Below are 52,735 nucleotides of genomic sequence, written 5' to 3'. Positions count from 1 at the left end.
TGGCTGCCATTCGTCACTTTGCTGATAAGTTGCCTATTCTTGGCGTGTGTCTTGGTCATCAGGCGATGGGGCAAGCGTTTGGCGCGCGGGTGGTGCGGGCGCGGCAGGTGATGCATGGCAAAACTTCAGCAATTGTGCACAACAATACGGGTGTTTTCACCGGGTTGGCTCAGCCTTTGACGGTTACCCGCTATCATTCGCTCATCATTGATCCCGCTTCGCTACCCGATTGTTTTGAGGTTACCGCCTGGAGCGAATATGAAGGGAAGCGTGACGAGGTTATGGGAATCCGTCACCGCTCGTTGCCGCTGGAAGGCGTACAGTTTCATCCTGAGAGTATCCTCAGCCAGCAAGGACATCAGCTTTTGGATAATTTCCTTAAAATTTAATCGTATAGAAAGTTATTCTCTTCATCGGCTGATTTAATATTGCCTGTGATTGATTTTTTATGCATATTTATTGACTATATTTTCATTTCTGACGTAATGGACAGCAGAGTGAGGCAGCAAATGGCAGCAGAGCAGAAAGCAGTGACACGGGATACCCACGATAAGGTTATTTTGCCGGTTTATGCACCCGCGAAGTTTGTACCAGTGAAAGGTAAGGGGAGCCGCGTCTGGGATCAGGATGGCCGAGAATATATCGATTTCTCCGGTGGGATCGCGGTCACGGCGCTCGGTCACTGCCATCCGGCGCTGGTTAATGCGTTACAGCAGCAGGGCGAAAAACTGTGGCATACCAGCAATATTTTCACGAATGAACCTGCGCTACGCCTCGCCAGCAAACTGATCGATGCCACTTTTGCCGATCGCGTGTTCTTTGTTAACTCTGGTGCAGAGGCTAACGAAGCTGCATTTAAGCTGGCACGTCATTATGCGGTTAAACGCCATAGTCCGTATAAAACCAAGATCATCGCCTTCTACAATGCATTCCATGGCCGTACGCTGTTCACCGTTTCAGTTGGCGGACAACCTAAATATGCCGATGGTTTTGGGCCTAAGCCTGCCGATATCGTGCATGTTCCGTTCAACGATCTCGCTGCCGTTAAAGCGGTGATGGACGATCACACCTGTGCGGTCGTGCTGGAACCGATTCAGGGTGAAGGCGGAATTACCCCCGCTACGCCTGAATTTTTGCAGGGCGTGCGTGACTTGTGCGATCAACATAAAGCGCTGCTGGTATTTGATGAAGTGCAGAGTGGGATGGGACGCACCGGTAAATTATTCAGCTACATGCACTACGGTATTACGCCGGACATCCTGACAACGGCTAAAGCATTGGGCGGTGGTTTCCCGATTAGCGCGATGCTGACGACAGAAGAGATCGCATCAGCTATGACGGTTGGGGTACACGGCACCACTTATGGCGGCAACCCGCTGGCTTGTGCGGTGGCGGAAGCTGCGCTGGATATCATCAACACGCCGGAAGTACTGTCGGGCGTAGCGGATCGTCACGAGCGTTTTGTCAGTGAACTTGAGAAAATTAACCAGCAGTACGGCGTATTCGAACAGGTTCGCGGTATGGGGCTGCTGCTGGGTGCAGAACTGAAACCGCAATGGCATGGCCGCGCGGGAGAGTTCCTGGCTGCCGCAACGGCGCAGGGGCTGATGGTTTTGATGGCAGGACCGAACGTGATCCGTTTTGTACCATCGTTGATTATTGATGAAGACGATATTGTGCAGGGAATGGAGAAGTTCGCCAACGCGGTTGCGCAGGTCGTTAACGTAGGAAACTGAGTGACGTTCTCAAAAGCGCAGCGATAAAAAACGTAGAGAACGTTTTTCAACGTTGCTTGCGACGGTCCATAGGGTGGCGAGCAGGAAGCTCGCCATAAAAAAGCGTGAAGCAGAGGCTTCACGCTTTTTTGTTGGTAGGGTACAGCGACAGGGATTAGCGGGTGCCGTAAACGACAATCGTTTTACCGTGCGCGGAGATCAGGTTCTGGTCTTCTAACATTTTCAGAATGCGGCCCACGGTTTCACGTGAGCAGCCAACGATTTGCCCAATTTCCTGACGGGTAATTTTAATTTGCATGCCATCTGGATGCGTCATGGCATCAGGTTGTTTGGCCAGGTTGAGTAATGTTTGGGCGATACGGCCGGTCACATCAAGGAAGGCGAGGTTGCCGACTTTCTCAGAGGTGACCTGAAGTCTGCTTGCCATTTGCGCAGACAAGCGCATGAGGATATCCGGGTTAACCTGGATGAGTTGGCGGAATTTTTTATAGGAAATTTCAGCCACTTCACAGGCGGTTTTTGCCCGAACCCAGGCACTGCGTTCCTGACCTTCTTCAAACAGGCCGAGCTCACCAATAAAATCGCCCTGATTGAGGTAGGAAAGAATCATTTCCTTGCCTTCTTCATCTTTGATTAGCACTGCGACAGAGCCTTTCACGATGTAGTAAAGCGTTTCTGCTTTTTCACCTTGGTGAATCAGCGTGCTCTTCGATGGATACTTGTGGATATGACAATGGGAAAGGAACCATTCGAGAGTTGGGTCTGTCTGCGGTTTGCCGAGAACCATTCGCTATCATCCTCTGTTGTAATTCACTGCGCAAATTACAGGGGTCAGAGTTCCCTGTACGGCGTGTTTAACTGCTAAAAAAATAAAATTCAGTCTAGTCAGAATGACGTCAGGGAATATACTGGAACCACTGTACCCTTGATTTTTCGGTTGCTACCTTGGTGCACCGTAAACGTGGCTGGGTATGTCTGGCTACGTCATCATCATCTTCTTCGTTTCTGGCTTTGTCCAGAAAAGGTCTATTCTATTTTCGTTTTAACACAGCTTTAAGGATGTGTCTTGTGTTGTCTCGCTTCAGCATGACAAAGCTCTGATTAACGCTGGTTTTTGTACAGTAACGGTATAAATTTTCAAAAAATTTTTAGTGGAGAGGCATCATGCAGGCTCGGGTAAAATGGGTTGAAGGCTTAACGTTTTTAGGCGAATCCGCATCAGGGCATCAGGTATTGATGGACGGTAATTCCGGCGATAAAGCGCCCAGTCCGATGGAAATGGTGTTGATGTCCGTAGGGGGATGCAGTGCGATTGATGTGGTGTCGATTCTGCAAAAAGGTCGCAACGACGTGGCAGATTGTGAGGTGAAATTAACCTCGGAGCGCCGCTCTGAAGCGCCGCGCTTATTTACCCATATCAATCTACATTTTATCGTGACGGGAAAAGGGCTGACTGACAAAGCCGTAGAGCGAGCCGTTGCCCTGTCAGCGGAAAAATACTGCTCTGTGGCCTTGATGCTGGGTAAAGCCGTTGAGGTGACGCACAGCCACGAAATTAGAGTGCTGGAATAATCCCTTTCTCTGGGCACGACCTCGCCGTGCCCAGCTTCGCTTATTCGATGGCTTTCCCTTCTATCAGCCGCTGTACCAGCGGTGCCATGATGAGTTCCATTGCTAGCCCCATTTTTCCGCCGGGAACGACTAACGTATTGATGTGGGAGATAAATGACCCCTGCAACATGGCGAGCAGATAGGGATAATCAATATTATCCAACCCTTGAAAGTGAATGACGACGAAGCTTTCATCCAGTGAGGGAATCGACTTGGCGGCAAACGGGTTAGAGGTGTCTACGGTAGGCACGCGCTGGAAGTTGATGTGTGTGCGAGAAAACTGCGGCGTGATATAGGTGATGTAGTCTTCCATGGAGCGGACGACGGAATCCATCACTGCTTCACGTGAGTGACCGCGTTCATTGACGTCACGAATCAGCTTTTGAATCCACTCCAGATTGACGATCGGCACGACGCCGACGAGCAAATCGACATGTTGCGCCACGTTGTTTTGTTCAGTGACCACGCCACCATGCAGCCCCTCGTAGAACAGGATATCGGTGGGTTCCGGCATCGGTTCCCACGGTGTGAATGTTCCAGGAACCTGATTATAAGGAATGGCTTCATCATAAGTGTGAAGGTATTTACGCGTCTGGCCGCGACCATGCAGGCCATATTCGATAAACGATTGTTCCAGCAGGCTGAAATCATTCGCTTCTGGGCCGAAATAGCTAATGTGGCGTCCTAAATCACGCGCTTTGCGGATCGCCATGTCCATTTCCGGGCGGGTATAGCGGTGAAAGCTGTCGCCTTCTAACTGGGCTGCTCGTAGATCAAACTGCTGGAAAATCTTACGAAAGGCTAGGCTGGTTGTCGTGGTTCCCGCTCCGCTGGAGCCCGTAACCGCAATAATCGGATGCTGATGTGACATAAAGCGCGTGACTCCGTGATCGCGATGCGCGCATAGGCTGAAAGCCTGCGTACATTCTCAAAAATGACGTAATGGTTCCCATTGTTAGCATGTTTGGCGTGTTCTTTCACGCCTTTCACCATGCTCAATAAGGAGCATGTCCACCGGCATTGAGCTGTCCGCGCGGCATAATATTTAGCGTCTCATGCAACTCAGACCACACCAAAACGACCTCGCCAGATTGGAGCTGACTACGGATATCTTCCACTTTCTGCGCCAGCGAACGCTCCTGTTCGCCATAATCGGTGCCTTCACGCAGCACAAATGATTCGATGATGTTATCCAGCGTTTCTGGATCGAGCTGTTGCCAGGGAATAATCACGCTAGGGTTCCTGAGTAAAAGTGGTTCCTGAAGAAGGATCGGCGGCATGGTCCAAAAATGGGCTAAGCCAGTTGGGAATGCGCTGTTCCAGCCACATTTCCGGTTTCAATAACGTACCACTCACGAAGCCAACATGCCCGCCGTGTTGTGTTAGCTGATACTCAATATTAGACGGTAACTGCGACAGATCGGGAATGACGTCTGACGTCATAAAAGGATCGTCTTTTGCGTGGATGATCAGCAACGGCTTACGTATTTGAGGTAACAGCGGCAGGGCGCTACAGCGTCGATAGTAGTCAGCGGCATCGTGGAAGCCGTGGATACGTGAGGTAATGACGTCATCAAACTCGCGTAGCTGGCGGATTCGCTTCAACTGCGGCAACTGAATCGGCAGTGTATCTGGGTAGGCTGCCAGCTTGCGGCCAGCGTTTTGTTTCAACAGGCGTAGTAGGTAGTGCTGATAGACGCGGGAGAAACCCTGTTCCATCCGACGGCTGCAAGGTTCGAGCATCAATGGCGCGGAAACGATGGCCGCAGCGGACAGGGAACAGGCTTCACCCTGCTGACCGAGTAGGTAGGCTAGCATGTTGCCGCCGAGAGAAACGCCGATGGCAGCGGTTGGCGCATCGCCCAGCGTTTCTTGCATCCAGCGCAGAAAATAGCTGGCATCGCTGGTTTCGCCGGAATGATAAATACGCTTCATCCGATTGGGCTTACCGCTGCACCCGCGAAAATGCATGATGACGGTCAGCCAGCCGCGCTGTTTGCAGGCATGAAGCAGGCCGTGAGCGTAAGGGCTGTGGAAACTGCCCTCCAATCCGTGAAACAGCACCACACGCGGTTTATGCCGTGCCTGCTCGGGCGCTTCGCTCCATGCCAGATCGACGAAATCGCCGTCGGGTAATTCGAGCGCCTGCCAGACTGGCGAAAACTGCGCGTGACGGCGAATCAGGCGCGGTAATAGCGTTTGCAGATGTGGATTATGCGCACCGCTTAGCGGATGAAAATGGTCATGCATAAAGGATATGAAAATCTTGTTGTCGGCTCTTGTACGATCAATATCACACTGTTAGCTTCAATGCTGCCAGTTGGTACGACATTTGGGTCAGGAGCGCCCACAAATAATGGAACTGAGTTTATTTCTTTCGATGTTGGGGTTTTTGTGGGTGGCGGCTATTACACCGGGGCCGAATAATATGCTGTTGACCACTTCGGGCGCGAATTTTGGCTTTATGCGTTCACTGTGGTTGATGGTTGGCATCATGTTGGGGATGCAGAGCATTTTGCTGCTGGTAGCATTCGGCGTCGGCGGCTTGATTCTGATTTATCCTTCGCTGCACTTTATTCTGAAAGTCCTCGGTAGTGCCTATCTGCTTTGGCTGGCGTGGAAAATCGCCACGGCGGCTTACGAGCGGTTGGAGACATCCGTTGCGCCGCCTCAGCCGATCCGACTTTATCAAGGGTGGTTGTTGCAATTCCTGAACCCGAAAGCGTGGCTCATGGCACTGGGTGCGGTTGCTAGTTTTAGCCTGGCGGGCGAAGGCTATAACCATTCGGTGATTGCGATAAGCATCGGGATTGTGTTGGTCAATCTGGTTTCGGGAGTCATCTGGCTTGGGTTCGGCACGATGATTGGGCGACTGCTGCGCAGTAAAAAAGCGTGGATTATCTTCAACGTGTCAATGGGGCTGCTGACCGCCGCCTGTGTGCTGTTGATTTGGCATTAATGCTGATTTGGTTCAGGTGAAGTAGCGAGCGGTTTTCCGCTCGCGACTCCTTTCAGGCGAGAAATACCAAAATTACTCGCTCTGCATCATCTGCTCTAGCTGTTCTTGTGCGTCCAGCCAGGACATTTCCGTTTCTTCCAGCTCGATTTTGACTTTGGTTTGTTGTTGCAGGCAGTCGGTGAGTTCGGCCTTGCGGCTGATGTCATAGATGGCGCTGTCCGCTAGCCGGGCTTCCAGCGCCGCCAGCGTTTCCCCTAGCTTTCCCATCTGCTGCTCAAGCTTGGTTATCTGTTTGCGCAGCGGCTGCGTTTGCGTTCTCAACTCGGCTTCGCGGCGTTTCTGATCTTTTCTACCTTGTGCGCTGTTGGCGGCATTCTCTTTTGGTGTTTCATCGGCCGCGTTTTCCTGACGTTGCAGGCCGACCAGCCACTGTTGGTAGTCTTCCAAATCGCCATCGAACGGTTCCACTTTCTGGTCGTGTACCAGATAGAGATCGTCGGTGGTAGAACGGATCAGGTGTCGATCGTGCGAGACGACAACCAGCGCGCCTTCAAAATCGATTAACGCTTCGGTCAATGCCTGACGCATATCCAGATCGAGGTGGTTGGTCGGTTCGTCGAGCAACAGGAGGTTCGGGCGCTGCCAGACGATCAGTGCCAGTACCAGACGGGCTTTTTCGCCGCCGGAGAAGCGCTCGGTGATCTCCGTGACTTTGTCGCCCTGAAAACCGAAGCCACCGAGGTAGTCGCGCAGCTGTTGTTCCGTTTCCCGCTCTGCCAGACGCACCAAATGTTGCAAAGGCGATTCGTCCGCACGCAGAAACTCCAACTGGTGCTGGGCGAAATAACCGAGCTTCACGCCTTTCGCCAGCCCGATTTCTCCTTTCAGCGGGGCAAGCGTGCCAGCAAGCAGCTTGATCAGCGTAGATTTACCTGCGCCGTTATGGCCGAGCAGCCCGATGCGAGAACCCGGCACTAAATTGAGTTTGATCGATTCGAGAATCAGCTTGTCGTTGTAGCCTGCGCTGACCTTTTCCATCTTCATCAGTGGATTGGGCAGCGATTCCGGGGCGCGAAAGCTAAAGCGGAACGGGTTATCGACATGCGCTGGCGCAATCATCTCCATGCGTTCCAGCATTTTTATCCGGCTTTGCGCCTGCTTGGCTTTGGTCGCTTGCGCACGGAATCGGTCAATATAGTGTTGCAGATGCGCGACACGCTCCTGCTGGTGCTCATAAAGCGATTGTTGCTGTGCGAGGCGGGTGGCGCGTTGGCGTTCAAACGAAGAATAGTTACCCGTGTACTCGTTAAGCGACTGCTGCTCGATGTGCAGAATCTTGGTCACTACCGGATCGAGGAAATCACGGTCGTGCGAGATCAGAACCAGCGTGCCGGCATAGTTTTTTAGCCATTTTTCCAGCCAGATAACCGCATCCAGATCGAGGTGGTTGGTTGGTTCATCTAGTAGTAACAGGTCTGAACGACAGATCAGCGCCTGCGCCAGATTCAGACGCATCCGCCACCCACCGGAAAAGGCGCTGACAGGCTGCTGCAACTGTGGCTGAGAAAACCCTAACCCATTGAGCAGGCTTGACGCCCTGGCCTGGATCGTCCAGGCCTGAATCGCATCCAGCTTGCCGTGTAGCGTGGCAATGGCGTTGCCGTCGTTCTCTTCGTTGGCGGTTTGCAACGCGGCTTCCAACTGGCGATACTCACGGTCACCGTCAATCACGTAGTCCAGCGCGGGTTTGTCCAACGCGGGGGTTTCCTGATTAACCCAGGCCAATGACCAATTTTGCGGAAATGTCGCGCTACCACCGTCGGCGCTGATTTCACCTTTCAGTAATGACAGCAGCGTAGATTTACCACAGCCGTTCTTGCCAACCAGACCGACTTTCTGGCCGGGATTAACCGTTGCTGTCGCGTTGTCGATGAGAACGCGCACACCACGTCGAATTTGCAGCGAAGAGAAAACAATCATAAAGCGCCGTATGTTCAGAGTATGTTAAATTGTGGACATATCAGGACACGCGGTGTCCTGTTTTTAGTCGTTGCGCTGCATGGTAACGGAAAACGATTATCATGACGACGCTTTGGAGGGGAATGATGTCGCAGCCACCGAAGATTTTGCTGCTGTATGCCCATCCGGAACCACAGGACTCGGTCGCGAACCGGGTCTTATTGCAACCGGCGCAGCAGTTGGCGAATGTAACCGTGCACGATCTTTACGCACACTATCCTGATTTTTTTATCGATATTCATCACGAACAACAGCTGCTGCGTGAGCATCAGATCATTGTTTTCCAACACCCGTTTTATACTTATAGCTGCCCAGCGTTACTGAAAGAGTGGCTCGATAGGGTGTTATCCCGTGGTTTTGCCAATGGGATTGGTGGCAATGCGCTGGCGGGGAAATACTGGCGTTCAGTGATTACGACCGGTGAACCGGAAGATGCTTACCATGCTGATGGCAACAACCGTTACCCCATGGATGATTTGTTACGTCCGTTTGAGCTGACAGCCGGCATGTGTCGTATGCATTGGATGCGCCCGATGATTGTTTACTGGGCGCGTCGTTTACAGCCCGACGTGTTATCGAGCTACGCCAGAGCCTACGGCGAATGGCTATCCTCCCCTTTATCTGAAGAGGAACGCTAATATGGAGAGTTCCGCGCTACTGACCGCCGGAGTCTTGTTTTTGTTTGTGGCGGTAGTAGCTGTACCGATCGCTGCCCGATTAGGAATTGGTGCCGTATTGGGCTATTTGATCGCCGGGATCGCCATTGGCCCTTGGGGACTCGGCTTTATTCGCGATGTGGACGCCATCCTGCATTTCTCGGAGCTGGGTGTCGTTTTCCTGATGTTCATCATCGGTCTGGAACTGAATCCCTCCAAGCTCTGGACGCTGCGTCGTTCAATCTTCGGCGTGGGGGCGGCTCAGGTTGGCCTGAGTGCGCTGATTTTAGGCGGAGCCTTGTATCTGACGGACTTCTCGTGGCAGTCCGCGTTGATTGGTGGCGTGGGGCTGGCGATGTCGTCAACGGCCATGGCGCTGCAACTGATGCGTGAGAAAGGCATGAACCGCAGCGAGTCCGGCCAACTTGGTTTTTCTGTCCTACTGTTTCAGGATTTGGCGGTGATTCCTGCGCTGGCGCTGATTCCCATTCTGGCTGGTGTGCAGGGTGATTTCGGCGATTGGGAGCGGATTGGCCTGAAGGTCGCCGCGTTTCTCGGTATGTTAATCGGTGGCCGCTATCTGGTACGTCCGCTGTTCCGTTTTATTGCGGCATCCGGCGTGCGCGAAGTATTCACTGCCGCAGCGTTGTTGCTGGTGCTCGGCTCTGCGCTGTTTATGGAAGCATTAGGGCTTTCCATGGCGTTAGGCACCTTTATCGCCGGGATTCTGCTGGCGGAAAGCGAATACCGGCATGAGTTGGAAATCGCGATTGAACCGTTCAAAGGTTTGTTATTAGGCCTGTTCTTTATCTCTGTAGGAATGGCGCTGAATCTCGGGATTCTCTACACCCACATCGTGAAAATTATGGTTGCGGTGTTGGTGCTGGTGGCGGTGAAAGCGGCTGTACTTTATTTCCTCGCGCGGGTTAACCGAATGCGCCGCTCCGAGCGCTTGCAGTTTGCTGGCGTGCTGAGTCAAGGCGGCGAGTTTGCTTTCGTGCTGTTTTCTGCCGCGGCTTCATTCAACGTATTGAAAGGTGAGCAACTGCCGCTGCTGCTTGTGACGGTGACGCTATCGATGATGACGACACCGCTGCTGATGCAGGCGATCGACCGCATTCTGGCGCGTCGCTATAACGTGCAGGATGTACCGGATGAGAAACCCTATGTCGAGGATGATGAACCGCAGGTGATTGTGGTGGGTTTCGGACGTTTCGGGCAGGTGATCAGTCGTTTATTAATGGCGAACAAAATGCGGATTACGGTTCTTGAGCGGGATATCAGCGCCGTCAGCCTGATGCGCAGTTATGGCTATAAGGTTTATTATGGCGATGCCACGGAGCTGGAACTGCTGCGTTCGGCAGGTGCGGACAAAGCACGTTCGATTGTGATTACCTGTAATACGCCGGAAGATACGATGGAAATTGTACACCTGTGCCAACAGCATTTTCCGAATCTGGAGATTCTGGCGCGGGCGCGTGGGCGTGTTGAAGCCCATGAACTGTTGCAGACGGGCGTGAGGCATTTCTCACGTGAAACCTTTTCCAGTGCGTTGGAACTGGGGCGGAAAACACTGGTAACACTCGGCATGCATCCCCATCAGGCGATGCGCGCACAGCAGCACTTCCGGCGTCTTGATATGCGTATGCTACGTGAACTGATGCCGCAACTGACAGGAGATGTTGCACAAATCTCCCGTGTGAAAGAGGCGCGTCGTGAGCTGGAGGATATTTTCCAGCGGGAAATGCTGCGCGAGCGTCGTCGACCCAGCGTGTGGGATGAGGACGACGAGTAAGAACCTATTCTCTAGGCTATTTTACTTGCCATTTTGAACCTGGGCAGTGCTCGCACAAACGCAATTGCGTTTGAACGCCTCTTGGGGCGGCCCGTAGGGTGAGCGAAGCGAATAAATCCTCACGTACTACGTGTACGCTCCGGTTTCTGCGCGCTGTCCGTGTCCAAACTGGCTGCGCCAATAACGCCTACCGGGATAGGTTCTAGGTTTTAGAACGGCGATGAATTGGAGTTATCATGCGTAAACGCTTTATTGCAGGGGCGGTGTGCCCGACGTGTCAGGCTCAGGACACGCTGGCGGTTGGACGAGAAGATGACGTCGAGGTCGTGGTGTGCGTGAAGTGCGGGTATCGCCAGAGTCAGGCAGATGAACCCGCTGCGGCAGCCGCTCCGCAGGCTAGCGATATTATCGGGATCTTCCGTCCGGAATAAGGGATGAGTGTCATGATGGCATTGTCATCAACCGTTGACGTTTTTTGATTCCAGACGGTACATAGGGATATTTTTCAGCTACAATTTGCGCCAGTTTAATTTCCAACGGTAGGAGATGTCATGAAAGTAGCAAAAGATCTGGTGGTCAGTCTGGCCTATCAGGTACGTACAGAAGACGGTGTGTTGGTTGATGAGTCTCCGGTGAGCGCACCGTTGGACTATCTGCATGGTCACGGTTCCCTGATTTCAGGTCTGGAAACAGCGTTGGAAGGCCGTGAAGCGGGCGAAACGTTTGATGTGAACATTGGTTCCAGCGACGCTTACGGCAACTATGACGAGAATCTGGTTCAACGCGTACCGAAAGATGTCTTTATGGGCGTTGACGAGCTGCAAGTTGGTATGCGTTTTCTGGCTGAAACCGATCAGGGCCCAGTTCCAGTTGAAATCACCGAAGTTGAAGATGACCACGTTGTTGTCGACGGCAACCATATGCTGGCAGGCCAAAACCTGAGCTTCCATGTTGAAGTGATTGCCATTCGTGAAGCGACGGAAGAAGAATTGGCACACGGCCACGTTCATGGCGAACACGATCATGAACATGGTGATGGTTGCTGCGGCGGTCACGGCCATGACCACGATCATGACCATGATCACCAACACGGTAAAGGCGGCTGCGGCGGCCACGGTGGATGCGGTTGCCACTAATCGGTCGTAGCGCATACGACGGCCGAATACTGTCATAAAAAAAACCTCAGGTTGATGAATATCACCTGAGGTTTTTTTATATCTGGCCGGTGGTGAACCTCGCTATGTCAGGTTCAGTAATGTGGCGGCGGCGTTTCTTCCGACTGAGGAGCGACAAGCGACGTTTGCTGGTTGCGCAGCCTGTCGGTGAGTAGACGGACGTGTTCACGCAGGCGGCTAATTTCTCGCTCGTGTTGAATAACCGTTTGGTTAAGCTCTTCTATGGTTAATTCCTGAAAGGCCTGTCGGCTTTCCAACTGTTCAAGCCGTTCTTCGAGTGCTGATGGTGACATCGGTATTCCCCTTACTTCTTGTTACCTGCGAGTTTGTCAGAAAGCGGAAACTTCTGGTAGTAAAAACGGTCGCAGTAGGGCGCAATGCAGTATCCGAAATGGGGCATATCGTTGCCGGATGGCCTTAGGGCGATACAAATGATGTCGGAAAAGCGTCCTGACATTTTTTATCAAAGGATTGTCGAGTGTGTCGTTGTGTTGTCTTCGTCCGCACAGTTATAGTAGGCGCGAATTTATTTTAATGATGGCTGGAGCACGTCGCTCCAGATGCTGGAGAAATGGATGAAATCACTGTTTAAAGTAACGCTGTTAGCAACAACGATGGCTCTGGCTCTGAACGCAGGTCAGGTCTTGGCAGCAGACAAGGCGCAGGCATCTGACAATGCTGCGGCAGCCAAATTCAAAAGCGATGAGCAGGCAGCGGCTTATGCACTAGGTGCTTCTTTAGGGCGTTACATGGATAACTCTCTGAAAGAGCAAGAAAAGTTAGGTATCAAGCTGGATAAAGAACAGCTGATTGCTGGTGTGCAAGATGCGTTTGCTGACAAGAGCAAGTTGACTGACGAAGAAATCGAGAAAACGCTGCAAGGTTTTGAAGGCAAAGTAAAAGCTGCTGCTGAAGCCAAAATGAAGCAAGATGCGAAAGATAACGCTGATAAAGGCACGAAGTATCTTGAAACTTTCGCCAAAGAAAAAGGCGTGAAGAAAACTGAATCTGGCCTTCTGTATCAGGTTGAGAAAGAAGGTAGCGGCAGCGCACCGAAAGACAGTGATACCGTAGTCGTTAACTACAAAGGTACGCTGGTTGACGGTAGCGAGTTCGATAACTCCTACAAACGTGGTGAGCCGCTTTCTTTCCGTCTGGACGGTGTGATCCCAGGTTGGACTGAAGGTCTGAAGCACGTTAAGAAAGGCGGCAAAATTAAGCTGGCTATCCCACCAGCGCTGGCCTATGGCGAAAACGGCGTGCCTGGTATTCCAGCTAACTCCACACTGGTGTTTGACGTTGAACTGTTGGACATCAAATCTGAAGCTGACCTGAAAGCAGCGGATGATGCGAAAGCTGAAAAACCAGCAGCCGAAGAGAAAGCCGCTAAGTAAGCATCGCGATAGTAGCAATATGACCGCAGGCACTGGCCTGCGGTTTTCACCATACTTCCCTGCAATTGAATCCCTTTCCCGTTAACCGTGACGGCACCTATCTGTCATCTACTACCTGCTACCCATCATCAGCACAGCGCACGTAGCACCTTTGCCAACGTCTTGACGGCAATGTCCAGTTCATGCGGAGCGTGGGCCGCAAATCCCATGAGGAAACCAGCTTTATGCTGGCCCGACGCATGCAGCGCTGTCAGCCCCAGTAGATCGATACCGGCTCGGCGTGCAGACTCCACCGCATCGTGCTCTGGGATGTCTCGAATGAAGATACAGGGCATCTGCATACCTCCAGTCGGCACTCGTGGCTCTACGAAATCAGCCAAATGCTGGCGAACCAGATGTGCCAACGCATCGCGGCGTTCTGCGTAAATGGTACGCATCGTGCGCACATGGGCACCGAAGTGGCCACCTTCAATGAAACGTGCCAGCGTGAGCTGTGGAATCGGTGCGCTGTGCCCATCCATCAAGGTACGGCCCACGGTCATCGGTGCGATCAACTGCGGCGGCAGTACCATGTAGCCGATGCGCAGGCCGGGAAACAGCGATTTGGTGAAGGTGCCGATATAGATCGTGCGATCGTGCGGATCGAGTCCCTGTACGCAGGCAGTGGGTTTACCCGCGTAGTGAAACTCGCTGTCGTAGTCGTCTTCAATAATCCAGCTTTTGTACTGCCTGGCCCATTCGATAACGGCCAGCCTTCGATCTAGCGCCAGCGTCGCACCGGTTGGAAACTGGTGTGATGGCGTCAGGAATACGGCTTTGGCGGGCGTATGATGGTCGCTGCTTGCTTCAAGCAGGCGATCGACCTGCAAGCCATCGGCATCTAACGGTATCGGTACGCACGCGAGCCCGGCAGCCTCAAAAGCCTTGCGTGCGCCGTGGTACACGGGATCTTCAAGGAAGATCCGATCGCCAGCATCCATCAGCACATTCGCGCAGAGAGTTAACGCTTGCTGGGAACTGGTCAACACCAACACACGATCAGGTGTGGCACGGGCTCCTCGTTCAAGATTGACATAGTCTGCGATGGCTCGTCTCAGCGCTTCCATACCCTGCGGTGGGCTGTGTAGCAGCGCCTGAGTGCCATATTCTTTTAGCACCTGCCGTTCCAACCGTTCCCAGGTCTGGAGAGGAAAATTACGTGTTTCCGGCACGCCGGGCGCGAACGCGCGCGGTACGATGAAATCACGTACACCGCCATTCTGGAACATGGCGCTGCCACGTTGGCTGAGGCGCAGTTCTGCTTTGCTATCTCCTGCTTTCCGGGCTTTGCCACGTCCTGACAGACGCTTTGCCCGTTCCGACACGAAACTGCCGCTGCCAACACGACGCTCAATGAACCCTTCTGCATGAAGCTGGCTGTAAGCCGATTCGACCGTATCACGCGAAACCCCGAGTGATGTCGCTAGTGCGCGTGAGGCGGGTAAGGATTTTCCCACGTCGAGGATACCATCGAGGATGAGCTGACGAATCGCACGCTGGATACGAGCATGCAGGGGTAAAGCATCGTGCGTAGGATTGCCAATCCAGGCTTTGACCGATTCAAGCTGGGCGTGTTTGAACAATTGGTCTGCCTATTATCAAAAAAATGGTGGGGAACATCCGGCTATTTTAAATCTATAAATACGTTTCACAACCCATTCATCCTCTTCATCAGGAGTTAGGCTGATGCCGATATCTTCCGATACACCAACTCGCCACGACAGCCATGGTCGCTATCCCGAAGCCGCCACGGTTGAGGATTTCCAACGTAATCTGGCGGCGGTACAGGTGCGCATCGCGGCGGCCTGTCACCGCGTCGGCCGCGATCCTGCAACGGTGCGACTGCTGCCAGTCAGCAAAACTAAACCGGAAAACCGCCTGCGTATGGCCTATATGGCGGGTTGCCGGATATTGGGTGAGAACAAGGTGCAGGAGGCGTACCGCAAATGGGAAGCTATGCAGGACTTAGCCGACTTACAGTGGTCGGTCATTGGCCACCTGCAAACCAATAAGGCTAAGCTGGTGGCGCGCTTCGCTACCGAATTTCAGGCATTGGATAGCCTGCGACTGGCTGAAGCGTTGGATCGCCGCTTACACGTTGAAGGACGTTCGCTGGATGTATTCGTGCAGGTTAATACCTCCGGCGAGGCCAGTAAGTACGGCCTGTCTCCTGAAGACGTACCCGCTTTTATTCAGGCGCTTCCCGCATTCCCTACGTTACGTGTGCGTGGGCTCATGACGCTGGCGCTGTTTTCCAACGAGGCTGAACGTGTGCGTCAGTGTTTTATTCGGCTGCGTAATCTGCGCGACTGGTTGCAGCAAAACGCGCCTGTCGGCGTCGGGCTGGATGAATTATCCATGGGGATGTCCGGCGATTTTGAAATAGCTATTGAGGAAGGTGCCACTGTCGTACGTGTCGGTCAGGCCATCTTCGGGGCGCGTCCTCTTCCGGATAGCTACTACTGGCCTAATGAAACCAGCACAGAAGCAAGTCTTTAAAAAAACCATGATTAACGTATTAGGATGATGCCCCATGTATGACACCTCTTTGACTCTCACGGATTTCGACCCCGAGTTGGCCGATGCCATCCTGCATGAAGAAAATCGTCAGGAAACCCATATTGAACTTATCGCTTCAGAGAACTATGCCAGTCCGCTGGTGATGGCTATCCAGAATTCTGTGTTCACCAACAAATATGCAGAAGGTTACCCCGGAAAGCGCTACTACAGCGGCTGCGAGTATGTAGACGTAGCCGAACGTCTGGCTATCGAACGGGCCAAAGCGCTGTTTGACTGCGATTACGCTAACGTTCAGCCCCATGCTGGTGCTCAGGCTAATGCGGCCGTGTTTCTGGCACTGACTAACCCCGGTGACACCGTGATGGGGATGAATCTGGCTCAAGGCGGGCATTTGACTCACGGTAACCCCTCCAATTTCTCTGGTCGCCACTACAAGATCGTACCTTATGGTCTGGACCCTGAAACAGGGCTTATCGACTATGACGAAATGGAGCGTATTGCCTTGGAAACTCGGCCAAAAATGCTGATAGGCGGGTTCTCCGCCTATTCACGTCACAAGGACTGGGCGCGGATGCGCGCGATTGCTGACAAGGTGGGCGCGATCTTTTGGGTGGATATGGCGCATGTCGCAGGTTTGGTGGCCGCAGGTGAATACCCGAACCCGCTTCCTCACGCACATGTCGTCACCAGTACGACCCATAAAACCCTGCGCGGCCCGCGTGGTGGCATTATTTTGGCCAAGGGGCAGAGTGAGGATTTTTACAAAAAGCTGAATTCCGCTGTGTTCCCCGGCATTCAAGGTGGCCCATTGATGCATATCATTGCGGCTAAAGCGGTAGCCTTCAAGGAAGCGTTACGCCCTGATTTCACGGTTTATCAACGTCAAGTGGTGGCCAATGCCCGGGCAATGGCGCGTATCCTCCAGCAGCGTGGTTACAAGATCGTCTCCGGTGGTACCGACAACCACTTGCTGCTGATCGATCTATCCGACAAGCCGTATACCGGTAAGGATGCCGATGCTGCGCTGAGCGAGGCTTATATCACGGCAAATAAGAATTCGGTGCCTAACGACCCGCGTTCGCCTTTTGTTACCTCGGGTCTGCGTATTGGTACGCCAGCTGTGACGACGCGCGGTTTCGGTGTGGCGGAGTGTGAGCAATTGGCGGGATGGTTATGTGATGTGCTGGATGGACTGGGTGCCGGAAATGAAGAATTAACGACGATACGCGATCGCGTTCGTGAGCAGGTGGTAGCACTGTGCCGCCGCTATCCTGTGTATCAATAATGGGATAAGGCTTCTGCACAGGGATGTGTCGTCGCGGTGCTATTTTGACGTAGATCTTCTATTGGTGTTCTTCAGGCTGAATCTGGGTAGTCATCAGGCGTGGTTAGTACTACCCGTGCGAGTGCACCAGGACCTTGCGGTCGATTACTGAGAAAAAATTTCCCATCGTGCAATTGGGCAATGCGCGTAACGATACTCAGCCCGAGGCCGATACCGCCATAGCGGCTGTCCATTCGTACAAACGCCTTACTCAATTCACCGACTTTGCTTTCATCGATACCCGGCCCTTCATCTTCGATCTGTAATTCAACATGTTGTTGGGTGTTAAGGCTCACTGTAATCTGACTTTCTTCAGGGCTATAGCGATAGGCGTTCTCTACCAAATTACGTAACAGTAACTGGAGTAACGTAGCATCACCGCGCAGAGTGATATCTTCTCGCGGTAATACCCATTTCAGCCTTTGTTGACGTTTTTGCAGCATCTCGGCCAGTTCATCCTGCATGGGAAAGATGACATCTTGCAGGAATGCGACATTTTCGTGGTGGCCTGCCGAGAAATCCTGTCCAACACGGGCAAGCAGTAAGAGTTGTTCCACCGTTTTGACCATTTTATCGATACGTTTGATGAGTGAGCTGCAATCAATCTGATGTTGCTGCTGGTGTAATTCCAGATGCAGCCGAATGCCAGCTAGCGGCGTTCGTAACTCATGGGCGACATCGGCAGTAAATTGCCTGTCGCGTTTCAACGTTTCGTCCAGACGTTGAAAAAGCTGGTTGATGGTGTGTGTGACGGCTGCAACTTCTTTAATGTCACTCTGTTGTGGCAGCGGTTCCAGATTTTCAGCAGTACGATCCTGCAATTCTTCCTGTAGCCGAGAAAGCGGGCGGGTGATCCAACTGACCGCCTGAAAGCACATGAGCAACGTCAGGATGACCATCACCAGACTTGGGATACTGAGCGAGGCGATTGCCTCATTAATCTCTTGATCGATCTGCATATTTTGAGCGGTTGCACTCAGGGATTTATCAACTAGCAGACCAATCTGTTCTTCGCTTTCGTGCCAGAGCCAGAATACGCTGATCATCTGGCAGACGAGGAGAATGCCGCCTAGAGCCAGCACCAAACGACGGCGCATGCTGGTGACGGCGTCGGTATCGCCCTTCATGGTTGTTCCCCTTTGGTCAACAGATAGCCAAAGCCTCGCAGGGTCCGGATGCGGTCTTTCCCTATCTTGTGCCGCAGATTATGGATATGGACTTCCAGCGAATTGGAGGATGGGTCGTCGTTCCAGGCATAAATGTCCTGATGAAGAAGCTCACGGTGCACCTGAGAACCCGCTTTCAACACCAGGCGGGAAAGTATCGCAAACTCTTTCGGCGTCAGCACTATCGATTTTTCGTCCAGCCACACTTGCTGATTGTTTAAATCCAATGTGATGTTGTCGACCTGTATCTTGCTGTTGCTTGAACCCTGATTGCGGCGAATCAGCGCGCGTACGCGCGCCTGTAATTCAGTCAACGCGAAAGGCTTGGCAAGGTAATCGTCTGCGCCGACATCCAGTCCGCTGACGCGATCGTTGACCTTATCCCGTGCCGTTAAGATGAGCACGGGATGATGATAATTATTCTTACGCCAGCGGGATAGCAGAGCGAGGCCGTCGTCGTCCGGTAAGCCGAGATCGAGAATCACCAGACTGTAGTGCGCGCTACTGATGAGCGCGTCCGCTTCTTTGGCCGTGCCTGCACAATCGCAGGCATAACCTTCATGACTCAACGCCAATAATAATCCTTCCTGCAACAGCTTATCGTCTTCAACAATCAATAATTTCATGTTGCCTTGTCCCTGCACGGCTGAAGGATATCGAGCTGAGGCTGATATTCTTTCGTGGCGATACTAAACATCCCCAGTATGGTATGGAAAAGATTATCTTGCGAGTAATCTTGCTGCTTCGCGTTCTGGCGCAGACAGGTGTCCTGAATGGCGTGCTGTTGCTGATAACCCGTTGATAACCAAATCAACATCGGCACATGCGTTTGCTGCTTTGGCGCAATAGAGTAGGGCATGCTGTGCAGGTAGATGCCGTTCTCGCCTAACGATTCGCCGTGGTCAGACAGGTAAACCAGCGACGTATTAAATTTATCCTGATGTTGTTTCAGTAGGTTGATCGTTTTATCCAGAACAAAATCGACATACAGGATCGTGTTGTCATATGTGTTGGTCAGCGCTTCTTGCGTACAGGTTTGAATCTGATTGGTATCACAGGTTGGAGTAAATTTCTTAAAGGTGTCAGGGTAGCGCTGGTAATAACTCGGGCCGTGGCTGCCTATGGTATGTAATACGATAATCCCGTCGTTATCGAGTTTATTGATATAGTCTTCGACGCCGTGGAATAACGCTTCATCGTGGCATTCGCCGTTGGTGCAGAGACCTGGTAGTTTCAGCGATGTCACATCAGCCGTTGGCACACGTGTACAGGCATCTTTGCAGCCGCCGTCATTTTCCTGCCAGAGCACGTTAACTTTTGCCCGCTGTAATATATCCAGCAGCCCTTCCTGATGGCTGGCTACGTCACCATTAAAGCGTTGGCGCGGCATGTTGGAAAACATGCAGGGAACGGAAACGCCTGTTGATGTGCCGCACGATGATGTGTTTGCAAAATAAACTACGTTGTCTTTTGCTAGCAGCGGATTGGTTTCCTTCCCATAGCCACCCAGCGAAAAGTTTTGCGCACGGGATGTCTCGCCAACCACCAGAATAACCAGATTCTTTTTTGCTGTTGGGGACGATGGTGACACTTTGTGAGCGTCCAGACCAATCTGCTCCAGAGGTAAATTAGCCAGCGCGCTATGCTTATGGTAGGACAGGCTGGCCGCTACAATATTGCTGGGCGTAATCGCTTTGACCAACTCTTTGTTATTACGCATGAACGAGGCGTAATCTTTATAAAAGAATGCCGCGACAGATAAAATGGCGAATAACGAAATAATAATGCTGAGAAAACGCATGCCGATATAGAGGGTTGTCGGTTTGGCGGGCTTTATTTTTATCCAGATAGCGAGCGCGGCGGGAATGACGCCAATAAAGAATACCCAGGCGACAAGCTGTGGCGTAAGCAGTGAGAAAGACTCGCTGGCCGTCGTCTCCAGAATATTCTGGATCATGGTGCGGTCAATGATAATGCCGTAGTTCAGCATAAAGTATTGCGCGGCGGCGCCAGTCAGCAGGAAAAGAACGATGACGGCCTTACGCAGATAAGGTACTGCCAGCAGTGTGAAAATAATATTCAGCACCGCGAAAATCACCACCGGCATGCTGAGAAAGAAAGGAATATTGATCCAGTCTGTCATGTCCAGCAGTTGTAGCGTCTGGCGGTAGTAGGCGATGTTCTGAACCAGAGTAATAAAGGCAGAAAATATCAGCACGAACGTAATGCTGCTCACGTGTGGCCTGCCCATCGGTATTGGATTTTTCATATACGTCTCTCGTGATTTCCATGATGGAGAGGAAAGAAGACGCAGACTCTAGCGGGGTTAAATTAATACAACCTTAAGAGGTAGCCCGTTAAATTCAGGGACGCGAGTGTGGACATTTGCTAGACTATGTCCCCTGTCAATACAAAATAAATAAATGACGTTGAGGGTGGTATCTGCCATGTCTAATTCGCTTGTATCTGGCGAATCTTATGAGCTTGATTTACTCGATGAACGGCCGTTTAGCCAAACGGACTACGAGATCCTGAAATCGTATGAAGCGGTGGTTGATGGCTTGGCCATGTTGATTGGTGAGCACTGTGAGATTGTGTTGCACTCGCTTGAGGATCTTAAATGTTCTGCCGTGCGTATTGCGAATGGGGAACATACCGGTAGGAAGATTGGCTCGCCGATTACGGATCTTGCATTGCGTATGTTGCACGACATGGCTGGTGAAGATAGCAGCGTGTCGAAAGCCTATTTTACCCGCGCAAAAAGCGGCGTGTTGATGAAGTCAGTGACGATTGCGATCCGTAATCGCGATCAGCGCGTGATTGGGCTGCTGTGTATCAACATGAATCTGGATGTACCTTTCTCACAGATTGTGCAGACCTTTATTCCACCTGAAACGCATGACGTTGCATCTTCTGTTAACTTCGCATCATCTGTTGATGACCTGGTTGCACAAACGCTGGAGTTTTCCATTGAGGAAGTTAATGCGGATCGCAATGTCTCCAATAATGCGAAAAACCGCCAAATCGTCCTGAGTCTGTACGAAAAAGGCATCTTTGATATTAAAGACGCCATCAACCAGGTTGCCGAACGTCTGAATATCTCCAAGCACACGGTTTATCTTTATATTCGTCAATTCAAAAGCGGCGACTTCAGCGGGCACGAACGTTAATGCTGAGTTACTGCTTGCTGGTGACCGGCCCGGCTTATGGCACACAGCAAGCGAGCAGCGCGTTGCAGTTTGCGCAGGCGCTGTTAGCTGAAGGGCACAGGCTGAAAAGTGTGTTCTTCTATCGAGAAGGTGTGTTAAATGCCAACCAACTGACGTCACCCGCTAATGATGAGTGTGATCTTGTACGCGCCTGGCAGCAGTTGGGTGAAACGCATCAGGTGGCGCTGAATGTCTGTGTCGCTGCTGCATTACGCAGAGGTGTGACCGACGCGCAGCAAGCCACTCAGCTCAATCTTGCAGGAGCGAATCTGCAACCCGGCTTTGTTCTTAGCGGGTTGGGTGAACTGGCGCAATCGGTGCTGACCTGCGATCGGGTTATTCAGTTTTAAGGTAGCGTTATGAAGCGAGTCGCATTTGTTTTTACGCATTCTCCGCATGGGAGTGCCTCCGGGCGTGAAGGGCTGGATGCGCTATTGGCGATGTCAGCACTGACGGAAGAGATTGGCGTATTTTTTGTTGGTGATGGCGTACTGCAACTGCTGCCACATCAACAGCCGGAAAAGATTTTGATGCGTAATTACATCGCAACGTTTGGTGTGTTGCCATTGTACGATATCGAATGTTGCTATCTGTGCGAGACTTCTGTGCGTCAGCGTGGGCTGAGTATAGAGACAGATTGGGTTTTGGATGTCGAACTATTAGCGCCGCAAGCATGGCGCAGTAAGCTGGCCGATTATCATTCCATCCTTTCATTCTAGCGACGGATTTCCCCTTTATGCTACATACGCTCTCACATTCTCCTTATCACGTTGACCTGGATGCACTTTTGCGCAGTGTGGGGCAGGGTGATGCGTTGGTCTTATTGCAAGATGGTGTTATCGCCGCGCTGGCTGGTGGAGATATTATTCATCGTCTGCTGGATTCAGCGGTTCTTCTCTATGCGCTCCGGCCTGATGCTGAGGCAAGAGGAATAACTGAACAAATTTCAAACAATGTGACACTCATTGACTATAATCAGTTTGTTCAACTGACAGTGGAGCACCCGCAGCAACTCGCGTGGTAACGCCGAATTTTTGTATATTTCTTGACTCCTTCCACTGCCAGCCCTAAAATTCTGCGTCCTCATACTTTGCCTTGCGCAAACATGAGGCGATTTATTACGTGTTTACGAAGCAAAACCCAGGAGCTTTTTGAATGGCAACGATTAACCAGCTGGTACGCAAACCACGCTCCCTGAAGGCTGCTAAAAGCAACGTTCCGGCGCTGGAAGCATGCCCGCAGAAACGTGGCGTATGTACCCGTGTATATACTACCACCCCTAAAAAACCGAACTCCGCACTGCGTAAAGTATGTCGTGTTCGTTTAACTAACGGTTTTGAAGTTACCTCCTATATCGGTGGTGAAGGTCATAACCTGCAGGAACACTCCGTGATCCTGATCCGTGGCGGTCGTGTTAAAGACCTGCCAGGTGTGCGTTACCACACCGTTCGTGGCGCGCTGGACTGCTCAGGTGTTAAAGACCGTAAGCAATCCCGTTCCAAATACGGCGTGAAGAAGCCAAAGGCTTAATGGTTCTCCGTTAAGTAAGGCCAAACGTTTTAACTTAAATGTCAAACTAAACTCGTAGAGTTTTGGACAATCCTGAATTAACAACGGAGTATTTCCATGCCACGTCGTCGCGTCATTGGTCAACGTAAAATTCTGCCGGATCCTAAGTTCGGATCAGAACTGCTGGCCAAATTTGTAAACATCCTGATGGTAGATGGTAAAAAATCTACTGCTGAAGCAATCGTCTATACCGCGCTGGAGACCCTGGCTCAGCGTTCTGGTAAAGATCATCTGGAAGCTTTTGAAGTAGCTCTGGACAACGTTCGCCCGACTGTCGAAGTTAAGTCGCGCCGCGTTGGTGGTTCTACTTATCAGGTACCAGTAGAAGTCCGTCCGGTTCGTCGTAATGCGTTGGCAATGCGTTGGATCGTAGAAGCTGCTCGTAAACGCGGTGATAAATCTATGGCTCTGCGCCTGGCGAACGAACTTTCTGATGCAGCAGAAAACAAAGGTACTGCTGTTAAGAAACGTGAAGACGTTCACCGTATGGCCGAAGCTAACAAGGCGTTCGCTCACTACCGTTGGTAATCCCTTCGCTGTAGTCATGCTAACCAAGCGGGCGCTAAAAATAGCCAACCCGCTTGGGTTAACTAAATTGAACGCCCTAGTAAATAGAGGATACAAATGGCTCGTACAACACCCATCGCACGCTACCGTAACATCGGTATCAGTGCGCACATCGACGCCGGTAAAACCACTACTACCGAACGTATTCTGTTCTACACTGGTGTAAACCATAAAATCGGTGAAGTTCATGACGGCGCAGCTACCATGGACTGGATGGAGCAGGAGCAGGAGCGTGGTATTACTATCACCTCCGCAGCGACTACTGCATTCTGGTCTGGTATGGCTAAGCAGTATGAACCGCATCGCGTAAACATCATCGACACCCCGGGACACGTTGACTTCACTATCGAAGTAGAACGTTCCATGCGTGTACTGGATGGTGCGGTAATGGTTTACTGCGCAGTTGGTGGTGTTCAGCCGCAGTCTGAAACCGTATGGCGTCAGGCAAACAAATATAAAGTTCCACGCATTGCGTTCGTTAACAAAATGGACCGCATGGGTGCGAATTTCCTGAAAGTTGTTGGTCAGATCAAATCCCGTCTGGGCGCGAACCCTGTTCCGCTGCAGCTGGCAATTGGTGCTGAAGAAGGTTTCACCGGTGTTGTTGACCTGGTGAAAATGAAAGCCATCAACTGGAATGATGCCGATCAGGGCGTGACCTTCGAATACGAAGATATCCCGGCTGATTTGCAAGATCTGGCTGAAGAATGGCACCAGAACCTGATCGAATCCGCAGCAGAAGCTTCTGAAGAGCTGATGGAGAAATACCTGGGTGGTGAAGAACTGACTGAAGAAGAGATCAAAAAAGCTCTGCGTCAGCGCGTTCTGAACAACGAAATCATTCTGGTAACCTGTGGTTCTGCATTTAAGAACAAAGGTGTTCAGGCGATGCTGGATGCGGTAGTTGACTACCTGCCATCCCCGGTTGACGTACCTGCGATCAACGGTCTTTTGGATGACGGTAAAGACACGCCGGCTGAGCGTCACGCAAGTGATGACGAGCCGTTTGCTGCACTGGCGTTCAAAATTGCTACCGACCCGTTTGTTGGTAACCTGACGTTCTTCCGCGTGTACTCTGGTGTGGTTAACTCCGGTGATACCGTACTGAACCCAGTTAAATCAGCACGTGAGCGTTTTGGTCGTATCGTTCAGATGCACGCTAACAAGCGTGAAGAGATCAAAGAAGTTCGCGCAGGCGATATCGCTGCTGCTATCGGTCTGAAAGATGTAACGACGGGTGACACTCTGTGTGATCCAGATAACGTTATCATTTTGGAACGTATGGAATTCCCAGAGCCGGTAATCTCCATCGCGGTAGAACCGAAAACCAAAGCTGACCAAGAAAAAATGGGTCTGGCATTGGGCCGTCTGGCTAAAGAAGACCCGTCTTTCCGTGTATGGACTGACGAAGAATCTAACCAGACTATCATCGCTGGTATGGGTGAGTTGCACCTCGATATCATCGTTGACCGTATGAAACGTGAATTCAACGTTGAAGCAAACGTGGGTAAACCACAGGTTGCTTATCGTGAAGCGATTCGTGCGAAAGTTACCGATATCGAAGGTAAACACGCCAAGCAGTCTGGTGGTCGTGGTCAGTATGGTCATGTTGTTATCGACATGTACCCACTGGAGCCGGGCTCAAATCCGAAAGGTTACGAGTTCGTCAACGACATCAAAGGTGGTGTAATTCCTGGTGAATACATCCCTGCCGTTGATAAAGGCATTCAGGAACAGCTGAAAGCGGGTCCTCTGGCTGGTTACCCAGTGGTTGATCTCGGTGTGCGTCTGCACTTCGGTTCTTTCCATGACGTTGACTCCTCTGAATTGGCGTTTAAACTGGCTGCTTCTATCGCCTTTAAAGATGGCTTTAAGAAAGCAAAACCAGTTCTGCTTGAGCCGATCATGAAGGTTGAAGTTGAAACGCCGGAAGAGAACACTGGTGACGTCATCGGTGACCTTAGCCGTCGTCGTGGTATGCTGCGTGGTCAGGAATCTAACGTTACTGGCGTTGTGATTCATGCTGAAGTTCCGCTGTCTGAAATGTTCGGATACGCAACTCAACTGCGTTCTCTGACCAAAGGCCGTGCTTCTTACTCCATGGAGTTCCTGAAGTACGATGATGCGCCTAACAACGTTGCTCAGGCCGTAATTGAAGCCCGTGGTAAATAAGCCTCAGGGTTAAAACAAAATCCCGTGCTCTCTCCATAGGGGGAGAGCATTTGAGTAAGGAATATCGCCGTGTCTAAAGAAAAATTTGAACGTACAAAACCCCACGTTAACGTCGGTACTATCGGCCACGTTGACCATGGTAAAACGACTCTGACTGCTGCAATCACTACCGTTCTGGCTAAAACCTACGGTGGTAACGCGCGTGCATTCGACCAGATCGATAACGCACCAGAAGAAAAAGCACGTGGTATCACCATCAACACGTCTCACGTTGAATACGATACCCCGTCTCGCCACTACGCGCACGTTGACTGCCCAGGACACGCCGACTATGTGAAAAACATGATCACCGGTGCTGCCCAGATGGACGGCGCGATCCTGGTTGTTGCTGCGACTGACGGCCCGATGCCTCAGACGCGTGAGCACATCCTGCTGGGTCGTCAGGTTGGCGTTCCTTTCATCATCGTGTTCCTGAACAAATGTGACATGGTTGATGACGAAGAGCTGCTGGAACTGGTTGAGATGGAAGTGCGTGAGCTGCTGTCTCAGTACGACTTCCCAGGCGACGATACCCCAGTGGTTCGTGGTTCTGCTCTGAAAGCGCTGGAAGGCGAAGCTGAGTGGGAAGCAAAAATCATCGAACTGGCAGAGCACCTGGATTCTTATATCCCAGAACCAGAGCGTGCCATTGACAAGCCGTTCCTGCTGCCAATCGAAGACGTATTCTCCATCTCCGGTCGTGGTACTGTTGTTACCGGTCGTGTAGAGCGCGGTATCGTTAAAGTCGGTGAAGAAGTTGAAATCGTGGGTATCAAAGATACCGCGAAATCTACCTGTACTGGCGTAGAAATGTTCCGCAAACTGCTGGACGAAGGTCGTGCAGGCGAGAACGTTGGTGTTCTGCTGCGTGGTATCAAGCGTGAAGAAATCGAGCGTGGCCAGGTACTGGCTAAGCCGGGTTCAATCAAGCCGCACACTCAGTTCGAATCCGAAGTGTATATCCTGAGCAAAGATGAAGGCGGCCGTCATACTCCGTTCTTCAAAGGCTACCGTCCTCAGTTCTACTTCCGTACGACTGACGTAACGGGCACCATCGAACTGCCAGAAGGCGTAGAGATGGTAATGCCGGGCGACAACATCAAAATGGTTGTTACCCTGATCCACCCAATCGCGATGGATGACGGTTTGCGTTTCGCAATCCGTGAAGGCGGCCGTACTGTAGGCGCGGGCGTTGTTGCTAAAGTTATCGCTTAATCGCTGATAGACTCAATGCATGAAAAAGGCACTTCGGTGCCTTTTTTTACGGCTAAATGATTAAATCGAAATTGAAATAAAAATAATTCTTATTTACAATAACTCGGTTGGTTAAAAAATCGCTAGGAGCGGTTTCAAATGCCGGTTGTAGTGTCCTGAAAGGTAGTGCGAAAGACACTCGCAATAACAATGAGTCATTCTGATATGTATGTTTGTTTGTGCAACGCGATTTCTGACAAAGTCATTCGTAATGCTGTTCATCAGCACCAACCTCAATCTATGCAACAATTGCGTAAGCTTGTTCCTATCGGGACAGATTGCGGTAAGTGTATTCGTCAGGCGCGTGTCATTTTTGAGGAAGAGCAGGCTAAAATTCCTGATATGTATGAAGTAGCATAAAATGTAGGGTTGTTTTTTTGACTCTCTGCTTACCGGTTCTACACTTTAAGAACTGGAGCGGAGGAACATGTCATGAAAGGCGATAAAAAAGTCATCACACACCTGAATAAGTTATTGGGCAACGAGCTGGTAGCCATTAACCAATATTTTCTTCATGCCCGAATGTTTAAAAACTGGGGCTTAACCCGTCTTAACGATCACGAATATCATGAGTCTATTGACGAAATGAAACATGCTGATCGCTACATCGAACGAATCCTGTTTCTCGAAGGCATCCCGAATCTACAGGATTTGGGTAAGTTAAATATTGGTGAGGATGTCGAGGAGATCTTACGTTCTGATCTTCAACTTGAATTGGATGGCGCAAAAAATTTGCGTGAGGCAATTGCCCATGCTGATTCGGTGCATGACTACGTCAGCAGGGATTTAATGATAGAAATTCTTGCTGATGAAGAAGGGCACATCGATTGGTTAGAGACGGAATTAGATTTGATTTCACGTCTTGGTATACAGAACTATCTTCACGCTCAGCTAAAAGCTGAGTAACTGATTATCGTAGCCTGCTATGTAATTTATGCCCCAATCCGGCCGGACTGCGCACATTGCTCCGGCCGCGTTAAAATCATTTCATCCTGCTTGTTGCTTCCCCAGCCAATTTGCGTATAATGCGCGAGCTTACTGAAACAAGGTAAGCCTGATTCAATCCGAATCAGAGGGTCAATATTCATTTATTGCACCTAAAACAATACTCCCGATATGGGGGTTATGTGCTGACGATTACACTCCCCCATCAATCGAAATGGGTGTGAGGAGTAATCATTTACGTTTATAAATAATTGGAGCTCTGGTCTCATGCAGAACCAAAGAATCCGTATCCGCCTGAAAGCGTTTGATCATCGTCTGATTGATCAATCAACTGCGGAAATCGTCGAGACTGCTAAGCGCACTGGTGCGCAAGTACGTGGTCCGATCCCGCTGCCGACCCGCAAAGAGCGCTTTACCGTTCTGATTTCTCCGCACGTCAATAAAGATGCGCGCGATCAGTACGAGATTCGCACTCACAAGCGTCTGGTTGACATCGTTGAGCCAACCGAGAAAACCGTTGATGCTCTGATGCGTCTGGATCTGGCTGCTGGTGTAGACGTGCAGATCAGCCTGGGTTAATCAGGTCATTGAGCGATTGAGAGGTTGAAACAATGATTGGTTTAGTCGGTAAAAAAGTGGGTATGACCCGTATCTTCACTGAAGATGGCGTATCTATCCCCGTAACTGTTATCGAAATTGAAGCAAACCGCGTAACTCAGGTTAAAGACCTGGCTAACGACGGTTACCGCGCTGTGCAAGTAACTACTGGTGCTAAAAAAGCAAACCGTGTTACCAAGCCAGAAGCAGGTCACTTTGCTAAAGCTGGTGTAGAGGCTGGCCGTACCCTGCGTGAATTCCGTCTGTCTGAAGGCGAAGAGTTCACTATTGGTCAGAGCATCAGTGTTGAAATTTTCGCTGACGTTAAAAAAGTAGACGTTACTGGTACATCTAAAGGTAAAGGTTTTGCTGGCACAGTTAAGCGCTGGAATTTCCGTACTCAGGATGCTACCCACGGTAACTCCTTGTCCCACCGCGTTCCGGGTTCTATCGGTCAGAACCAGACTCCGGGCAAAGTGTTCAAAGGCAAGAAAATGGCAGGCCAGCTGGGTAACGAACGTGTAACCGTTCAGAGCCTGGACGTAGTGCGTGTTGACGCTGAGCGCAACCTGCTGCTGGTTAAAGGTGCTGTTCCGGGAGCTACCGGTAGCGACCTGATCGTTAAACCAGCTGTGAAGGCGTGAGGAGATAGCAATGGAATTAGTATTGAAAGACGCGCAAAGCGCGCTGACTGTTTCCGAAACTACCTTCGGTCGTGATTTCAACGAAGCGCTGGTACATCAGGTTGTTGTTGCTTATGCAGCAGGTGCCCGTCAAGGTACTCGCGCCCAGAAGACCCGTGCTGAAGTAACTGGTTCCGGTAAAAAACCTTGGCGTCAGAAAGGTACTGGCCGTGCGCGTTCAGGTTCTGTTAAGAGCCCGATCTGGCGTTCCGGTGGTGTGACCTTCGCTGCTAAGCCTCAGGACCACAGTCAGAAAGTTAACAAAAAGATGTACCGTGGCGCGCTGAAAAGCATTCTGTCCGAATTGGTACGTCAAGATCGTCTGATCGTTGTCGAGACGTTTTCTGTTGAAGCACCTAAAACTAAGTTGCTGGCTCAGAAACTGAAAGAAATGGCACTGGAAGACGTGTTGATCATCACCGGTGAACTGGATGAAAATCTGTTCCTGGCCGCGCGTAACCTGTACAAGGTTGATGTGCGTGATGCAGCAGCAATCGACCCAGTTAGCCTGATCGCCTTCGACAAAGTCGTTATGACTGCTGATGCAGTTAAGCAAGTTGAGGAGATGCTGGCATGATCCGTGAAGAACGTCTGCTGAAAGTACTGCGCGCGCCGCACGTATCTGAAAAAGCATCTACCGCGATGGAAAAAACTAACACCATCGTTCTCAAAGTTGCCAAAGACGCGACTAAAGCAGAGATCGTTGCTGCTGTAGAGAAACTGTTCGAAGTAGAAGTTAAGGACGTAAACACCCTGGTAGTTAAGGGTAAAGTTAAGCGTCACGGACAGCGTATTGGTCGTCGCAGCGACTGGAAAAAAGCTTACGTCACCCTGAAAGAAGGCCAGAATCTGGACTTCATCGGCGGCGCTGAGTAAGTCGGAGGAGAAAGACAATGGCAGTTGTTAAATGTAAACCGACATCTCCGGGTCGTCGCCACGTTGTTAAAGTGGTTAACCCTGAGCTGCACAAGGGCAAACCTTATGCCCCGTTGCTGGAAAAGAACAGCAAATCCGGTGGCCGTAACAACAATGGCCGCATCACTACCCGTCACATCGGTGGTGGTCACAAACAGGCTTATCGTATTGTTGACTTTAAACGCAACAAAGATGGTATTCCTGCGGTTGTTGAGCGTCTGGAGTATGATCCGAACCGTTCCGCGAATATCGCGCTGGTTCTGTATAAAGACGGCGAGCGTCGTTACATTCTGGCGCCGAAAGGCCTGAAAGCCGGCGACCAGATTCAATCTGGCGTTGATGCTGCGATTAAAGCGGGTAACACCCTGCCGATGCGTAACATCCCAGTCGGTTCAACGGTTCACAACGTAGAAATGAAACCAGGTAAAGGCGGCCAGCTGGCTCGTTCTGCTGGTACTTACGTTCAGATCGTTGCTCGTGATGGTTCTTACGTTACCCTGCGTCTGCGTTCTGGCGAAATGCGTAAAGTCGAATCCGACTGCCGCGCTACGCTGGGCGAAGTTGGCAACGCTGAGCACATGCTGCGCGTTCTGGGTAAAGCTGGTGCTGCACGCTGGCGTGGTGTTCGTCCTACCGTTCGCGGTACGGCAATGAACCCAGTCGACCACCCACACGGTGGTGGTGAAGGTCGTAACTTTGGTAAGCACCCGGTGAGTCCGTGGGGCCTTCAGACCAAAGGTAAAAAGACCCGCAGCAACAAGCGTACTGATAAATTTATCGTACGTCGCCGTACTAAATAATCTTAGAGGATAAACCATGCCACGTTCTCTCAAGAAAGGTCCATTTATTGACCTGCACTTGCTGAAGAAGGTAGAGAAAGCGGTGGAAAGCGGAGACAAGAAGCCTTTGCGCACTTGGTCCCGTCGTTCAACGATCTTTCCAAATATGATCGGTTTGACCATCGCTGTCCATAATGGTCGTCAGCACGTTCCGGTGTTTGTTTCCGATGAAATGGTCGGTCACAAGCTGGGTGAATTCGCGCCGACTCGTACTTATCGCGGCCATGCGGCCGACAAAAAGGCCAAGAAGCGCTAAGGTAGGAGGAAGAGATGGAAACTATCGCTAAACATTGCCACGCTCGTTCTTCTGCTCAAAAGGTTCGCCTGGTGGCAGACCTGATTCGCGGTAAGAAAGTGTCGCAAGCTCTGGAAGTTCTGACCTATACCAACAAGAAAGCTGCTGGTCTGGTTAAAAAAGTGCTGGAGTCTGCTATTGCTAACGCAGAACACAACGATGGCGCTGACATTGATGATCTGAAAGTCGCGAAAATTTTCGTTGACGAAGGCCCAAGCATGAAGCGCATTATGCCGCGTGCTAAAGGCCGTGCGGATCGCATCCTGAAGCGTACCAGCCACATTACTGTGGTTGTGTCCGATCGCTGAGACTCTGGAGACTAGCAATGGGTCAGAAAGTACATCCTAATGGTATTCGCCTGGGTATTGTCAAACCTTGGAACTCTACCTGGTATGCGAATACCAAAGAATTCGCTGACAACCTGGACAGCGATTTTAAAGTTCGTAAATACCTGACGAAGGAACTGGAGAAGGCTTCCGTTTCTCGTATCGTTATCGAACGTCCTGCAAAAAGCATCCGTGTGACTATTCACACCGCTCGCCCAGGCATCGTAATCGGTAAAAAAGGTGAAGATGTTGAAAAACTGCGCAAAGTCGTAGCGGATATCGCTGGCGTACCTGCACAGATCAATATCGCAGAAGTTCGTAAACCTGAACTGGACGCAAAACTGGTTGCTGACAGCATCACTTCTCAGCTGGAGCGTCGTGTGATGTTCCGTCGTGCTATGAAGCGTGCGGTACAGAACGCCATGCGTCTGGGCGCTAAAGGTATTAAAGTTGAAGTAAGTGGCCGTCTTGGCGGCGCTGAAATCGCGCGTACCGAATGGTACCGTGAGGGTCGTGTTCCGTTGCATACACTGCGTGCGGATATCGATTACAACACTTCCGAAGCGCACACCACTTATGGTGTTATCGGTGTGAAAGTGTGGATCTTCAAAGGTGAGATCCTGGGTGGTATGGCTGCCGTTGAACAACCGGAAAAACCGGCTGCTCAACCTAAAAAGCAGCAGCGTAAAGGCCGCAAGTAAGGAGAGTCGCTGATGTTACAACCAAAGCGTACAAAATTCCGTAAGGTGCACAAGGGCCGCAACCGTGGTCTGGCGCAGGGTACGGATGTTAGCTTCGGCACTTTCGGTCTGAAAGCTGTTGGCCGCGGTCGCCTGACTGCTCGTCAAATCGAAGCTGCACGTCGTGCCATGACTCGTGCTGTTAAGCGTCAAGGTAAGATCTGGATCCGTGTATTCCCGGACAAACCGATCACCGAGAAACCGCTTGAAGTTCGTATGGGTAAAGGTAAAGGTAACGTGGAATATTGGGTTGCCTTGATTCAGCCAGGTAAAGTCCTGTACGAAATGGACGGTGTGCCGGAAGAGTTAGCCCGTGAGGCATTCCAACTGGCAGCAGCGAAACTGCCTATCAAAACCACCTTTGTAACTAAGACGGTGATGTAATGAAAGCAAATGAGCTGCGTGAAAAGAGCGTTGAAGAGCTGAACACTGAGCTGCTCGGCCTGCTGCGCGAGCAATTTAACCTGCGTATGCAGGCTGCCAGTGGTCAGTTGCAACAGACTCACCTGGTAAAACAAGTGCGTCACAATATTGCACGTGTTAAGACTTTACTGACTGAGAAGGCGGGTGCGTAATGACCGATAAAATCCGTACTTTGCAAGGTCGTGTTGTAAGCGACAAAATGGAGAAATCCATTGTTGTTGCTATCGAACGTTTCGTGAAACACCCGCTTTACGGTAAATTCATTAAGCGTACGACTAAGCTGCACGTACATGACGAGAACAATGAATGTGGTATCGGTGACGTGGTTGAAATCCACGAATGCCGTCCACTGTCCAAAACTAAGTCTTGGACACTTGTTCGCGTTGTAGAGAAAGCGATTCTGTAATAAAGTAGCGCTCTTCTCTTATGATAAACGGCTCTGCAAAGGGCCGTTTATTTTTTCTACCCATACCAAGGAAGCGGTGTTATAATGCTGCGCCCTCAATTATGGGGTATTTAATGGCCCGAAAGGGTCCTAAAGTAGTAGTTGACATTAGCGGAGCACTAAAATGATCCAAGAACAGACTATGCTGAACGTGGCCGATAATTCCGGTGCACGTCGCGTAATGTGTATCAAGGTTCTAGGTGGCTCGCACCGTCGCTACGCAGGCGTCGGCGATATCATCAAAATTACCATCAAGGAAGCAATTCCTCGCGGTAAGGTGAAAAAAGGCGATGTTCTGAAGGCGGTAGTGGTGCGCACCAAGAAGGGTGTTCGTCGCCCGGACGGTTCTGTCATTCGCTTCGATGGCAATGCTTGCGTTATTTTAAACAATAACAGCGAACAGCCTATCGGTACGCGTATTTTTGGGCCGGTAACTCGTGAACTGCGTAATGAGAAGTTCATGAAAATTATCTCTCTGGCACCAGAAGTACTTTAAGGAGCGAATCATGGCAGCGAAAATCCGTCGTGATGACGAAGTTATCGTGCTAACCGGCAAAGATAAAGGTAAGCGCGGTAAAGTAAAAAATGTCCTGTCTGCTAGTAAGGTCATTGTTGAAGGTATTAATCTGGTTAAAAAACATCAGAAGCCGGTTCCGGCCCTGAACCAACCAGGTGGCATCGTTGAAAAAGAAGCTGCAATTCAAGTTTCTAACCTTGCAATCTTCAATGCGGCAACTGGTAAGGCTGACCGTGTAGGCTTTAGATTCGAAGACGGAAAAAAAGTCCGTTTCTTTAAATCTAATAGCGAAACTATCAAGTAATTTGGAGTAGTACGATGGCGAAACTGCATGATTACTACAAAGACGAAGTAGTTAAAAAACTCATGACTGAGTTTAGCTACAATTCTGTCATGCAAGTCCCTCGGGTCGAGAAGATCACCCTGAATATGGGTGTTGGTGAAGCGATCGCTGACAAGAAACTGCTGGATAACGCAGCAGCTGATCTGGCAGCAATCTCCGGTCAAAAACCGTTGATCACCAAAGCACGCAAATCTGTTGCAGGCTTCAAAATCCGTCAGGGCTATCCGATCGGCTGTAAAGTAACTCTGCGTGGCGAACGCATGTGGGAGTTCCTTGAGCGACTGATTTCCATTGCTGTACCGCGTATCCGTGACTTCCGTGGCTTGTCTGCCAAGTCATTCGATGGTCGTGGTAACTACAGCATGGGTGTGCGTGAGCAGATCATCTTCCCGGAAATCGACTACGATAAAGTCGATCGCGTTCGTGGTTTGGACATTACCATTACCACCACTGCGAAATCCGATGATGAAGGCCGTGCGCTGTTGGCCGCCTTTAACTTCCCATTCCGCAAGTAAGGTAGGGTTACTAATGGCTAAGCAATCCATGAAAGCACGCGAAGTTGTTCGTGTGAAACTGGCTGAAAAATACCGCGCTAAACGCGAGGAATTAAAAGCTATCATCTCTGGTGTGAACTCATCCGACGAAGACCGTTGGGATGCTGTTCTTAAGCTGCAGACTCTGCCGCGTGATTCCAGCCCGTCTCGTCAGCGTAACCGCTGCCGCCAAACTGGTCGTCCGCACGCTTTCCTGCGGAAGTTCGGGTTGAGCCGTATCAAGGTCCGTGAAGCCGCTATGCGCGGTGAAATTCCGGGTCTGAAAAAGGCTAGCTGGTAATTGTCACCAATTGAATCACGGGAGTAAAGACAGATGAGCATGCAAGATCCGATCGCGGATATGCTGACCCGTATCCGTAACGGTCAAGCCGCGAACAAAGTTGCGGTCACCATGCCTTCCTCCAAGCTGAAAGTGGCAATTGCCAACGTGCTGAAGGAAGAAGGTTATATTGAAGATTTCAAAATCGAAGGCGACACCAAGCCAGTTCTGGAATTAGAACTTAAATATTTCCAGGGCAAGGCAGTGGTAGAAAGCATTCAGCGAGTAAGCCGTCCAGGTCTGCGCATCTATAAAAGAAAAGATGAGCTGCCAAAAGTTATGGCCGGTTTGGGTATCGCAGTTGTTTCTACCTCTAAAGGTGTTATGACTGATCGTGCAGCTCGCCAGGCTGGTCTTGGTGGCGAGATTATCTGCTACGTAGCTTAATCGGGAGGAAAAATGTCTCGTGTTGCAAAAGCACCCGTCGTCATTCCTGCCGGCGTAGAGGTAAAACTCAACGGTCAGGATGTTTCGATTAAGGGTAAAAACGGCGAGCTGAGTCGTAAGATCCATGATGCTGTTGAAGTGAAACAAGCTGACAACGCTCTAACTTTCGCTCCGCGCGAAGGCTTCGTTGACGGATGGGCCCAAGCGGGTACCACTCGTGCTCTGTTGAACGCAATGGTTATCGGTGTTACCGAAGGCTTCACTAAGAAGCTGCAACTGGTTGGTGTTGGTTACCGTGCTGCTGTTAAAGGCAATGTGGTTAACCTGTCTCTTGGGTTTTCTCACCCAGTAGAGCATGCACTGCCGGCAGGTATTACTGCAGAATGCCCAAGCCAAACTGAAATCGTACTGAAAGGTGCTGATAAGCAGGTTATTGGTCAGGTTGCTGCGGAATTACGCGCCTACCGTCGTCCTGAGCCTTATAAAGGCAAGGGTGTCCGTTACGCCGACGAAGTCGTGCGTACCAAAGAGGCTAAGAAGAAGTAAGGTAACACTATGGATAAGAAAGCAGCTCGTATCCGTCGTGCGACCCGCGCACGCCGCAAGCTCCAGGAACTGGGTGCGACGCGTCTGGTGGTACATCGTACTCCACGCCATATTTATGCGCAGGTCATTGCACCGAACGGTTCTGAAGTCCTGGTAGCCGCTTCTACTGTAGAAAAAGCTATCGCTGAACAACTGAAGTCTACCGGTAACAAAGACGCGGCAACCGCAATAGGTAAAGCTATTGCAGAACGTGCGTTAGAAAAAGGCATCAAGGATGTCTCTTTCGACCGTTCCGGTTTCCAATATCATGGTCGAGTCCAAGCACTGGCAGATGCTGCCCGTGAAGCTGGCCTTCAGTTCTAAGGTAGAGGTGTAAGATGGCTCACATCGAGAAACAAGCTGGCGAACTGCAGGAAAAGCTGATCGCGGTAAATCGCGTATCTAAAACCGTTAAAGGTGGTCGTATTTTCAGCTTCACCGCACTGACTGTAGTGGGTGATGGCAACGGCCGCGTTGGTTTTGGTTACGGTAAAGCTCGCGAAGTTCCAGCAGCGATCCAGAAAGCGATGGAAAAAGCCCGTCGCAATATGATGAATGTCGCGCTGAACAACGGCACCCTGCAGCACCCAGTTAAAGGTGCTCACACGGGGTCTCGTGTGTTCATGCAGCCAGCTTCCGAAGGTACCGGTATTATTGCCGGTGGTGCAATGCGCGCCGTTTTGGAAGTTGCAGGGGTTCACAACGTATTGGCTAAAGCCTATGGTTCCACTAACCCGATTAACGTGGTTCGTGCAACGATTGATGGTTTAGCCAACATGAAGTCCCCGGAAATGGTCGCTGCCAAGCGTGGTAAATCCGTTGAAGAAATTCTGGGGTAATTGACCGTGGCAAAGACTATTAAAATCACTCAAACCCGTAGTGCAATCGGTCGTCTGCCGAAACATAAGGCGACACTGCTTGGCCTGGGTCTGCGTCGTATTGGTCATACTGTTGAACGTGAGGATACTCCTGCGGTTCGTGGTATGGTCAACGCGGTTTCCTACATGGTTAAAGTAGAGGAGTAACAGATGCGTTTAAATACTCTGTCTCCGGCCGAAGGTGCTAAACACGCACCGAAGCGTTTAGGTCGTGGTATCGGTTCTGGCCTGGGCAAAACTGGCGGTCGTGGTCACAAAGGTCAGAAGTCTCGTTCTGGCGGTGGCGTACGTCGCGGTTTTGAAGGTGGTCAGATGCCTTTATATCGTCGTCTGCCGAAATTCGGTTTTACTTCTCGCAAAGCGATGATCACGTCAGAAGTTCGTCTGTCTGATCTTGCTAAAGTAGAAGGCGACGTAGTTGACCTGAATACGCTGAAAGCCGCTAATGTTATTGGCATTCAGATTGAATTCGCGAAAGTGATTCTGTCTGGTGAAGTTGCTCGTCCGGTAACGATTCGTGGTCTGCGTGTCACTAAAGGTGCTCGTGCTGCTATCGAAGCTGCTGGCGGTAAAATTGAGGAATAAGTAGCAGATGGCTAAGCAACCAGGATTAGATTTTCAGAGTGCTAAAGGCGGAGTTGGTGAACTGAAGCGCAGACTTTTGTTTGTTATCGGTGCGCTAATTGTTTTCCGTATTGGCTCTTTTATCCCGATTCCTGGTATTGATGCCACTGTGCTTGCCAAATTGCTTGAACAGCAGCGAGGCACCATCATTGAAATGTTTAACATGTTCTCTGGTGGTGCACTCAGCCGTGCTTCTATCTTTGCTCTGGGCATTATGCCGTATATTTCGGCATCGATTATTATCCAGTTGCTGACGGTGGTCCATCCCGCCTTGGCTGAAATAAAGAAAGAAGGGGAAGCTGGCCGTCGTAAGATTAGCCAGTATACTCGCTACGGTACCTTGGTATTGGCTATATTCCAATCTATCGGTATTGCTACCGGTTTGCCGAATATGCCTGGAATGCAAGACTTGGTGATAAACCCAGGCTTTGCTTTCTACTTTACCGCTGTTGTGAGCCTGGTTACTGGGACAATGTTCCTGATGTGGCTGGGAGAACAGATTACAGAACGTGGTATCGGTAACGGTATCTCGATCATAATCTTTGCTGGTATTGTTGCGGGTCTCCCGCCGGCCATAGGCCATACCATCGAGCAAGCTCGGCAAGGCGACCTGCACTTCCTCCTGTTGCTGTTGGTTGCAGTTTTAGTGTTTGCAGTAACCTTCTTCGTTGTTTTCATTGAGCGTGGCCAACGGCGTATCGTCGTTAATTACGCAAAACGTCAACAAGGTCGTCGGGTTTATGCAGCACAGAGTACGCATTTACCACTGAAAGTGAATATGGCCGGTGTTATTCCAGCGATCTTCGCTTCCAGTATTATTCTATTCCCTGCCACGATTGCATCTTGGTTTGGGGGTGGTACCGGTTGGAACTGGCTGACAACTATTTCGCTGTATTTGCAGCCCGGACAACCGCTTTATGTGTTACTCTATGCGTCTGCAATCATCTTCTTCTGTTTCTTCTACACTGCGTTGGTTTTCAACCCGCGTGAAACAGCAGATAACCTGAAGAAGTCCGGTGCATTCGTGCCAGGAATTCGTCCGGGAGAGCAAACGGCGAAATATATCGATAAAGTAATGACTCGTCTGACTCTGATTGGTGCGATGTATATTACTTTTATCTGCCTGATCCCGGAGTTTATGCGTGACGCAATGAAAGTACCTTTCTATTTCGGTGGTACATCTTTATTGATCGTTGTTGTCGTCATCATGGACTTTATGGCTCAAGTGCAAACTCTGATGATGTCGAGTCAATATGAGTCTGCATTGAAGAAAGCAAACCTGAAAGGCTATAACCGTTAATTAGGTGAGCTTGAGAAGTTACGGAGAGTAAAAATGAAAGTTCGTGCTTCCGTCAAGAAATTATGTCGTAACTGTAAGATTGTTAAGCGTAACGGTGTCGTTCGTGTGATCTGCAGTGCCGAACCGAAGCATAAACAGCGTCAAGGCTGATTATCTCGCATATTTTTCTTGCAAAGTTGGATTGAGCTGGCTAGATTAGCCAGCCAATCTTTTGTATGTAGCTGCAACATTATTTGAGTATCCTGAAAACGGGCTTTTCAGAATGGTGTTGCTGTATAAAATTGTAGGAGTGCATAGTGGCCCGTATAGCAGGCATTAACATTCCTGATCATAAACATACCGTTATTGCGTTAACGTCAATTTTCGGTATCGGTAAAACTCGGTCGCAGGCTATTTGCGCTGCTACAGGGATTGCCGAGAATGTTAAGATCAGTGAGCTGTCTGAAGAGCAAATCGATAAGCTGCGTGACGAAGTTGCCAAGTTTGTTGTAGAAGGTGATCTGCGTCGTGAAGTTACCCTGAGCATCAAGCGTCTTATGGACCTTGGTACTTATCGTGGTTTGCGTCATCGTCGTGGTCTGCCGGTTCGCGGTCAGCGTACCAAGACTAACGCCCGTACCCGTAAGGGTCCGCGCAAACCGATCAAGAAATAATCGGGGTGATTGAATAATGGCAAAGGCACCTATTCGTGCACGTAAGCGTGTAAGAAAGCAAGTCTCTGACGGTGTGGCTCATATCCATGCTTCTTTCAACAACACCATCGTAACCATTACTGATCGTCAGGGTAATGCGCTGGGTTGGGCAACTGCCGGTGGTTCCGGCTTCCGTGGTTCTCGTAAATCTACGCCGTTTGCTGCTCAAGTAGCTGCAGAACGTTGCGCAGAGGCCGTGAAAGAATACGGTATTAAGAACCTGGAAGTTATGGTTAAAGGACCTGGTCCGGGCCGTGAGTCTACTATCCGCGCATTGAACGCGGCTGGTTTCCGCATCACTAATATTACTGATGTGACTCCGATCCCTCATAACGGTTGTCGTCCGCCGAAAAAGCGCCGCGTATAACGCCGCTTTTAGGATTGTTGGAGAAAGAAAATGGCAAGATATTTGGGTCCTAAGCTCAAGCTGAGCCGTCGTGAAGGCACCGACCTGTTCCTGAAGTCTGGTGTTCGTGCGATCGATTCCAAGTGTAAAATTGAACAAGCTCCTGGCCAGCACGGTGCGCGTAAACCGCGTCTGTCTGACTATGGTGTGCAGTTGCGTGAAAAGCAAAAAGTTCGCCGTATCTACGGTGTTCTGGAGCGTCAGTTCCGTAACTATTATAAAGAAGCTGCACGTCTGAAAGGCAACACAGGTGCAAACCTGCTGCAACTGCTGGAAGGTCGTCTGGATAACGTTGTTTATCGTATGGGTTTTGGTGCCACTCGTGCTGAAGCACGTCAGATGGTAAGCCACAAAGCTATCATGGTAAACGGTCGCGTTGTTAGCATCGCTTCTTATCAGGTATCCCCGAATGACGTAGTCAGCATCCGTGAGAAAGCGAAAAAGCAATCTCGCGTGAAAGCCGCTCTGGAGCTGGCTGAACAGCGTGAAAAGCCAACTTGGCTGGAAGTTGATGCTGCCAAGATGGAAGGTGTGTTCAAACGTATTCCTGAACGTACCGATCTGTCTGCGGACATTAATGAACACCTGATCGTCGAGCTTTACTCCAAGTAAAGCTTAGTACCAAAGAGAGGACACAATGCAGGGTTCTGTGACAGAGTTTCTAAAACCGCGCCTGGTTGATATCGAGCAAGTGAGTTCGACGCACGCCAAGGTGACCCTTGAGCCATTAGAGCGAGGCTTCGGCCATACTCTTGGCAACGCACTGCGCCGTATTCTGCTTTCATCCATGCCAGGTTGCGCGGTGACCGAGGTTGAGATTGATGGTGTACTGCATGAGTACAGCACCAAAGAAGGCGTACAGGAAGATATCCTGGAAATCCTGCTCAACCTGAAAGGGCTGGCGGTGAGAGTTCAAGGCAAAGATGAAGTTATTCTTACCCTGAATAAATCTGGCATTGGCCCTGTGACTGCAGCCGACATCATCCATGATGGTGATGTCGAAATCGTCAAGCCGCAGCACTTAATTTGCCATCTGACCGATGAAAACGCATCTATTAGTATGCGTATCAAAGTTCAACGTGGCCGTGGTTATGTGCCGGCATCTGCCCGTATTCATACGGAAGAAGATGAGCGCCCGATTGGTCGTCTGTTAGTTGATGCCTGCTACAGCCCTGTAGAGCGTATTGCCTACAATGTTGAAGCAGCTCGCGTAGAACAGCGTACTGACTTGGACAAGCTAGTCATCGAAATGGAAACCAATGGTACGATCGATCCTGAAGAGGCGATCCGCCGTGCGGCCACCATTCTGGCTGAACAACTTGAAGCTTTTGTTGACTTACGTGATGTTCGTCAGCCAGAAGTTAAAGAAGAGAAACCAGAATTCGATCCGATCCTGCTGCGCCCTGTTGACGATCTGGAATTGACTGTCCGCTCTGCTAACTGTCTTAAGGCAGAAGCTATCCACTACATCGGTGATCTGGTACAGCGTACCGAGGTTGAGCTGCTCAAAACGCCTAACCTGGGTAAAAAATCTCTTACTGAGATTAAAGACGTACTGGCTTCCCGTGGTCTGTCTCTGGGCATGCGCCTAGAAAACTGGCCACCTGCAAGTATTGCTGATGAGTAACCAGATCACAGGTTAAGGTTTTACTGAGAAGGATAAGGTCATGCGCCATCGTAAGAGTGGTCGTCAACTGAACCGTAACAGCAGCCATCGCCAGGCTATGTTCCGTAACATGGCTAGTTCTTTGGTTCGTCATGAAATCATCAAGACGACCCTGCCGAAAGCGAAAGAGCTGCGTCGCGTTGTTGAACCGCTGATTACTCTTGCCAAGACCGACAGCGTTGCTAATCGTCGTCTGGCATTCGCCCGTACTCGTGATAACGAGATCGTGGCAAAACTGTTTAATGAACTGGGCCCGCGTTTCGCGAGCCGTGCCGGTGGTTACACTCGTATTCTGAAGTGTGGCTTCCGTGCTGGTGACAATGCGCCGATGGCATACATCGAGCTCGTTGATCGCTCAGTCTCACAGACAGAAGAAGTAGCTACTGCAGAGTAATCTGTAAGAGCGTAAAAAAACCGGGGAAACCCGGTTTTTTTATATCTGAAGTAAATATTCTTTTGAATGGACAGACATGGCACAAGGTTGCCGATATCTGAGTCAGCTGAAAAACACACACCTCTCTATTCTCATCCATCCATTTCGGCTATATACTCTGCACGTTTTTTATGTTCATACCAAACCGACTTTCTTAGGAGTGATGATGACTACATATCGCCATAAGCGTGGGAAAATTCAGGATAACGCCATTGAGGCATTGCTACATGACCCACTGTTTCGCCAACGAATTGAAGTGAATGAAAAAGGGAAAGGAAGTTATCGTAGAAAAGACAAGCACATGAAGAAAGGTAGTTGGGAGGCCAGTGGTAAGCAATCAAATGATTATTTACCTCTGGCCTTTCTACTTTTTGCGTAATGAAGCAGAGATCGAATAGAAACTCGATTTCTACTGTTTGTGCTGTTGTTCTTTAAGTAAATCGCGAATTTCAGCTAATAGCTTCTCTTCTGCACTCGGTTTTGGTGGGGCGGCAGGCGTATCTTCCTGTTTCCGACGCATTTTATTCATAAGCTTGATCGCTATAAAAATCGCGAAAGCGACGATGATAAAGTCGAAAATATTCTGGATGAAAGCGCCATAGTTCATGACAACGGCAGGAATTTCGCCCTGGGCATCACGAAGAATGAGACTGAATTGTTTAAAATCGACACCACCAATTAAAAGCCCTAGCGGCGGCATAATAATATCCGATACCAGAGAAGAGACAATTTTACCGAAAGCGGCACCAATAATGACACCCACCGCCAAATCGACAACGTTGCCACGCATGGCAAACTCTCTGAATTCTTTGATGATACTCATATCTGTTCTCCTTGCCAAAAATATAAATTAATTCTAACCAATAGCCACATCTTTGCCAGATTATCGGTTAGTAATAAATTTGTTCCCGCATTACAAAAAGAAGGGGCTTGGTTGAAATAGGCGTTCAACATCAGGCACAAATTTCTTGTCAGCCAAGAACATGATGACATGATCACCTTGCTCAATTTTGCTATTTGCATTGGCAATGATGACGTGATCACCGCGAACAATTGCACCGATAGTAGTACCTGGTGGGAGCTTAATGTCTTCGATCATTCTGCCGACAACTTTCGATGTACCCTCGTCACCATGAGCGATGGCTTCAATCGCTTCGGCGACTCCTCGGCGTAAAGAAGACACGCTAACAATATCTGCCTTACGGACGTGGCTGAGTAGTGCAGAGATTGTCGCCTGCTGTGGAGAAATTGCGACGTCAATGACGCTGCCCTGAACAAGATCGACATAAGCTCGACGCTGGATGAGCACCATCACTTTTTTTGCGCCCATCCGCTTAGCCAGCATAGCTGACATAATATTTGCTTCGTCATCATTGGTAATGGCGATGAATACATCTATCTGCTCAATGTGTTCTTCGGCGAGTAACTCTTGATCTGAGGCATCGCCATGAAACACAACTGTATTTTGCAAAAGCTCCGCTAGCTCTGTCGCCCGCTCAGCATTTCGTTCTATCAACTTAATGCTGTAGTCTTTTTCTAGCCGCTGCGCTAATCCTGCGCCGACGTTACCCCCACCAACGATCATGATCCTTTTATACGGTTTTTCAAGACGCTGTAACTCACTCATTACTGCACGAATGTGTTGAGAAGCTGCGACAAAAAATACTTCATCTCCGGCTTCGATGATGGTGGAACCTTGAGGGCGAATCGGACGATCGTGGCGGAAAATCGCAGCAACGCGGGTCTCTACATGAGGAATATGTTCGCGGAGAGAAGTTAGAGCATTACCTACCAGTGGGCCGCCATAGTAGGCGTTGACAGCAGCAAGGCTCACTTTACCTTCAGCGAAGTTGACGACCTGGAGTGCTCCGGGATATTCGATCAGTTTATAAATGTTATCGATCACTAACTGCTCTGGGGAGATCAAATGATCAATAGGAACGGCTTCTGGTAAAAACAGCTGCTCTGATTCTCGAATGTATTCGGCAGCACGAATACGCGCAATACGGTTTGGTGTTTTGAAGAGAGAATAGGCAATCTGACAGGCTACCATATTCGTTTCATCTGAATTGGTCACGGCGACCAGCATATCCGCATCTTCCGCCCCGGCTTCACGCAGAACACGCGGGTGGGAGGCATAGCCTGTAACGACGCGCAGATCAAATTTATCCTGAAGCTGGCGCAACCGATTTGCATCAGTGTCAACGACAGTGATGTCATTGTTTTCACCCGCTAGGTTTTCTGCCAGTGTTCCACCGACCTGACCCGCGCCAAGAATGATAATTTTCATAGTAAGCCATGCCGTTTATTGATTGCTGTCTGTTGCAGACAATACTGGGTTCACTGTCAGTTTTTTACCAGCTTCGCATAAAAGAAGCCATCGCCACCATCGGCATGGGGAAGTATCTGTATGCCAGGCATTTCACTTGTACCTGTATCAGCCAATTTTGCATCAGTATGGCGAGACAGGAAATCTGTAACTTGCTGGGCATTTTCTTGTGGCAGAATGGAGCAAGTTGCGTAGACCATTGTGCCGCCTGGCTTTAGATGTGGCCAGATGGCATCAATAATCTCTTTTTGCAGTGCGACCAATTCTCCGATATCTCTGTCTCGGCGTAACCATTTGATATCAGGGTGGCGGCGAATTACGCCAGTAGCGGAACAAGGGGCGTCCAACAGAATGCGATCAAACATACGCCCTTCACACCACGAGTCGGGGTAACGTCCATCTCCTTGTTTCACTTCTGCATGCATTTTTAAGCGCAGTAAATTTTCCTTTACCCTGCCTAATCGAGTTTCATCAATATCGACAGCGAGCACATGAGATTTCGGCGCAGCCTCTAGAATATGTGTTGTTTTTCCGCCCGGTGCTGCGCAGAGATCGAGGATCTGTTCGCCATCTTGTGGCTCAAGCCAATAGACACAGCCTTGAGCCGAAGCATCCTGTATCGTTGCCCACCCTAGTGAAAAGCCCGGCAATAGCTCGACGGCACAAGGAGAAGCAAGTCGTATCGCATCAGAATATTCAGGATGAGGAAACGCTTCGATTCCCTCTTGCGTCAGCAAGTCTAAATACGCTTCTCGTGTATGGTGTAACCGATTCACGCGCAGCCACATTGGAGGGCGTTGATTATTCGCATCAATAACGCTTTGCCAGTGATTTGGATAGGCATGTTCAATACGCGACAGCAGCCAGCTTGGGTGCAGGTAGTGAGACGGGAGTGTTGATTCGCGCTGAATGAGTTCTTCTTGCTGACGTTGGAATTGGCGTAATACGCCATTAATCAACCCCTTGAGCTGTGGTCTCTTTAATGCGACGGCACCTTCAACCGTTTCTGCCAAGGCAGCATGTGGTGGGATGCGGGTGTAGTGTAATTGGTAGATCCCAACCATGATAAGGTAATGTAATGTGCGTTGTTTACCCGTCAGGGGCTTAGCCATCAGCTGTTGAATACACCATTCCAACTGCGGTAAAACGCGTAATACGCCGAAGCAAAGCTCTTGTAAAAGTGCACGATCTTTATCGGAGACTTCACGTTGATGAATCGGTAATAAGGCACTGAGTGATTGCCCCTGATCCAGAACTTGTCCCACCACTTTTGCGGCAATACTGCGTAGATTGTATGAGCTTTTCATGTGTTAACGATGACGTATACGTAAAAGAGAGAGGATATACCGGCATGACGCCGGTATGAAAAATAGATTAGTTCAGCATATTACCGGGAACGAACCACTCACGACGTGAGTTCAGCAGATCCTGCGCACTCATCACTTTTTTACCCGCAGGCTGCAATTCTTGGATATTCAATATACCTGCGGCTGTTGCTACCTGAATACCCTGCTTGTCTGCCTGTATGATTGTGCCAGGCTGTGAGTCATGTGCTTTGGTGATGATCTCAGCTTTCCAGACTTTCACTGGCTGTTCATCGACGATGAAATAGCTGATTGGCCAAGGATTAAAAGCACGAATACAGCGCTCAAGCTGCTCGGCAGATAACTGCCAGTTTAGACGTGCTTCTTCTTTGCTGAGCTTTTCTGCATAGGTGGCAAGGGCGTCATTTTGTGCTTCAGAAACAGCGCTGCCATCTGCAAGCTGTTTCAGCGTTTCCAATAAGCCACGTGGGCCCAGCTCCGCAAGTTTATCGTACAACGTTGCGCTGGTATCTTGTGGCAGGATGGGGCATGAAATTTTGTGCAGCATTGCGCCAGTATCGAGCCCAACGTCCATTTGCATGATCGTCACGCCGGTTTCACTATCTCCAGCCCATAATGCACGCTGAATAGGGGCTGCACCGCGCCAAAGAGGTAACAGAGAACCGTGTACATTAATGCAACCGAGGCGCGGCATAGATAACACTGGCTGTGGCAGAATTAACCCATAGGCGACAACGACCATAACATCGGCACCTAACGCCTGAACCATCGCTTGGTTTTCTTCCGGCCGCAGGGATTTCGGCTGGAAAACGGGGATGCTATGTTGCTCTGCCAGTACTTTTACTGGACTAGGAGTGAGCTTGTTGCCTCTGCCTGCTGGGCGGTCAGGTTGAGTGAAAACGCCCACGACCTCGTGCCCTGATGATAAAAGCGCGTCAAGGTGACGCGCTGCAAAGTCAGGGGTTCCGGCAAAGATGATGCGTAAAGAATCAGACACGGTGCTTCCTGTCAGGGGGAAAATTATTGGGCTCGGCTATTCTGTTTAGCCAGCTTTTCCAGTTTTTGACGAATGCGCTGGCGTTTAAGCGGGGAAAGGTAATCGATAAACAATTTCCCAACCAAGTGATCCATTTCATGCTGAATGCAAATGGCAAGTAGCTCGCTTGCTTCAAGCTCGAACACATTACCTTCACGATCCAATGCTCGCACTTTTACATGTTCTGCTCGAGGAACCAGTGCACGTGTTTCGGGGATCGACAAGCAACCCTCTTCGATACCCGTATCACCGCTCTTTTCAATCAGCTCTGGATTGATCAGCACTAACCGTTGGTCTCGTTCTTCAGAGACGTCAATCACAATAATACGCTGGTGAATATCCACTTGCGTTGCGGCCAGTCCAATACCTTCTTCTTCGTACATGGTATCGAACATATCATCCACGATACGTTGAATATCTGCATTGACTTCTTTTACGGGTTGCGCAGTGATGCGCAGCCGCTCGTCTGGGAAATGTAATACCTGCAAAACTGACATATGTGTTTAGATCTGTATCTGAATAGTGAAAGAGTCTTAGCGTACATTCTAGACATTTCCGGCCTCGATTGACAGCATCAGCACCGAATTGCACGACTTATCTGAACATAGCGGAATAAGGGACGCTGATGCTATCAACGGAAATTTGGCTACGTATGACGGGCGTACGGCATCTGGGAATCAGGCGTAGTCGAGCTATTGCCAGAAAGCTTATTGATCTAAATGATTTAGATAACAATACCTTGAGTGTATTAGGCCTGTCCCCTGCTCAAATATCTCAGTTCTGGGCTTATGATCCCAATGTCTTGGAGGAGACTCTCAACTGGCTGTCGTCTCCCAATCACCATATCGTGACGTGCGAAGATGTACTGTATCCTTTTCTGTTGAGCAATATTCGTGATTTTCCGCTGTTGCTTTTTGTTTCTGGTTCTCCTGAATTATTGGCATCGCCACAAATATCGATCGTTGGTAGCCGAGGTAATAGCGCTTACGGCGAGCGCTGGGGATGTTTTTTTGCACAGGAATTTGCTGCAAATGAACTGACGGTGACCAGTGGGCTGGCGATTGGTATTGACGGTATCGCTCATCGGGCTGCCTTGGATGCAGGAGGGAAAACAATAGCAGTGCTGGGGAGCGGGCTGGAGAATATTTATCCCAAGCGTCACGCCAAGCTTGCTGAGCGTATTTGTGGCGATGGAGGAACACTGGTCTCTGAATTTCCCCTTGCTATGCCGCCTTTTCCAACCAACTTCCCCAGAAGAAATCGCATCATTAGTGGGTTAGGGCTGGGCGTTCTGGTCATCGAAGCGTCTATCCGTAGTGGGTCGTTGGTCACTGCGCGTTATGCTTTGGAGCAAGGGCGGGATATTTTTGCCTTGCCGGGAGCTATCGGTAACCCCATGACTGAGGGTACACATTGGCTGATCCAGCAAGGGGCAAGCCTAGTTACACATCCGAAGGATGTTCTTGAACAGTTGGTGAGTGAATTACAGTGGCTACCGATGGAAAGTGGGCAAACTATTTCTAACGAAGAAGAAAATGGCGAATTGCCATTTGCCGACGTGTTGGCTAACGTAGGAGATGAGGTTACACCTGTTGACGTTGTCGCTGAACGTGCCGGCCAACCTGTGCCAGAGGTAGTCACTAAGCTATTAGAACTGGAGTTAGCAGGATGGATCGCAGCAGTACCCGGCGGCTATGTCCGATTAAGGAGGGCAAGCCATGTTCGACGTACTCATGTACTTGTTTGAGAGCTACATCCACAATGAAACTGAAATGCGTGTCGATCAGGATACGTTAACTGATGACCTCACTCGCGCTGGATTCCATCGTAACGATATTTATAGCGCGTTGAGTTGGCTGGAAAAATTGGCCGATATTCAGGAAGGACAAACTGCGCCGCTTTATTTGGCGAGCGATGCTCTGGCTATGCGAATCTATACGCAGGATGAGGCGCTGCGTCTGGATGCGGACTGTCGTGGCTTTTTACTGTTCCTTGAGCAAATTCAGGTTCTGAATCTTGAAACGCGCGAGATGATCATCGAACGTGTGATGGCGCTGGAAACGCAGGAATTTGATCTGGAAGATCTGAAGTGGGTCATTCTCATGGTGCTTTTCAATGTTCCCGGTTGTGAGAATGCCTATCAACAAATGGAAGAATTACTTTTTGAGGTCAATGACGGTTATGTGCAATAGCCAGAGGAATAACGGTTCGAATGGCTAAACCTGAATTGTTTACTGAAAAAAAACAGGAAATATGTCCAGACTGTGGGTCAGTGCTGGTTATCCGTTCTGGTCGGCACGGCCCATTCCTTGGCTGTTCTACGTATCCGGAATGTGGGTTCATTCGCCCGCTTAAAGCGCAAGCTGATGGACATATTGTCAAAGTGTTGGATGGACAGCAATGCCCGCTTTGTCAGTCTACATTGGTGCTACGGCAAGGCCGTTATGGGATGTTCATCGGCTGCGGCAATTATCCTGAGTGCAATCATACAGAGACTATCGATCGCCCTGATGAAACGGCGATTCGATGTCCACAGTGTAATGAAGGCACGCTGCTACAGCGTAAGTCTCGCTACGGTAAGGTGTTTCATTCTTGCGATCGTTATCCCGATTGCCAGTTTGCGTTAAACCATAAACCGATAGCGGGTGAATGTCCTTCTTGCCATTATGCTTTATTGTTTGAGAAGAAGACGGCACAAGGCACCAGGCTATTTTGTGCCAGTAAATTATGCGGAAAACCAATAGCGACAGAAGTTGATAAGAATGAGTGATGTGTCTGATGAACTAATGATTCCCGTTTTGCGGGAATTACATAATGAGCAGGTGATTGCGTACCCGACTGAAGCCGTATTTGGGTTGGGATGTGACCCTGATAGTGAAGTAGCGGTTAACCGCTTGCTGGCGTTAAAACAACGCCCTTGGCAAAAAGGGTTGATCCTGATTGCAGCAGATTTTAGCCAACTAGCGTCTTATATTGATGACAGCGCGTTATCTGACGAGCAGAAGGGCGTGATGTTTTCTACATGGCCAGGCCCGGTTACTTGGGTATTACCTGCAAAACATACAACGCCGAAGTGGTTAACGGGGCAATTTTCTTCACTTGCAGTACGCGTTAGTGACCATCCATTAGTCAAGGAACTGTGCCAGCGTTACGGCAAACCATTGGTGTCGACCAGTGCCAATTTAAGTGGCCAACCTCCTTGCCGCACTGCTCAGGACGTATTGCAGCAGTTTGGCGACGATTTTCCTGTGCTGTGTGGGAACGTCGGCGGAAGAATGAATCCATCAGAAATCAGGGATGCACTAACAGGCGAGCTCATTCGTCAGGGCTAACGGTAAGTTGGAGGGGAACGTGTCTGAAGTAACGTCTTTTGCAGTTTTTGGTAATCCGATTGCGCATAGTAAATCGCCTCGCATACATGAGTTATTTGCTGCACAGACGGGGATAACGCTGACATATCAACGTGTGTTAGTGCCTCTGGATAATTTTGAGCCGCAGCTGCGTCAGTATTTTCGCGATGGTGCTGGTGGTGCAAATGTCACTGCGCCCTTTAAAGAGAGGGCTTTTGCCGAAGCTGATGAGCGTAGCGAATGTGCAGCGCGTGCAGGTGCGGTGAATACATTGAAGAGGCTGAGTGACGGTCGCCTGTTTGGTGATAATACCGATGGCATCGGTTTGCTCAGCGATCTGCAACGATTGGCGCTGGTGAAACCTCTGGATCGTGTTTTGCTGGTGGGGGCGGGCGGCGCGGCGCGGGGGGTTATCCAACCCTTGCTGGCTTATGGCTGTACAGTTGTGCTGACGAATAGGACATTCTCTAAAGCTGATGCTTTAGCTAAGGCCTTCTGTGATATTGGCGATATTCAAGCGGTTGCTCTCGGCGATTTACATGGTCAGTTTTTCGATCTGGTCATTAACGCAACCTCTTCTGGTATGTACGACAGTATTCCTGACTTACCGCCAGAACTCATTTCTCCAAAAACGTGTTGCTATGACATGTTTTACCTGCCGCAACTGACACCCTTTTTGTCATGGTGCGTACAGCATGGCGCTACCCATTACGCAGATGGTTTGGGAATGCTAGTGGGACAAGCGGCACATGCGTTCAAACTTTGGCATGGTGTGATGCCGGACGTGGAGCCAGTGATTGATTTACTGAAGCAGGATCTCGCTAAATGAATCAAGCGATCCAGTTCCCAGATCGTGAAAGTTGGGATGAGAAGATAATGGCGATCCGTTTCCCTGTTTTAGTGAATGGCTTTCAGCAGGAATGTCTGATACGTGCAGAACGTCTTCAGCACCGTTACGGAGGAAATAGCCCTGAACAGTGGCTGGCGCTGTTCAGGGAACATCGATGGGATCTTGAAGATGAATTGGAAAAAATGATTGTTGCTGAAGAATGGGATGATGAGGGTTATTACTCATTATCCTGAGCAAGGTATTCATCTTTCCAACGAACATAGTTATTTGCCGAGTAAACCAGCCCCTCTATTTCTTCTTGTGTCAGTGGCCGAATTTTCTTAACTGGGCTGCCAAGGTATAGATGTCCTTTCTCTAGACGTTTTCCAGGAGGGACCAAGCTACCCGCACCGATCATGACATCATCCTCAATAATGGCACCATCCAGAAGTATTGACCCCATTCCTACCAAAACCCTATTTCCTATTTGGCAACCGTGCAGCATTGCTTTATGGCCTACAGTAACGTCTTCGCCAATAATAAGTGGATTACCTTCTGGTTTTTTCTCTGAGCAGTGGGTGATATGAAGTACTGCTCCGTCCTGAATATTACTCCTTGCACCAATCGTGATGTAGTTAACATCACCGCGTATGGCGACAAGGGGCCAGATACCGACGTCATCGCCTAGTGTTACCTTGCCAATCACCACGCTAGAATGATCGACCATGACTCTTTCGCCTAAAACGGGAGAAATACCCTTATAACGACGGAATGTTTTTGCACTCATCGACAACCTCGTAGTTATTTGCCACATGCTGATTATTCGCATTAACAGACAAAATATCGACAGATATACCGCGGCGGCAACTGAAAAATGACGCAGATCGCGTAAGATCTCATCGAAAGGGTCGAAAAACGCGCGAACAGAAAAAAAGATCAAGAAAGTTGTTGTGCAACGAAAACAGATCCCTATAATGCGCCTCCATCGACACGGCGCTGTGAACACACAACCGGGTCGATAAAGAAAGAGAAAACGCTTTAAAATAAACGTTGACTCTGAAGGTGGAAAGCGTAACATACGCCACCTCGCGAAGCGGTTAAGACCGCAACGCACTGCTCTTTAACAATATAATCAGACAATCTGTGTGGGCACTCACAAGACCGTATCTTAACGATATAAAAAGTCTTGAAGAGTGAACAACAGTAAATTCATTACGAATAAACAGTTTTAATTCTTTGAGCATCGCTGACGAGTTCAGCAAATCAAACAAATCTTAAATTGAAGAGTTTGATCATGGCTCAGATTGAACGCTGGCGGCAGGCCTAACACATGCAAGTCGAGCGGTAGCACAGGGGAGCTTGCTCTCTGGGTGACGAGCGGCGGACGGGTGAGTAATGTCTGGGAAACTGCCTGATGGAGGGGGATAACTACTGGAAACGGTAGCTAATACCGCATAATGTCTTCGGACCAAAGAGGGGGACCTTCGGGCCTCTTGCCATCGGATGTGCCCAGATGGGATTAGCTAGTAGGTGAGGTAATGGCTCACCTAGGCGACGATCCCTAGCTGGTCTGAGAGGATGACCAGCCACACTGGAACTGAGACACGGTCCAGACTCCTACGGGAGGCAGCAGTGGGGAATATTGCACAATGGGCGCAAGCCTGATGCAGCCATGCCGCGTGTGTGAAGAAGGCCTTCGGGTTGTAAAGCACTTTCAGCGGGGAGGAAGGCGGTGAGATTAATACTCTCA

General features: G+C 50.1%; 73 protein-coding genes and 1 rRNA gene (1 of these 74 cut by a window edge). 57 read left to right on the top strand and 17 right to left on the bottom strand.

Annotated elements, in window-relative coordinates:
• Positions 1-389: the 3' portion of an aminodeoxychorismate synthase component II gene (locus EDI29_RS19390; RefSeq protein WP_137742176.1), read on the top strand. 187 nt of this gene lie to the left of the window's left edge; the window shows 389 of its 576 coding nt (coding positions 188-576); its start codon lies beyond the left edge, outside the window; it ends in the stop codon at positions 387-389.
• Between the two features lie 120 nt (positions 390-509).
• The gene (gene argD / locus EDI29_RS19385; protein ID WP_137742175.1) at positions 510-1,736 is read left to right on the top strand and encodes a bifunctional acetylornithine/succinyldiaminopimelate transaminase; all 1,227 of its coding nucleotides are present in this window, start codon (positions 510-512) and stop codon (positions 1,734-1,736) included.
• Between the two features lie 154 nt (positions 1,737-1,890).
• Here the strand turns inward: argD and crp are convergent, their stop codons facing one another.
• Positions 1,891-2,523: a cAMP-activated global transcriptional regulator CRP gene (gene crp, locus EDI29_RS19380; RefSeq protein ID WP_004090925.1), complete on the bottom strand. Its 633-nt coding sequence runs from the start codon at positions 2,521-2,523 to the stop codon at positions 1,891-1,893.
• A 377-nt stretch (positions 2,524-2,900) separates the two neighbouring features.
• On the opposite strand from crp, the gene EDI29_RS19375 reads away from it, so the two are divergent.
• Entirely contained in the window at positions 2,901-3,308 is a 408-nt protein-coding gene (locus EDI29_RS19375) for an OsmC family protein (RefSeq protein ID WP_137742174.1), read from the top strand.
• A 40-nt stretch (positions 3,309-3,348) separates the two neighbouring features.
• Here EDI29_RS19375 and EDI29_RS19370 read toward each other — a convergent pair whose 3' ends face one another.
• The 3 genes from EDI29_RS19370 to EDI29_RS19360 all read right to left on the bottom strand — a co-directional run bounded on the left by EDI29_RS19370 (position 3,349) and on the right by EDI29_RS19360 (position 5,597).
• Positions 3,349-4,218 (bottom strand): phosphoribulokinase, encoded by an 870-nt coding sequence (locus EDI29_RS19370; RefSeq protein WP_137742173.1) that lies wholly within the window; start codon positions 4,216-4,218, stop codon positions 3,349-3,351.
• Between the two features lie 124 nt (positions 4,219-4,342).
• Complete coding sequence (locus EDI29_RS19365) at positions 4,343-4,579, bottom strand: YheU family protein (protein ID WP_048262706.1); 237 nt, start codon at positions 4,577-4,579, stop codon at positions 4,343-4,345.
• Position 4,580: 1 nt separating this feature from the next.
• Entirely contained in the window at positions 4,581-5,597 is a 1,017-nt protein-coding gene (locus tag EDI29_RS19360; RefSeq protein ID WP_137742172.1) for a hydrolase, read from the bottom strand.
• 106 nt (positions 5,598-5,703) lie between these two features.
• Between EDI29_RS19360 and EDI29_RS19355 the strand changes: the two genes are divergently transcribed.
• A complete protein-coding gene (locus EDI29_RS19355; RefSeq protein ID WP_005969536.1) occupies positions 5,704-6,306 on the top strand; it encodes a LysE family translocator in 603 nt (200 codons plus the stop codon).
• Between the two features lie 72 nt (positions 6,307-6,378).
• Here the strand turns inward: EDI29_RS19355 and EDI29_RS19350 are convergent, their stop codons facing one another.
• A complete protein-coding gene (locus EDI29_RS19350; RefSeq protein ID WP_137742171.1) occupies positions 6,379-8,286 on the bottom strand; it encodes an ABC transporter ATP-binding protein in 1,908 nt (635 codons plus the stop codon).
• Between the two features lie 125 nt (positions 8,287-8,411).
• Here EDI29_RS19350 and kefG point away from each other — a divergent pair, with 125 nt between their 5' ends.
• The 4 genes from kefG to slyD all read left to right on the top strand — a co-directional run bounded on the left by kefG (position 8,412) and on the right by slyD (position 11,912).
• Positions 8,412-8,963 carry a glutathione-regulated potassium-efflux system ancillary protein KefG gene (kefG, locus tag EDI29_RS19345; protein ID WP_167494537.1) on the top strand — a complete coding sequence of 184 codons (552 nt, stop codon included), beginning with the start codon at positions 8,412-8,414 and terminating at the stop codon, positions 8,961-8,963.
• A 1-nt stretch (position 8,964) separates the two neighbouring features.
• Complete coding sequence (gene kefB / locus EDI29_RS19340; protein WP_137742170.1) at positions 8,965-10,776, top strand: glutathione-regulated potassium-efflux system protein KefB; 1,812 nt, start codon at positions 8,965-8,967, stop codon at positions 10,774-10,776.
• A gap of 236 nt (positions 10,777-11,012) precedes the next feature.
• A complete protein-coding gene (locus EDI29_RS19335) occupies positions 11,013-11,207 on the top strand; it encodes a YheV family putative zinc ribbon protein (protein WP_137742169.1) in 195 nt (64 codons plus the stop codon).
• Between the two features lie 120 nt (positions 11,208-11,327).
• Positions 11,328-11,912 (top strand): peptidylprolyl isomerase, encoded by a 585-nt coding sequence (gene slyD / locus EDI29_RS19330; RefSeq protein ID WP_014701635.1) that lies wholly within the window; start codon positions 11,328-11,330, stop codon positions 11,910-11,912.
• 113 nt (positions 11,913-12,025) lie between these two features.
• On the opposite strand, the gene EDI29_RS19325 is transcribed toward slyD, so the two are convergent.
• A complete protein-coding gene (locus EDI29_RS19325) occupies positions 12,026-12,244 on the bottom strand; it encodes a protein SlyX (protein ID WP_107168853.1) in 219 nt (72 codons plus the stop codon).
• A 282-nt stretch (positions 12,245-12,526) separates the two neighbouring features.
• Between EDI29_RS19325 and fkpA the strand changes: the two genes are divergently transcribed.
• Positions 12,527-13,345: an FKBP-type peptidyl-prolyl cis-trans isomerase gene (gene fkpA, locus EDI29_RS19320; RefSeq protein ID WP_137742168.1), complete on the top strand. Its 819-nt coding sequence runs from the start codon at positions 12,527-12,529 to the stop codon at positions 13,343-13,345.
• 128 nt (positions 13,346-13,473) lie between these two features.
• Here the strand turns inward: fkpA and pdxR are convergent, their stop codons facing one another.
• Positions 13,474-14,967: a MocR-like pyridoxine biosynthesis transcription factor PdxR gene (gene pdxR / locus EDI29_RS19315; RefSeq protein ID WP_137742167.1), complete on the bottom strand. Its 1,494-nt coding sequence runs from the start codon at positions 14,965-14,967 to the stop codon at positions 13,474-13,476.
• A 103-nt stretch (positions 14,968-15,070) separates the two neighbouring features.
• Here pdxR and EDI29_RS19310 point away from each other — a divergent pair, with 103 nt between their 5' ends.
• Entirely contained in the window at positions 15,071-15,883 is an 813-nt protein-coding gene (locus EDI29_RS19310) for a YggS family pyridoxal phosphate-dependent enzyme (RefSeq protein WP_137742166.1), read from the top strand.
• A 34-nt stretch (positions 15,884-15,917) separates the two neighbouring features.
• Complete coding sequence (glyA, locus tag EDI29_RS19305; protein WP_137742165.1) at positions 15,918-17,189, top strand: serine hydroxymethyltransferase; 1,272 nt, start codon at positions 15,918-15,920, stop codon at positions 17,187-17,189.
• A gap of 71 nt (positions 17,190-17,260) precedes the next feature.
• Here the strand turns inward: glyA and pmrB are convergent, their stop codons facing one another.
• Genes pmrB through eptA form a run of 3 tightly spaced genes read right to left on the bottom strand, consistent with a single transcriptional unit; the run spans position 17,261 to position 20,663 of the window.
• On the bottom strand, positions 17,261-18,355 hold the full coding sequence (gene pmrB, locus EDI29_RS19300; RefSeq protein ID WP_137742164.1) for a two-component system sensor histidine kinase PmrB: 1,095 nt from the start codon (positions 18,353-18,355) through the stop codon (positions 17,261-17,263).
• Positions 18,352-19,020 carry a two-component system response regulator PmrA gene (pmrA, locus tag EDI29_RS19295; protein ID WP_137742163.1) on the bottom strand — a complete coding sequence of 223 codons (669 nt, stop codon included), beginning with the start codon at positions 19,018-19,020 and terminating at the stop codon, positions 18,352-18,354. The genes pmrB and pmrA overlap by 4 nt, the downstream gene beginning before the upstream one ends.
• On the bottom strand, positions 19,017-20,663 hold the full coding sequence (gene eptA, locus EDI29_RS19290) for a phosphoethanolamine transferase EptA (protein WP_137742162.1): 1,647 nt from the start codon (positions 20,661-20,663) through the stop codon (positions 19,017-19,019). The genes pmrA and eptA overlap by 4 nt, the downstream gene beginning before the upstream one ends.
• Positions 20,664-20,841: 178 nt before the next feature.
• On the opposite strand from eptA, the gene EDI29_RS19285 reads away from it, so the two are divergent.
• The 10 genes from EDI29_RS19285 to bfr all read left to right on the top strand — a co-directional run bounded on the left by EDI29_RS19285 (position 20,842) and on the right by bfr (position 28,110).
• Positions 20,842-21,564, top strand: a complete 723-nt coding sequence (locus EDI29_RS19285; protein ID WP_005969561.1) for a helix-turn-helix transcriptional regulator — start codon at positions 20,842-20,844, stop codon at positions 21,562-21,564.
• On the top strand, positions 21,564-21,953 hold the full coding sequence (tusD, locus tag EDI29_RS19280; protein WP_137742161.1) for a sulfurtransferase complex subunit TusD: 390 nt from the start codon (positions 21,564-21,566) through the stop codon (positions 21,951-21,953). Before EDI29_RS19285 ends, tusD begins: the two co-directional genes overlap by 1 nt.
• Before the next feature lie 9 nt (positions 21,954-21,962).
• Positions 21,963-22,322, top strand: coding sequence for a sulfurtransferase complex subunit TusC (gene tusC / locus EDI29_RS19275; RefSeq protein ID WP_039484535.1), 360 nt, complete (start codon positions 21,963-21,965; stop codon positions 22,320-22,322).
• Positions 22,323-22,339: 17 nt separating this feature from the next.
• Complete coding sequence (gene tusB, locus EDI29_RS19270; RefSeq protein WP_137742160.1) at positions 22,340-22,627, top strand: sulfurtransferase complex subunit TusB; 288 nt, start codon at positions 22,340-22,342, stop codon at positions 22,625-22,627.
• Between the two features lie 131 nt (positions 22,628-22,758).
• On the top strand, positions 22,759-23,133 hold the full coding sequence (rpsL, locus tag EDI29_RS19265) for a 30S ribosomal protein S12 (RefSeq protein ID WP_005969567.1): 375 nt from the start codon (positions 22,759-22,761) through the stop codon (positions 23,131-23,133).
• Between the two features lie 96 nt (positions 23,134-23,229).
• Positions 23,230-23,700, top strand: a complete 471-nt coding sequence (gene rpsG / locus EDI29_RS19260; protein ID WP_009111198.1) for a 30S ribosomal protein S7 — start codon at positions 23,230-23,232, stop codon at positions 23,698-23,700.
• A gap of 96 nt (positions 23,701-23,796) precedes the next feature.
• Positions 23,797-25,911 carry an elongation factor G gene (fusA, locus tag EDI29_RS19255; protein ID WP_129708377.1) on the top strand — a complete coding sequence of 705 codons (2,115 nt, stop codon included), beginning with the start codon at positions 23,797-23,799 and terminating at the stop codon, positions 25,909-25,911.
• A gap of 69 nt (positions 25,912-25,980) precedes the next feature.
• Positions 25,981-27,165: an elongation factor Tu gene (gene tuf, locus EDI29_RS19250; protein WP_014913795.1), complete on the top strand. Its 1,185-nt coding sequence runs from the start codon at positions 25,981-25,983 to the stop codon at positions 27,163-27,165.
• 204 nt (positions 27,166-27,369) lie between these two features.
• Complete coding sequence (gene bfd / locus EDI29_RS19245) at positions 27,370-27,564, top strand: bacterioferritin-associated ferredoxin (protein WP_137742187.1); 195 nt, start codon at positions 27,370-27,372, stop codon at positions 27,562-27,564.
• Between the two features lie 72 nt (positions 27,565-27,636).
• The gene (gene bfr / locus EDI29_RS19240) at positions 27,637-28,110 is read left to right on the top strand and encodes a bacterioferritin (protein ID WP_137742159.1); all 474 of its coding nucleotides are present in this window, start codon (positions 27,637-27,639) and stop codon (positions 28,108-28,110) included.
• Positions 28,111-28,136: 26 nt separating this feature from the next.
• On the opposite strand, the gene EDI29_RS22815 is transcribed toward bfr, so the two are convergent.
• Complete coding sequence (locus EDI29_RS22815) at positions 28,137-28,292, bottom strand: hypothetical protein (protein WP_167494536.1); 156 nt, start codon at positions 28,290-28,292, stop codon at positions 28,137-28,139.
• Between the two features lie 124 nt (positions 28,293-28,416).
• On the opposite strand from EDI29_RS22815, the gene rpsJ reads away from it, so the two are divergent.
• The 29 genes from rpsJ (at position 28,417) to EDI29_RS19095 (ending at position 42,495) form a co-directional block, all read left to right on the top strand.
• A complete protein-coding gene (rpsJ, locus tag EDI29_RS19235; protein WP_001181005.1) occupies positions 28,417-28,728 on the top strand; it encodes a 30S ribosomal protein S10 in 312 nt (103 codons plus the stop codon).
• Between the two features lie 32 nt (positions 28,729-28,760).
• The gene (gene rplC / locus EDI29_RS19230; protein ID WP_014701620.1) at positions 28,761-29,390 is read left to right on the top strand and encodes a 50S ribosomal protein L3; all 630 of its coding nucleotides are present in this window, start codon (positions 28,761-28,763) and stop codon (positions 29,388-29,390) included.
• Positions 29,391-29,400: 10 nt separating this feature from the next.
• Positions 29,401-30,006 carry a 50S ribosomal protein L4 gene (rplD, locus tag EDI29_RS19225; RefSeq protein ID WP_039308906.1) on the top strand — a complete coding sequence of 202 codons (606 nt, stop codon included), beginning with the start codon at positions 29,401-29,403 and terminating at the stop codon, positions 30,004-30,006.
• A complete protein-coding gene (rplW, locus tag EDI29_RS19220; protein WP_005970277.1) occupies positions 30,003-30,305 on the top strand; it encodes a 50S ribosomal protein L23 in 303 nt (100 codons plus the stop codon). Before rplD ends, rplW begins: the two co-directional genes overlap by 4 nt.
• Before the next feature lie 17 nt (positions 30,306-30,322).
• Positions 30,323-31,144 (top strand): 50S ribosomal protein L2, encoded by an 822-nt coding sequence (rplB, locus tag EDI29_RS19215; protein ID WP_005970276.1) that lies wholly within the window; start codon positions 30,323-30,325, stop codon positions 31,142-31,144.
• A 16-nt stretch (positions 31,145-31,160) separates the two neighbouring features.
• Entirely contained in the window at positions 31,161-31,439 is a 279-nt protein-coding gene (gene rpsS, locus EDI29_RS19210; RefSeq protein ID WP_004929772.1) for a 30S ribosomal protein S19, read from the top strand.
• A 14-nt stretch (positions 31,440-31,453) separates the two neighbouring features.
• On the top strand, positions 31,454-31,786 hold the full coding sequence (rplV, locus tag EDI29_RS19205; protein ID WP_005970275.1) for a 50S ribosomal protein L22: 333 nt from the start codon (positions 31,454-31,456) through the stop codon (positions 31,784-31,786).
• A gap of 17 nt (positions 31,787-31,803) precedes the next feature.
• Complete coding sequence (rpsC, locus tag EDI29_RS19200; protein ID WP_005970274.1) at positions 31,804-32,505, top strand: 30S ribosomal protein S3; 702 nt, start codon at positions 31,804-31,806, stop codon at positions 32,503-32,505.
• A 12-nt stretch (positions 32,506-32,517) separates the two neighbouring features.
• The gene (rplP, locus tag EDI29_RS19195; protein WP_005970273.1) at positions 32,518-32,928 is read left to right on the top strand and encodes a 50S ribosomal protein L16; all 411 of its coding nucleotides are present in this window, start codon (positions 32,518-32,520) and stop codon (positions 32,926-32,928) included.
• Positions 32,928-33,119, top strand: coding sequence for a 50S ribosomal protein L29 (gene rpmC / locus EDI29_RS19190; protein ID WP_005970272.1), 192 nt, complete (start codon positions 32,928-32,930; stop codon positions 33,117-33,119). The genes rplP and rpmC overlap by 1 nt, the downstream gene beginning before the upstream one ends.
• Complete coding sequence (gene rpsQ, locus EDI29_RS19185) at positions 33,119-33,373, top strand: 30S ribosomal protein S17 (RefSeq protein ID WP_005970270.1); 255 nt, start codon at positions 33,119-33,121, stop codon at positions 33,371-33,373. Before rpmC ends, rpsQ begins: the two co-directional genes overlap by 1 nt.
• A 163-nt stretch (positions 33,374-33,536) precedes the next feature.
• Positions 33,537-33,908, top strand: a complete 372-nt coding sequence (rplN, locus tag EDI29_RS19180) for a 50S ribosomal protein L14 (RefSeq protein WP_000613954.1) — start codon at positions 33,537-33,539, stop codon at positions 33,906-33,908.
• 10 nt (positions 33,909-33,918) lie between these two features.
• A complete protein-coding gene (gene rplX, locus EDI29_RS19175) occupies positions 33,919-34,233 on the top strand; it encodes a 50S ribosomal protein L24 (protein ID WP_005970267.1) in 315 nt (104 codons plus the stop codon).
• Between the two features lie 14 nt (positions 34,234-34,247).
• Positions 34,248-34,787: a 50S ribosomal protein L5 gene (gene rplE / locus EDI29_RS19170; protein ID WP_039487909.1), complete on the top strand. Its 540-nt coding sequence runs from the start codon at positions 34,248-34,250 to the stop codon at positions 34,785-34,787.
• 13 nt (positions 34,788-34,800) lie between these two features.
• Complete coding sequence (gene rpsN, locus EDI29_RS19165) at positions 34,801-35,106, top strand: 30S ribosomal protein S14 (protein ID WP_010286114.1); 306 nt, start codon at positions 34,801-34,803, stop codon at positions 35,104-35,106.
• Between the two features lie 33 nt (positions 35,107-35,139).
• Complete coding sequence (gene rpsH, locus EDI29_RS19160; protein WP_005970261.1) at positions 35,140-35,532, top strand: 30S ribosomal protein S8; 393 nt, start codon at positions 35,140-35,142, stop codon at positions 35,530-35,532.
• Positions 35,533-35,544: 12 nt separating this feature from the next.
• The gene (gene rplF / locus EDI29_RS19155; RefSeq protein ID WP_005970259.1) at positions 35,545-36,078 is read left to right on the top strand and encodes a 50S ribosomal protein L6; all 534 of its coding nucleotides are present in this window, start codon (positions 35,545-35,547) and stop codon (positions 36,076-36,078) included.
• Positions 36,079-36,087: 9 nt separating this feature from the next.
• Entirely contained in the window at positions 36,088-36,441 is a 354-nt protein-coding gene (rplR, locus tag EDI29_RS19150; RefSeq protein ID WP_039308896.1) for a 50S ribosomal protein L18, read from the top strand.
• Between the two features lie 14 nt (positions 36,442-36,455).
• Complete coding sequence (gene rpsE, locus EDI29_RS19145; protein WP_005970257.1) at positions 36,456-36,956, top strand: 30S ribosomal protein S5; 501 nt, start codon at positions 36,456-36,458, stop codon at positions 36,954-36,956.
• Between the two features lie 6 nt (positions 36,957-36,962).
• Positions 36,963-37,142, top strand: a complete 180-nt coding sequence (gene rpmD / locus EDI29_RS19140; protein ID WP_004846568.1) for a 50S ribosomal protein L30 — start codon at positions 36,963-36,965, stop codon at positions 37,140-37,142.
• 3 nt (positions 37,143-37,145) lie between these two features.
• On the top strand, positions 37,146-37,580 hold the full coding sequence (gene rplO / locus EDI29_RS19135; RefSeq protein WP_015841922.1) for a 50S ribosomal protein L15: 435 nt from the start codon (positions 37,146-37,148) through the stop codon (positions 37,578-37,580).
• 7 nt (positions 37,581-37,587) lie between these two features.
• Positions 37,588-38,919, top strand: coding sequence for a preprotein translocase subunit SecY (gene secY, locus EDI29_RS19130; protein ID WP_005970255.1), 1,332 nt, complete (start codon positions 37,588-37,590; stop codon positions 38,917-38,919).
• 33 nt (positions 38,920-38,952) lie between these two features.
• Entirely contained in the window at positions 38,953-39,069 is a 117-nt protein-coding gene (rpmJ, locus tag EDI29_RS19125) for a 50S ribosomal protein L36 (RefSeq protein WP_002227352.1), read from the top strand.
• A gap of 146 nt (positions 39,070-39,215) precedes the next feature.
• Positions 39,216-39,572 carry a 30S ribosomal protein S13 gene (gene rpsM, locus EDI29_RS19120; protein WP_005970252.1) on the top strand — a complete coding sequence of 119 codons (357 nt, stop codon included), beginning with the start codon at positions 39,216-39,218 and terminating at the stop codon, positions 39,570-39,572.
• 16 nt (positions 39,573-39,588) lie between these two features.
• Positions 39,589-39,978, top strand: a complete 390-nt coding sequence (gene rpsK, locus EDI29_RS19115) for a 30S ribosomal protein S11 (protein ID WP_002919257.1) — start codon at positions 39,589-39,591, stop codon at positions 39,976-39,978.
• A gap of 30 nt (positions 39,979-40,008) precedes the next feature.
• Positions 40,009-40,629 (top strand): 30S ribosomal protein S4, encoded by a 621-nt coding sequence (rpsD, locus tag EDI29_RS19110; protein ID WP_010286047.1) that lies wholly within the window; start codon positions 40,009-40,011, stop codon positions 40,627-40,629.
• Positions 40,630-40,654: 25 nt separating this feature from the next.
• Positions 40,655-41,644 (top strand): DNA-directed RNA polymerase subunit alpha, encoded by a 990-nt coding sequence (locus EDI29_RS19105; protein ID WP_005970247.1) that lies wholly within the window; start codon positions 40,655-40,657, stop codon positions 41,642-41,644.
• Between the two features lie 40 nt (positions 41,645-41,684).
• The gene (gene rplQ, locus EDI29_RS19100) at positions 41,685-42,077 is read left to right on the top strand and encodes a 50S ribosomal protein L17 (protein ID WP_005970246.1); all 393 of its coding nucleotides are present in this window, start codon (positions 41,685-41,687) and stop codon (positions 42,075-42,077) included.
• Positions 42,078-42,282: 205 nt separating this feature from the next.
• The gene (locus EDI29_RS19095; protein ID WP_039362749.1) at positions 42,283-42,495 is read left to right on the top strand and encodes an alternative ribosome-rescue factor A; all 213 of its coding nucleotides are present in this window, start codon (positions 42,283-42,285) and stop codon (positions 42,493-42,495) included.
• A gap of 30 nt (positions 42,496-42,525) precedes the next feature.
• Here EDI29_RS19095 and mscL read toward each other — a convergent pair whose 3' ends face one another.
• From mscL to def, 5 genes are all read right to left on the bottom strand, one after another.
• Positions 42,526-42,939 (bottom strand): large-conductance mechanosensitive channel protein MscL, encoded by a 414-nt coding sequence (gene mscL, locus EDI29_RS19090; RefSeq protein ID WP_137742158.1) that lies wholly within the window; start codon positions 42,937-42,939, stop codon positions 42,526-42,528.
• A 90-nt stretch (positions 42,940-43,029) separates the two neighbouring features.
• Complete coding sequence (trkA, locus tag EDI29_RS19085; protein WP_137742157.1) at positions 43,030-44,406, bottom strand: Trk system potassium transporter TrkA; 1,377 nt, start codon at positions 44,404-44,406, stop codon at positions 43,030-43,032.
• A gap of 56 nt (positions 44,407-44,462) precedes the next feature.
• Positions 44,463-45,752 carry a 16S rRNA (cytosine(967)-C(5))-methyltransferase RsmB gene (gene rsmB / locus EDI29_RS19080; protein ID WP_137742156.1) on the bottom strand — a complete coding sequence of 430 codons (1,290 nt, stop codon included), beginning with the start codon at positions 45,750-45,752 and terminating at the stop codon, positions 44,463-44,465.
• 67 nt (positions 45,753-45,819) lie between these two features.
• A complete protein-coding gene (fmt, locus tag EDI29_RS19075) occupies positions 45,820-46,767 on the bottom strand; it encodes a methionyl-tRNA formyltransferase (RefSeq protein WP_137742155.1) in 948 nt (315 codons plus the stop codon).
• 23 nt (positions 46,768-46,790) lie between these two features.
• Complete coding sequence (def, locus tag EDI29_RS19070; protein ID WP_107168834.1) at positions 46,791-47,303, bottom strand: peptide deformylase; 513 nt, start codon at positions 47,301-47,303, stop codon at positions 46,791-46,793.
• Between the two features lie 128 nt (positions 47,304-47,431).
• On the opposite strand from def, the gene dprA reads away from it, so the two are divergent.
• The 6 genes from dprA to EDI29_RS19040 are packed head-to-tail and all read left to right on the top strand — an operon-like array spanning position 47,432 to position 51,239.
• Complete coding sequence (gene dprA / locus EDI29_RS19065) at positions 47,432-48,553, top strand: DNA-protecting protein DprA (protein ID WP_137742154.1); 1,122 nt, start codon at positions 47,432-47,434, stop codon at positions 48,551-48,553.
• Positions 48,525-48,998 carry a DUF494 family protein gene (locus EDI29_RS19060; protein ID WP_137742153.1) on the top strand — a complete coding sequence of 158 codons (474 nt, stop codon included), beginning with the start codon at positions 48,525-48,527 and terminating at the stop codon, positions 48,996-48,998. The genes dprA and EDI29_RS19060 overlap by 29 nt, the downstream gene beginning before the upstream one ends.
• Before the next feature lie 20 nt (positions 48,999-49,018).
• Positions 49,019-49,576, top strand: coding sequence for a DNA topoisomerase family protein (locus EDI29_RS19055; RefSeq protein ID WP_137742152.1), 558 nt, complete (start codon positions 49,019-49,021; stop codon positions 49,574-49,576).
• Positions 49,569-50,138 carry an L-threonylcarbamoyladenylate synthase type 1 TsaC gene (tsaC, locus tag EDI29_RS19050; RefSeq protein WP_137742151.1) on the top strand — a complete coding sequence of 190 codons (570 nt, stop codon included), beginning with the start codon at positions 49,569-49,571 and terminating at the stop codon, positions 50,136-50,138. Before EDI29_RS19055 ends, tsaC begins: the two co-directional genes overlap by 8 nt.
• Before the next feature lie 19 nt (positions 50,139-50,157).
• A complete protein-coding gene (gene aroE, locus EDI29_RS19045; RefSeq protein ID WP_137742150.1) occupies positions 50,158-50,985 on the top strand; it encodes a shikimate dehydrogenase in 828 nt (275 codons plus the stop codon).
• Complete coding sequence (locus EDI29_RS19040; protein WP_137742149.1) at positions 50,982-51,239, top strand: DUF1488 family protein; 258 nt, start codon at positions 50,982-50,984, stop codon at positions 51,237-51,239. The genes aroE and EDI29_RS19040 overlap by 4 nt, the downstream gene beginning before the upstream one ends.
• Here EDI29_RS19040 and EDI29_RS19035 read toward each other — a convergent pair.
• Entirely contained in the window at positions 51,224-51,772 is a 549-nt protein-coding gene (locus EDI29_RS19035; protein WP_137742148.1) for a gamma carbonic anhydrase family protein, read from the bottom strand. The genes EDI29_RS19040 and EDI29_RS19035 overlap by 16 nt on opposite strands.
• Before the next feature lie 489 nt (positions 51,773-52,261).
• On the opposite strand from EDI29_RS19035, the gene EDI29_RS19030 reads away from it, so the two are divergent.
• Positions 52,262-52,735: ribosomal RNA gene (locus EDI29_RS19030) — 16S ribosomal RNA — on the top strand; the annotation flags it as partial.

The sequence above is a fragment of the Pectobacterium polonicum genome (assembly GCF_005497185.1).
GTDB lineage: Bacteria > Pseudomonadota > Gammaproteobacteria > Enterobacterales > Enterobacteriaceae > Pectobacterium > Pectobacterium polonicum.
Note: the sequence above shows the minus strand (reverse complement) of the source record. Positions and strands in the feature narration are given on the sequence as shown.

What these genes read in the sequence shown, in the direction of transcription:
- rplB (WP_005970276.1), top strand. Translation starts at nt 30,323, where the DNA reads ATGGCAGTTGTTAAATGTAAACCGACATCTCCGGGTCGTCGCCACGTT.
- rplF (WP_005970259.1), top strand. Translation starts at nt 35,545, where the DNA reads ATGTCTCGTGTTGCAAAAGCACCCGTCGTCATTCCTGCCGGCGTAGAG.
- rpmJ (WP_002227352.1), top strand. Translation starts at nt 38,953, where the DNA reads ATGAAAGTTCGTGCTTCCGTCAAGAAATTATGTCGTAACTGTAAGATT.
- EDI29_RS19360 (WP_137742172.1), bottom strand. Translation starts at nt 5,597, where the DNA reads ATGCATGACCATTTTCATCCGCTAAGCGGTGCGCATAATCCACATCTG.
- rpsK (WP_002919257.1), top strand. Translation starts at nt 39,589, where the DNA reads ATGGCAAAGGCACCTATTCGTGCACGTAAGCGTGTAAGAAAGCAAGTC.
- EDI29_RS19040 (WP_137742149.1), top strand. Translation starts at nt 50,982, where the DNA reads ATGAATCAAGCGATCCAGTTCCCAGATCGTGAAAGTTGGGATGAGAAG.
- tusB (WP_137742160.1), top strand. Translation starts at nt 22,340, where the DNA reads ATGCTACATACGCTCTCACATTCTCCTTATCACGTTGACCTGGATGCA.
- trkA (WP_137742157.1), bottom strand. Translation starts at nt 44,406, where the DNA reads ATGAAAATTATCATTCTTGGCGCGGGTCAGGTCGGTGGAACACTGGCA.
- rsmB (WP_137742156.1), bottom strand. Translation starts at nt 45,752, where the DNA reads ATGAAAAGCTCATACAATCTACGCAGTATTGCCGCAAAAGTGGTGGGA.
- bfr (WP_137742159.1), top strand. Translation starts at nt 27,637, where the DNA reads ATGAAAGGCGATAAAAAAGTCATCACACACCTGAATAAGTTATTGGGC.
- rpsH (WP_005970261.1), top strand. Translation starts at nt 35,140, where the DNA reads ATGAGCATGCAAGATCCGATCGCGGATATGCTGACCCGTATCCGTAAC.
- mscL (WP_137742158.1), bottom strand. Translation starts at nt 42,939, where the DNA reads ATGAGTATCATCAAAGAATTCAGAGAGTTTGCCATGCGTGGCAACGTT.
- rplD (WP_039308906.1), top strand. Translation starts at nt 29,401, where the DNA reads ATGGAATTAGTATTGAAAGACGCGCAAAGCGCGCTGACTGTTTCCGAA.
- fkpA (WP_137742168.1), top strand. Translation starts at nt 12,527, where the DNA reads ATGAAATCACTGTTTAAAGTAACGCTGTTAGCAACAACGATGGCTCTG.
- rplE (WP_039487909.1), top strand. Translation starts at nt 34,248, where the DNA reads ATGGCGAAACTGCATGATTACTACAAAGACGAAGTAGTTAAAAAACTC.
- EDI29_RS19375 (WP_137742174.1), top strand. Translation starts at nt 2,901, where the DNA reads ATGCAGGCTCGGGTAAAATGGGTTGAAGGCTTAACGTTTTTAGGCGAA.
- rplV (WP_005970275.1), top strand. Translation starts at nt 31,454, where the DNA reads ATGGAAACTATCGCTAAACATTGCCACGCTCGTTCTTCTGCTCAAAAG.
- rpmC (WP_005970272.1), top strand. Translation starts at nt 32,928, where the DNA reads ATGAAAGCAAATGAGCTGCGTGAAAAGAGCGTTGAAGAGCTGAACACT.
- rpsE (WP_005970257.1), top strand. Translation starts at nt 36,456, where the DNA reads ATGGCTCACATCGAGAAACAAGCTGGCGAACTGCAGGAAAAGCTGATC.
- tusD (WP_137742161.1), top strand. Translation starts at nt 21,564, where the DNA reads ATGCTGAGTTACTGCTTGCTGGTGACCGGCCCGGCTTATGGCACACAG.
- rplQ (WP_005970246.1), top strand. Translation starts at nt 41,685, where the DNA reads ATGCGCCATCGTAAGAGTGGTCGTCAACTGAACCGTAACAGCAGCCAT.
- crp (WP_004090925.1), bottom strand. Translation starts at nt 2,523, where the DNA reads ATGGTTCTCGGCAAACCGCAGACAGACCCAACTCTCGAATGGTTCCTT.
- EDI29_RS19060 (WP_137742153.1), top strand. Translation starts at nt 48,525, where the DNA reads ATGTTCGACGTACTCATGTACTTGTTTGAGAGCTACATCCACAATGAA.
- slyD (WP_014701635.1), top strand. Translation starts at nt 11,328, where the DNA reads ATGAAAGTAGCAAAAGATCTGGTGGTCAGTCTGGCCTATCAGGTACGT.
- kefB (WP_137742170.1), top strand. Translation starts at nt 8,965, where the DNA reads ATGGAGAGTTCCGCGCTACTGACCGCCGGAGTCTTGTTTTTGTTTGTG.
- rpsJ (WP_001181005.1), top strand. Translation starts at nt 28,417, where the DNA reads ATGCAGAACCAAAGAATCCGTATCCGCCTGAAAGCGTTTGATCATCGT.
- rpsG (WP_009111198.1), top strand. Translation starts at nt 23,230, where the DNA reads ATGCCACGTCGTCGCGTCATTGGTCAACGTAAAATTCTGCCGGATCCT.
- EDI29_RS19350 (WP_137742171.1), bottom strand. Translation starts at nt 8,286, where the DNA reads ATGATTGTTTTCTCTTCGCTGCAAATTCGACGTGGTGTGCGCGTTCTC.
- EDI29_RS19355 (WP_005969536.1), top strand. Translation starts at nt 5,704, where the DNA reads ATGGAACTGAGTTTATTTCTTTCGATGTTGGGGTTTTTGTGGGTGGCG.
- rpsC (WP_005970274.1), top strand. Translation starts at nt 31,804, where the DNA reads ATGGGTCAGAAAGTACATCCTAATGGTATTCGCCTGGGTATTGTCAAA.
- rplN (WP_000613954.1), top strand. Translation starts at nt 33,537, where the DNA reads ATGATCCAAGAACAGACTATGCTGAACGTGGCCGATAATTCCGGTGCA.
- EDI29_RS19310 (WP_137742166.1), top strand. Translation starts at nt 15,071, where the DNA reads ATGCCGATATCTTCCGATACACCAACTCGCCACGACAGCCATGGTCGC.
- glyA (WP_137742165.1), top strand. Translation starts at nt 15,918, where the DNA reads ATGTATGACACCTCTTTGACTCTCACGGATTTCGACCCCGAGTTGGCC.
- pmrB (WP_137742164.1), bottom strand. Translation starts at nt 18,355, where the DNA reads ATGAAGGGCGATACCGACGCCGTCACCAGCATGCGCCGTCGTTTGGTG.
- eptA (WP_137742162.1), bottom strand. Translation starts at nt 20,663, where the DNA reads ATGAAAAATCCAATACCGATGGGCAGGCCACACGTGAGCAGCATTACG.
- kefG (WP_167494537.1), top strand. Translation starts at nt 8,412, where the DNA reads ATGTCGCAGCCACCGAAGATTTTGCTGCTGTATGCCCATCCGGAACCA.
- pmrA (WP_137742163.1), bottom strand. Translation starts at nt 19,020, where the DNA reads ATGAAATTATTGATTGTTGAAGACGATAAGCTGTTGCAGGAAGGATTA.
- EDI29_RS19335 (WP_137742169.1), top strand. Translation starts at nt 11,013, where the DNA reads ATGCGTAAACGCTTTATTGCAGGGGCGGTGTGCCCGACGTGTCAGGCT.
- rpsS (WP_004929772.1), top strand. Translation starts at nt 31,161, where the DNA reads ATGCCACGTTCTCTCAAGAAAGGTCCATTTATTGACCTGCACTTGCTG.
- EDI29_RS19325 (WP_107168853.1), bottom strand. Translation starts at nt 12,244, where the DNA reads ATGTCACCATCAGCACTCGAAGAACGGCTTGAACAGTTGGAAAGCCGA.
- rplX (WP_005970267.1), top strand. Translation starts at nt 33,919, where the DNA reads ATGGCAGCGAAAATCCGTCGTGATGACGAAGTTATCGTGCTAACCGGC.
- rplC (WP_014701620.1), top strand. Translation starts at nt 28,761, where the DNA reads ATGATTGGTTTAGTCGGTAAAAAAGTGGGTATGACCCGTATCTTCACT.
- rplR (WP_039308896.1), top strand. Translation starts at nt 36,088, where the DNA reads ATGGATAAGAAAGCAGCTCGTATCCGTCGTGCGACCCGCGCACGCCGC.
- bfd (WP_137742187.1), top strand. Translation starts at nt 27,370, where the DNA reads ATGTATGTTTGTTTGTGCAACGCGATTTCTGACAAAGTCATTCGTAAT.
- rpsQ (WP_005970270.1), top strand. Translation starts at nt 33,119, where the DNA reads ATGACCGATAAAATCCGTACTTTGCAAGGTCGTGTTGTAAGCGACAAA.
- rpsN (WP_010286114.1), top strand. Translation starts at nt 34,801, where the DNA reads ATGGCTAAGCAATCCATGAAAGCACGCGAAGTTGTTCGTGTGAAACTG.
- fusA (WP_129708377.1), top strand. Translation starts at nt 23,797, where the DNA reads ATGGCTCGTACAACACCCATCGCACGCTACCGTAACATCGGTATCAGT.
- EDI29_RS22815 (WP_167494536.1), bottom strand. Translation starts at nt 28,292, where the DNA reads ATGAATATTGACCCTCTGATTCGGATTGAATCAGGCTTACCTTGTTTC.
- tsaC (WP_137742151.1), top strand. Translation starts at nt 49,569, where the DNA reads ATGAGTGATGTGTCTGATGAACTAATGATTCCCGTTTTGCGGGAATTA.
- argD (WP_137742175.1), top strand. Translation starts at nt 510, where the DNA reads ATGGCAGCAGAGCAGAAAGCAGTGACACGGGATACCCACGATAAGGTT.
- rplO (WP_015841922.1), top strand. Translation starts at nt 37,146, where the DNA reads ATGCGTTTAAATACTCTGTCTCCGGCCGAAGGTGCTAAACACGCACCG.
- tusC (WP_039484535.1), top strand. Translation starts at nt 21,963, where the DNA reads ATGAAGCGAGTCGCATTTGTTTTTACGCATTCTCCGCATGGGAGTGCC.
- rpsD (WP_010286047.1), top strand. Translation starts at nt 40,009, where the DNA reads ATGGCAAGATATTTGGGTCCTAAGCTCAAGCTGAGCCGTCGTGAAGGC.
- EDI29_RS19035 (WP_137742148.1), bottom strand. Translation starts at nt 51,772, where the DNA reads ATGAGTGCAAAAACATTCCGTCGTTATAAGGGTATTTCTCCCGTTTTA.
- rplP (WP_005970273.1), top strand. Translation starts at nt 32,518, where the DNA reads ATGTTACAACCAAAGCGTACAAAATTCCGTAAGGTGCACAAGGGCCGC.
- rpsL (WP_005969567.1), top strand. Translation starts at nt 22,759, where the DNA reads ATGGCAACGATTAACCAGCTGGTACGCAAACCACGCTCCCTGAAGGCT.
- EDI29_RS19055 (WP_137742152.1), top strand. Translation starts at nt 49,019, where the DNA reads ATGGCTAAACCTGAATTGTTTACTGAAAAAAAACAGGAAATATGTCCA.
- EDI29_RS19095 (WP_039362749.1), top strand. Translation starts at nt 42,283, where the DNA reads ATGACTACATATCGCCATAAGCGTGGGAAAATTCAGGATAACGCCATT.
- secY (WP_005970255.1), top strand. Translation starts at nt 37,588, where the DNA reads ATGGCTAAGCAACCAGGATTAGATTTTCAGAGTGCTAAAGGCGGAGTT.
- EDI29_RS19370 (WP_137742173.1), bottom strand. Translation starts at nt 4,218, where the DNA reads ATGTCACATCAGCATCCGATTATTGCGGTTACGGGCTCCAGCGGAGCG.
- EDI29_RS19285 (WP_005969561.1), top strand. Translation starts at nt 20,842, where the DNA reads ATGTCTAATTCGCTTGTATCTGGCGAATCTTATGAGCTTGATTTACTC.
- rplW (WP_005970277.1), top strand. Translation starts at nt 30,003, where the DNA reads ATGATCCGTGAAGAACGTCTGCTGAAAGTACTGCGCGCGCCGCACGTA.
- def (WP_107168834.1), bottom strand. Translation starts at nt 47,303, where the DNA reads ATGTCAGTTTTGCAGGTATTACATTTCCCAGACGAGCGGCTGCGCATC.
- EDI29_RS19105 (WP_005970247.1), top strand. Translation starts at nt 40,655, where the DNA reads ATGCAGGGTTCTGTGACAGAGTTTCTAAAACCGCGCCTGGTTGATATC.
- dprA (WP_137742154.1), top strand. Translation starts at nt 47,432, where the DNA reads ATGCTATCAACGGAAATTTGGCTACGTATGACGGGCGTACGGCATCTG.